Below are 57,248 nucleotides of genomic sequence, written 5' to 3' on the forward strand. Positions count from 1 at the left end.
TGCTAGCACGGTTGTTTGACCCGGATATTGAGCGGTTCACTCCGTTCAAGCGGGTCAAGGCGATCTTGCTGGAACGGACTGAGCGCCTCCGGTTGGGACTGCTCAACCAGGACTCCAGTTGCTCGCCCGGTCACACCCGGGTGCTATCAACGGAGAGCGAATCACCGAATGAGCACTTTCGAGTATGAAATTCGGAGCAGTAAAAGTGTAAAGAACAGTAAAGCGGCGTATGCTTAGGCTCGTTTCCCCGCACGCAAATCCAGCCGCAGGCACGAAACCGCAGGCACGAAGGCGCTTAGAGTCAGTGGTTGTTTTGGCCCGTCGCCAGTTCAATAACAAGACCGCGGAAGTCGCTGCTGAAGTGCTCAGCGACCTCTTCCAGGGCGCGGCGCTCCGCGGTGGCGCGATCGGTAGCGGCGCTGCGAATCGGCCAGCGTCGTTCGGCGCGGGGCTCGCCGGCCGGGTCGAGCAGCCGCAGCGTCAGCCCGCCACGTTGCCAATACCAGCCGTCGCGCTGACCTAGATCGTCGAGTTCCAGCTCTGCTTCCAGTCGGTAGGCGTCACGACAGTTCGTTCCCTCAGCACCCTTAAAACCGGCTTCGGTCACCGCCGCCTTCAAAAGTTGGGTAACTCGACCGGCGTGTTGCCCTCGCGCTTGGGTCCGAATAGGGATGGCGGCCGCTTTAGAGCCGAGCTGCGCCTCCAGTAGCGACAGCTCGTAGCGCGCCGGCATACCGGCCCCGGTCAACACCCGCAGCGCTTCTTGGTGTTCGGCGCGCTGACGCTGAGCAGCCACTCCGCGAGCTAGGGCAGCCAGTGACCGCAGCCGGTCGGTCGCCGCATCGGCCTGTTCCAGCGCCTGGGTGGTGACGCGATCCAGTGCGGCCATCTCTTCGCGCAGTGCGCTCGCTGCCCGCTGCCGCTCGAGTACTGCTAGGACGTGGTAGTCGCCCGACTGCGGATCGCGCCACGTCTCCCCGAACTCAACCCCGCGCAGGGTCGCTGCGGTCTGCGTCTCAATCTGCCACTCCCACTGCTCGTGGGAAAAAGGGGTCTGTCCCCCATTTCTCTCCTCACCAATTGTTAGGCGTTCGTGGCGTTGCGAGATCGCTGCGACCTGCACCTTAAAGATGCGGGCAAGTTCGGCCCGGGCGTGATCTTGTGCCGACTCACGGCTCTCCGCCGAGCCTACCGCGATCAGGTAGCGTGTTCGCGGATAGGCGGCCGGTTCGGCCCCGGTGACCCACTCCGGTCTCTCTTCGGAGCGCGTATCGCCCCCGGCACAGCCGGTCGCCAATAGGACGGCTGCTGTGGCCAGTGCGGTTAGGGCAGCCAGTTTGGCCGGTACGGCCAGTACGGCCAGGAACGGCAGTCCCAGCGTTGGGTGTTGCCCCCACAAGATCCGTTTTGCGGGCTCCTCTTCGTCACTCGGCAGGCCGCGGCTGACTCTGTAACGGGTGCAACGGGTCAATCGCATCACATCCCCTCCCGGCGGGTTACGGAGCCGGTCCGCTTCGAGACCCAGCGATCAAAGATAAAGTGATAGGTGTCGGCTGCCAACTCGATGCAGCCTAACGAGGTTCGATTTAGAGTGTGGTTGCTCGGCCCTCGGTAGACCAGTTCCAGGCAGTGTTCACCGGGCGGCAGGCTCACACGGGCCATATAGTAGCGCGCCGGCAGCATCCCCCAGGTGCGGGTGTCGGCCCGGTCGGCAGCCAGGGTGAAGATGTTCATAGCTAGGCCGGCGGCCGGGTTGACCTCGCGGGCCTGGTCAATCAGCTCTTTTTGCACCAGCAGCCGCGCCAATGCCCGCGCGACGAGCACGGCCTGTTGCTCATCGAGCAGGATGCGGGCAACGGCGTCGATGTCGTGGACCGGTTCTGCAGAGATCGCTGCTTCCGGACCGCGCAGCTCGATCGAGTGAACGGCTCGTTGCCGCGGTTCGTAGTAGGGCAGGGCGATACTGTGGATGCGTCCTTTGTCGTCCTGTACCGCCGTGCTCTGTTCGCGTCTGCGTGGGGCCAGCCCCACGCCACTGATGACGACGACGTGCGCCTGTTGTCGATGTGTCGCCGGATCAGGCCAGTCATCGAGCGCGAAGCGCTCCTGCCACTGCGCTCGTTCCTCGTCCAGGCCGAATGCATCGGCTAGGCGGAGCAGGTCCAGCTGCAGCGCCGTTGGCACCACGATCCCCAGACGTTCGCTCTGCTCCTGGTAGGCCTGTTCGGCCAGTCGGTACGCCACCAACGCTTGGTCTGGCTCACCGAGATGCTCAAAGATCAGTCCGCTGAGGTAGTGTGCGAAGGGGTCGCGCCGATAGGCTGAGCGGCTCTGCTCATCAGCCAAGCGCTGCAGGCGCAGGTCGATCCGCAGGATCTCGACCCGAGCTGCTTCGCTATCCCCCAGGTCGAGGTAGTTGAAGGCCTTGATCAGGTGCAGCAGGATACGGTCATGGGGGGCGCCGGCGTAAGCGAAAGCGGTTTCGCCTACCGTCAGACTGCCGATCTGTTCGGTCACGCTCAGCGGATCGACCTCGGCGATGGCGTTGTGTGCTGCCTCCAGTGCCTGGTTGCTCGCCTCGAACTTGCCGGCCATGCGTAGTAGAGCACCGCGGTTGAGCAAGTCGACGACGCGATCGCCGCTGCCGCCGGGGCGCTCATCGAGCAGCGTCAGGGCCCGCTGCGGATCGCCATCTTGCACGGCCGCTTCGACGGCGGCCATCCGTTCACCGTAGGTGGTGCAGCCGGAGAGTGCAGCGCCGAGCAGCACCGCTAGGCAGAACGCTAGGCCGCTGCTGCGGGCTCGTCGCAGCGCTCGGCACATGATCGATCACGGCCGCACCGAGGCCGAGCGTATCAGCTTGCGGATCTCTTTGTTGCCGATCCAGACCTTGCGGTTATCGGCTAAGCTGATGAGCTCCATATCGACTTGGTAGTAGCGGACCTGGCGTCTCCCCTCTTGGTCGATGATGGAGTTGATTGAGCCGAGCAGCATGAAATCGGCGCCCAACTCTTCGCCCATCGCCTTGCGGCTTTCGGCGCTGGCGTGCAGATCCTGGTCGCGGCGCTCTTCGCGGATCTGTTCGCGTTGCCGCGCATCGGCGACGAAGTCGACCCGTCCGGAGTTGATCAGCTCGCGCTGGATGTCGTTGACAAAGGTGCGGGTGTTGATGTGCTCGTGGCTGAGGTTGCGGACGCTGCCGACGATCACAGTGGGCCGCTCGCCGTGCTGGCGCTGAAAGTCACGCAGCCAGGCACGGTCGAGGGCATCGGCGACCATCTCCTCGGCGACTAAACGCGAATCCAAGTCGTTCCATCGTCCAGAGAGGTCGTGCTCGGCATCCCGGTCGATCCGTTTGACTGAGTGGCCACAGGCCGCCAAGAGGGCGGCTATCAGGACGATGGCAGCGACCTGACTCCAGAGCCGCGGCGCCGCCGTAAGCGGTGGCGAACTGAGGTCTGCGCGGCGGTTGTTGGATTGAGATCTGCTCATGGCGCTGTGCTGTTAGCTGAGTTCTCGGCACTGAGGCGAATCAAGGTCCGGCAGGGAGGGAGTGCACTGCCCGCCAACCTAGCCCATTCCCTTGAGTTTGGCAACGCATTTGGCAATGCGCTTGGCAATGCGCTTGGCAATGAGTCTGGTATTGGCAAGGGGCGGTGCTTAAACGAGCCTAGCCTGTCCGTCGCCGGTCGCCGCTCTGACTGCCAGCGGTTCGGCCCGCGGCGCGGAGAGTCCGGAGGATGGCATAGACCGACACCCCCCCCAGCGTCACAAAACCGATCCAGCTTGCGATCGGCAGCGGTATGCCGAACAGCGCGGCGGCCTCGGCACAGTCGGTATTGCCGGTGACTAACTCGATTAAGACCTCACGCCACGGCAAAAGCTGTAGCATGACCTCGGGACTCATGCCGCAGTCGACGACGTCTGGATTCCACATCACGTAGAGGTGGCGCGTTGCCACCGCGATGCCGCCTAGCGCCGTCGTTAGCAACGCCCCGAGCAACACCCACAGTCCCCAACGGCGGCGCGGCCAGAGCAGGAAACCGAGCAGCGCGATCAGCATCAACAGCGCCAAGATTCCCCGCTGGGTCCAGCACAGCGAGCACGGCACCAGCCCTCCCCAGTGTTCCGCAGCGGCGACGACGGCGCCGGCGAGCGCCGCCACCAGTGCGACCCCCCCCAGCAGGCGGCGGCTGCGAGTGCTGATCTCATCAAGCGTGTGCATAACAGCCCCACTCCTCACTCTGCTTAACTGTTTAAGGCCGCTTGCGCGAAAAGCCCCGCTTTCCTGGAGCGGAGGGGGGGGTCAACCGGAGAATAGGTCCGGAGTGGCCCCGCTGCTCGGTTCGAGCCCCAGGAGCGCGTAGGTATGGGTCGTTGCCGTGCGACCACGCGGGGTGCGCATCAGGTAGCCCTCCTGGATCAGGTAAGGTTCGACGACATCCTCAAGGGTGCCACGCTCCTCGCCGATGGCGGTCGCCAGATTGTCGAGCCCAACCGGACCGCCGCCGAACTTATGCACCAGTGCTTGGAGCAGGCGATGATCCTGCTCGTCGAGGCCGTGTCGATCGACATTCAACATCTCCATCGCCTCAGCCGCGACCTCAGCAGTGATCTGCCCATCGGCGCGCACCTCGGCAAAGTCGCGCACCCGGCGCAGTAGGCGGTTGGCTACCCGCGGGGTGCCGCGTGCCCGGCGGGCGATCTCCGCCGCCCCGGCGGCAACGGTCGTCACGCCGAGACGCTGTGCGGAACGTTCGACGATCGCGGTCAACTCACTGACCGGATAGTAGGCGAGCCGTTGCACGATGCCGAAGCGATCACGCAGCGGCGAGGTCAGGAGACCGGCGCGGGTGGTTGCACCGACCAGAGTAAACGGGGGCAGTTCGAGCTTGATGGAGCGAGCCGCCGGCCCCTCGCCGATGACGATATCGATGCGAAAGTCCTCCATCGCTGGATAAAGAACCTCCTCGACGACCGCCGAGAGACGGTGGATCTCATCGATAAAGAGGACATCGCCCGGCTCAAGGTTGGTTAAGATGGCGGCGAGATCACCGGGACGGTCGAGCACCGGGCCGGAGGTTTGGCGCAGGTTCGCCCCCATCTCGTGAGCGACGATGTAGGCGAGCGTCGTCTTACCGAGCCCCGGTGGGCCGAAGAGCAGGGTGTGATCGAGCGGTTCGCTGCGGCCGCGGGCTGCCTGGATAAAGATCTCGAGCTGACCGCGCACCCCGTGCTGACCGATGTACTCGGCGAGCGAATGCGGCCGCAGGGCGCGCTCCAATACCGCCTCTTGCCCCTGTTCGGAGGCGCCGTTGACGATACGCCCGGAGGCGGATGGCAGTTGCTGATCTGCGCTGAGCATGGCTCGATTTTACCCGCTCCGACCGGCGAGGCTGCGTTGCAGGGCGCGGCGAATGATCGTCTCGCAGCTCATCTCGTCTGTGGCCACGCTGCGGGCCATGCGGACGGCCTCGGCCGGCTTGTAGCCGAGCGCCTGCAGCCCGTCGACCGCCTGTTCGAACTCGCTGCTGCCGGGAAAGGAGGCAGTGGCATCGTCAGCGGCGCTCGCCCCGTCCACCGCAGCGGCATCGGCGCTCCAACCGAGGCCTTCGAGGCGATCGCGCAGCTCGACGATCAGCCGCTCGGCGGTCTTGCGGCCGACCCCGGGGATGGCGGTGAGGCGCTTGGCGTCGTCGTCGCGCACGCAGCGTATCAGCTCCCGGCCATCGAGCCCGGAGAGCAGCGCTAAGGCCAGTTTCGGGCCGACTCCAGAGATGCGAATAAGGCGTCGAAAGAGATCGCGTTCGTTGCGGTTGCAAAAGCCGTAGAGGGTGAAGCCGTCCTCGCGCACGCTCAAGTGGGTGTGGAGGGTGACCTCTTGGCCCCGCTCTGGGAGCTGTTCGTGGGTCGAGAGGGGGGCATCGAGCTCGTAGCCGACGCCGCCGACATCGAGGATCAGCGCCGGCGGGCGCTGATCGAGGAGGCGGCCGCGCAGCTGCGTGATCATCGGTTCGACCCCGCGCTTGCAGCGGCCGCCTGAGCGATCGGGGAGCGGCGGTGGTGGGCATGACAGAGGGCAACGGCGAGGGCATCGGCGGCGTCCTCGGCCGGCTGGGTGCGCAGCCCGAGCAGGACGCGCACCATGTAGCCGATCTGCTGTTTGTCGGCGCGGCCGCGGCCGACGATGGCCTGTTTGATCTGCGCCGGGGCGTACTCGGCGATCGGCAGCACGGCGCCGACGCAGGCCGTCAGCGCGGCGCCACGGGCGTGGCCGAGCTTGAGCGCGGTATCGGCGTTGCGGTGGACGAAGACGCGCTCCAAGACGACCTCATCAGGGTGGTGCAGGGCGATGACCTCGCCGATGCCGCGGTGGATGGCGCCGAGGCGTTCGGCGAGCGGTGCGGTGCGGGCAAGGCGCAGGGTGCCCTCGGCAATGAGCCGCAGCGGTTCACCGAGTTCGATGATGCCGTAGCCGGTCACTCGGGAGCCGGGGTCGATGCCGAGAATGCGAGTCATCTGCCCTCTGTCGCTCGCTCTTGCAGTGTGTGATTGTCGTCGCCCGGTGTGGCTGCCGCTGTGCTGACGGCTTGCTCTGGCCGGTTGTGTCTACTCGGCTGCGAAGGCCTCCTCCGGCAGCTCGGCGTTGGTATAGACGCTCTGGACATCGTCGAGGTCTTCCAGGCGGTCGATCAGCTTGGCGGTCTTCTCGGCGTCGTCGCCGGCAACCGGCACGGTTAGATCGGGTCGCTGGGTGATATCGGCGGCGGCCGGCTCGAGCCCGGCGGCAAGCAAGGCCTCGCGCACCGTATGATAACTCGCCGGTGCGGTCAGCACCTCGGTCGAGCCGTCTTCGTTCTCGACGAGGTCGTCGGCGCCGGCCTCAAGGGCGACCTCTAGCACCTGTTCGCTGTCGGTCTCAGGTGCGAAGAGCAGCACGCCGCACTCCTGAAAGAGGTAGGCGACCGAGTTGTCGGTGCCGAGTTTGCCGCCGTGTTTGGTGAAGGCGTGACGCACCTCGGAGACGGTGCGGTTGCGGTTATCGGTCATGCAGTCGACCATGATGGCGGTGCCGCCGGGACCGTACCCCTCATAGCGGATCTCTTCGTAGTGGTCGGTCTCCTCTAGACCGGCGCCCTTCTTGATGGCGGCATCGGCGCGATCTTTCGGCAGGTTGACGGCGAAGGCGCGGTCTAAGGCAAGGCGCAGTCGGGCGTTGGTCTCCGGATCGGGGCCGCCGATGCGTGCCGCGACAGTGATCTCCCGGATATGCTTAGTGAAAATCTTGGCACGCTTGGCGTCCTGTGCCGCCTTACGGTGCTTGATGTTCGCCCATTTGCTGTGTCCGGCCATGGCGCTGGGGGGCTCCTCGCTGCTGCCTCAGTGGACTTTGCTCACTCCTAAACGGGCAATTGTATCATCATAAATTGTTGCAAACGTAGCGCACTTTCACCACTCTCCGCAGTCAATCTAGCTTGTCTTGACGGTTTCCGCCTTTTCAGCGGGAGTAGTTGATCGTCTGCGATGCCTATGCCAGCACAACCGCAACCGCTGCACTACGAGAGCCTGCCCTATATCGGTGATGCCCGGGCTGCGCTGGCCGCCCTCGGTAATGAGCCGTGGTCGGCGTGGCTCGACTCCGGGTATCCGGGCCTCGGCCACGGCCGCTTCGATATCCTGGTTGCCCGCCCGGTGGCCACCCTATTTGCCCGTGGCGGTGTCACGCAGCTGCGTGAGCAGGGGCGCTGTCGACTGCTGCGCGGCGATCCGATCGCCCATCTTCAAGCCTGGCTCGCGCAGCGCCCGGCGGTGGCGAGCGATCCGCAGCTGCCCTTCGTCGGCGGTGCGCTCGGCTACTTCTCTTACGATCTAGGGCGACGCCTGCTCCGGGTTGCCGGTGCGTCTTCGAGCCTGCCCGAGATGGCGGTCGGCTTCTACGAGTCGGCCATCGTCACCGATCATCAGCAGCGGAGTAGTGTGGCGGTGGGTTCGCGTCTCGATCGGGCGTGGCTGCGCAGCGTCGTGCGCCGCTTACAACGGCGGCGGCGCAACGCGGAGCCGTGTGGAGGGGGGGGAGGCGCCTCGCCGCCGCTGCTGGGTGAGACCCTTGCCGAGCCGGATCGGGCCGGCTACCTGAACGCCTTTCAACGCGTTCAGGACTACCTACACGCCGGCGACTGCTACCAAATTAACCTAGCGCGTCGCTTTCGCGCCGCCTATCGCGGCGATCCGCAGCAGGCCTATTTGGCCCTGCGCCAGCGTGCGCCGGCCCCCTTCGGGGCGTGGCTGCGCTGGCCCGGTCACGCCGTGCTCAGCCTCTCGCCGGAGCGCTTTATCGCCGTCGATGAGGCCGGGCAAGTGCTGACGCAGCCGATCAAGGGGACTCGCCCGCGCGGGCACGATGCGCCGAGCGATGAGGCGCAGCGCCGAGCACTCTGTGCCAGTGCTAAAGAGCGCGCCGAGAACGTGATGATCGTCGATCTGCTGCGCAACGACCTCGGCAAACACTGCATTCCGGGGACGGTGCGCGTGCCTGAACTCTGTCAACCGCACCGCTTTGCCACCGTCCACCACCTGATCAGCACGGTGACCGGCACGCTCGCCGCGCCCGCCTCGCCGCTCGATCTGCTGCGCGACGCTCTACCTGGAGGCTCGGTGACCGGCGCCCCGAAACGCCGTGCGGTCGAGATCATCGAGGCGCTTGAGCCGGGGCCGCGCGGTCTCTACTGCGGGACGATCGGCTATATCGGTGCCGATGGCCGGATGGATAGCAACATCGCCATCCGTACCGCTGTCTGCGCGCGCGGGCAGCTGACTTACTGGGCGGGCGGCGCGGTTGTGGTCGACTCGACTGCCACTGCCGAGTTCCAGGAGACGCTGGATAAGGCGGCCGCCTTTCTCGGCGCGTGCGCGGGCGGTGCGGGGCAGCGACAGCGCTGATGCCGCTGCTGAGCGATTAGTGGCGTGTCGCTGGCGAGCGGGTATCGTTGCCTGCGAGCAGACGGGCAAAGGCCGCAAGGGGCTCGTGCTCCTCGGCGCAAGCGGCACCGATACGCTGCAGTGTGGTCGCCTCGATCTGCAGCGCGGCTGGCGCTTCGATCCCCTCAAGGCCTGCCTGTACCCAATGGTGGGCAAACTCTACGGTCTCGATCAGTCGGCCGTGCGTTCCCGGTGCGCCGCGCGCAGCGGGGGCGCCGTAGCGGTTGCGCTCCGGTCCGCCAGCCACGGCGACGATCGCCTCGGGCAGTTGCCACTCGTGCAGCAGCATCTCGCCGGCCTCGTGGTAGTCGCACCCAAGCTCCTGAAAAGTAAGCAAAGAGAGGGGGCGGTCTGGTTCATCCTGGCGACGGCTGAGGATGTCGTTCATAGCGTTTGGAAAGACGTGTACGAGTAAGAGCAAACCGATGTTATGCAGTACACCGCCGAGGTAGGCGGCTTCGGAGCCGTGCTCGGGGAGGGTGTGCGGTGCGAGGCGGGCGGCGCAAAAGGCAGTAGCGATCGATTCGTACCAGTAGCGTTCGAGGTGGAAGGCCGGGCACTTGCTCGTATCGAAAACCTGATTGAGCAGCAACGAGGTGGCGAGGACACGCACCCGATTCAAGCCGATGCGCATGATCGCCCGTTCGAGCGAATAGATCGTTTCTCGGCGGCTGAAAAAGGCGTAGTTGGCAACGGCGATGATGCGCGCCGTTAGTCCTGGCTCGCGCCCGAGAACCTTAGCCACGGTGGCAATATCCACATCGTTGGTACTGGTGGTGACCAAGATCTCGTGCGCAATGTAGGGGAGCACCGGCAGGGTATCGGTGGTGGCGAGTAGGCCGGCGGCGGAGGTTCCGGTGTGGCGATCATCTGGCATGGGGCGACTCTCGGGCGAAACATTTTGAGGCATTCTACCAAATTGCGCCGCGGTGCTCTGCCTGTAATCGCGCGGTACCGCTATCCGCCGCGCCCTCCCTTGTTGCTGCCCCCCTTGTCGCTGCCTGCCCCCTCACCGTGCGTGCCCCTTGCTCCGGTGGTGCGGCGCGTGCGTGTGCTGCTTGTGCGCTCGGCTCGGTCTTTGGCTTGGCCCTGGTTTTGGGGGTGATCCTGGGTTTGGTTTTGGGTTTGGTTCTGGGCCGCCCCCTCGGTCTGGCTCTCGGTCCGGCGTCTAGCTTGGGTGTCGGCGGCTTGGCCGCTCAACTGCCGCCACATCGTTAAATTGCTTTCGGCGATCTGCGTCATGAGCGTCATCGGGTTGTGGTCCATCAGTTCCCGGGTGCGCTCGTGGAAGGCGCGCTGCTGCTCGCCCCACAGTTCCAGACTCTTCTCTAGGTAGCTAGTGAGCATGCTCTGCATGTTACCGCCGTAGGCGCGAATCAGCTGAGCGAGGAGCTGGCTGGAGAAGATCGGTCGGCCGCCTTCCTCCTCCTCGCTAATGATTTGCAGCAAGATGCTGCGCGTAAGGTCTTCATGGCTTTTGGCGTCGATGACCTGGAAGTCGACCCCTTCGAGTACCAAGTGTTTGACATCAGCCAGGGTGATATAGCTGGAGATGGCGGTGTCGTAAAGTCGCCGATTGGGGTACTTCTTGATGGTGCGTGGCTCGGACATGGTTAAGAGGCTCCCAAGTGAACAGTGTGACAACTGGATGCGAGTTGGCGCGGGCTGGCGCACGACTCTCAGTGTGTTTGACGCGAACCGGTCGCGCGTCGTCGGTTGCAGCCATAGTGTAGTGCGTGTCCCGAGCGGCGCCCCCGAGAGCGGTGCCGTGGTGTAGCGCGTGTCTCGATCGGCGCCGAGCAGCACATGAACAGCGGCTCGGGTGGGCCTGGGGCGAACAACCTGTGTGGGGCAATTGTCGCATAGCTGGTGCTGCAATGCACAACTAGGCGGCATAGGCCCGCTTGGTGTAGCATGACGCCGAACGTGTGCGCCGCGGCCGGTGTGCGCGTCCGTCGTCAATGCATGATTCATTAACTAACGAGAGGGAGGCATTATGGCCGGTCGATTGGCATTGGTAACCGGGGGTAACGGCGATATCGGCACGGCGGTGTGTGCAGCACTGGCGAGTGCTGGCTACCGCGTGGTGACGACCTGCGTTGATCCTGAGGCCGAAGGAATTGCCGAGTGGCAAGCGCAAATGCGCCAACAGGGCCACGAAGTGGCGTACGTCGTCTGTAATGTGGCCGACCACGACGCCTGTGTACGCATGGCCGAAGAGGTCGAGCGTGAGCACGGTGCGGTCGACGTGCTGGTTAATCTCGCCGGGATTACGCGCGATACCTTCCTGCATAAGATGAAGAGCGAAGATTGGCAAGCGGTGCTTGATGTCAATCTCGACAGCGTCTTCAATGTAACGCGGCAGTTTATCAACGGGATGCGCGAGCGTGGCTTTGGGCGGGTCGTCAACGTCGCCTCGGTCAACGGCCAAACCGGGCAGTTTGGCCAGGCAAACTACTCGGCCTCCAAGGCTGGGATGCACGGCTTCACCATGGCCCTGGCAAAAGAGGGCGCGCGCAAAGGGATCACCGCCAATACCGTCTCTCCCGGGTATGTCGAGACCAGCATGACGGGGAAGATCGCGGAAGAGGTGCGGCAGCAGATCGTGGCCCAGATCCCGGCCGGGCGGATGGCACGGCCCGATGAGATTGCCCGGGTCATCGCCTTCCTGGCAGCGGATGAGTCGGCCTTCATCAACGGTGCGAATATCCCGGTTAACGGCGCGCAGTTCTGTAGCTTCTAAGGCTCTCACGGACCCTCGGGCTGGGGAAAGGACTCCCCGCGAAGCAACAAAAAGGCGTTGACAGGCAAACCTGAACGCCCTATCATGCTGCACGGCAGCATCGGATAGGCATCAAAGAGCCAGAGGAAGCGGTAGGCTTCCTCCGAAAGCGCGCCCCAGGCCCATCGTCCACCGCTGGGCCGGATGTAGGTCGGGGATGTCGTGATGCCGATCACGGATGCAGGTTGTTATAGGTTTTGTGACCGATCTCCTCCTGGCGGCGTCTCCCTACTCTGGGGAGACCACTCGTCGCCAAGCTTAGCCCCCTCTCATGGGAGGGGGTTCTTTTTTTGTGGATATCCACCCGTCCTGCGTCTGCGGCCCGGTAGCACCACGTCACCTGTAGGCCCATCCTCAAGAGCCCGTCTTCTGCTGCAACACGGCCACAATCGGGGTCGATTGGCCTGAACCGGTCAGTCCGACACCCGCTGCGCCCAGAGGAAGGCGCATTGTCCCTATCTGTACGACATTATGCAAGAGTGGAATAAGCTAGGGATTCGTGATGCACAGGTGGTGGGGCGGATTAAGGACCGGTGGCGAGCCAGGCCAGCACCTCCGGGAGCAGTTCACGGTGGGCGCGGCGACTGATAAAGACGCCCAAATGTCCTCCTGCAAAGGCGATCTCGCGGTAGTGCGGGGTGCCGATGTGGTCTCTCAGCGCTTGCGCGGCGGCGGCCGGCACGAGGTGATCATGAGCTGCGTAGATGTTCAGCGTGGGGGCGCGGACCTGGTCCAGTGTGAGCGGCTCGCCGCAGAGTTCTAGGGTGCCGTTCAGCAGCCCATTGCGCTGGTAGAAGTCGCGCGCAAACTGCGTAAAGGCCGCCCGCGGTTGACGCGGACTGTCGTACATCCAGCGCTCTAAGCGCATGAAGTCTTCAAGTGCCTGTGGCTGCTCGGCGAGCTCCGGAAAGTCGAGATAGCGCTGCGAGAGCAAGCGGTAGGGCTTGAGTGCGACAAAGAAGGCGTTGAGCCAGTGGGCGCTGATGTTGCCGAGGCGTTCGCCGATGCGCTCAAAGTCGAGTCCCTGTGCCAGCTGGCTGAGCCGGTCCTCGGGGGTGGCGAAATCGACCGGGGTGACGAGCAACACGAGACGCTTGAGTAGGTTTGGCCGGAGGGCGGCCAGGCAGAGTGCGAAGGTTCCGCCCTGACAGATACCGAGAAGATGGGGTTTCTGACCGTCATGGCGATCGGCGATCGTCACGGCGGCCGCCGCGAGGCCGCCGTCGATATGCTCATCGAGGCTGATAAACCGGTCGGCGCCTTGCGGTTCGCGCCAATCGAGCAGATAGACCGGGTGCCCGGCAGCGCGCAGCCGGCGAATCCAGGAGCGCTCCGCGGTCAGATCGAGAATAAAGGGGCGGTTGACCAGCGAGTAGACAATCAGCACCGGGGGGCGTTCTTGCCGTTGTGGGGAAGGCGCGGTCTCCTCGCTTGGGGGGGCGGCGGAATCTTTACCCTGCCAATCGCCGCCCGGATAGTAGCCGAGCAGCTCGGCCCGCCGGCCGATCGGCAACCGCACATCGACCGGAGTGACCCCGGCGGTGGGCGCCGGGAGGCGTTCGGCTGCCTCCAGGGCGCGGGCTAGGCGCTGCTGCCAGTCGCCGATCTCTCCCTGTGCCCGCAGCGGATCGATGGGCGGATCCATCATGGTTTGTTGCGGCCCTTCGCGCCCGGGTGGTGCGCGTAGAGCCGGCGCAGTTCGGTTAGGTCGGCGCGCAGCTCCGCGACCTCTCGCTGTAGTCGCGCCACTTCGGCGGAGAGCGCAGCGGTGCGATCGCGCTCCTGCAGTGGCTGCTCACGTTCGAGCCGATCGAGCCGGCGTTGCGTATCGAGGAAGTCGCTGCGATTGGGCAGATCGAGGGCCTGTAAGTGGCGATCCAGTCCCTCCTGGTAGCCGGCGATCAGCTCCGTAGTGGCCGCCATCAGCTCGCTAAAGGCGCGACTCCAGCGCGGGTCGGCCAGTAGCTCTTCGTAGGCCTGTTCGCTCTCTTCGAGCCAGAGCTGATAGAGTGCTCGCAGGCTCTCTGGGCGTGCGCGCTGGTCCGCGGCCGCTTCGCCCGGTGGCGGCTCACTGCGTCCGGTGTCGACCGTCCCTGATGCCTCTGATGCCTCCCGTTGTGCGCCCGCTGATTCCGGCCCGCTGGTGGCAGGCCCGCTGGTGGCTGACCCTGTCGTGGCCCCTGTCGTGGCGGTATCAGCGGCTGCCGGGGGGGTGGGATGCAGGCGCTGTTGCAGCCGCTCGACTCCCTTGCAGGCGCTTTCGTGAAGCAGTTCCAGGCAGTGCAGCTGGGCCTGCAGGCAGCGCTGCGCGGCGGCGGCGCACTCGACGCCGCGTTGCTGCTCGGTCTGCAGCGGGCCGAAGCGGGCGAGGGTGCGCAGTGGCTCCCACTCCAGAGGCAGCGTCCACGGCCACGACGGATGGTCGCCGGGCTCGCGCGCGAGCGCCGTCGCGGCCCGTTGGGCCTGGGCAAAGAGGGTATCGAGTCGTTCTTGCAGGCGAGTGCACGCCTCGGCGATAGCCGCGCTACGCTCCGCTGCCGCCGCCTGTGTACCGTCGTCGGCCGCAGGAGGCGTTGCTAACGCTTGCCAAAGCTCGCTGAGCGCCTGCATGGCGTCGATCTGTTCGAGCCACAGGGTGCTGAAAGACTCTCCTCTCTCCATGGGCTCTCTTTATCGTCTCTACTGCCGGGTGCTCTCGGCAGTCGGCCGTAAGCGGTGCGCAGAGTATGCTGTAGTAAACGACCAGCTTAGCGTGCGCTGTGCTCCTGCTGCCAGCGCTCGCGTAGGGCCTCGGCTTGGGCGCGGCGGTAGCGATTGTCGTCTGCGTAGCGGATGGCGTTATCGAGCTGGGCTAGTGCCAGCCGGGTGTCGCCGCGTAGATAGTGGAAGCGCGCGTAGGCGATGTAGCCCTCGGCCTCGCGGCCGCTCGCGTGCGCAGCCTCAGCGTAGAGGCGCAGCAGGGGGGCCAGGCTTGGATCGTCGCTGCGGCCGAAGTGGGTAAGCAGCCGCCGAGCCTCCTCGGCGCGATCGAGGTGCAGCAGGGTCTGCGCCTGGCGCTGGAGTGCAGCGCGGCTATCGGGGTAGAGTGCGCGGGCCTGGGCGTAGGCCTCCAAGGCCGTCTCGGGGCGTTCGGCGGCGCGCAAGATCTCGCCACGGGCTAGTAGCACAAAGAGTCGTTCGCCGTCGATTGCACTGAGGGTGTCGAGGAGGGCGAGAGCCTGGGCATACGCTTGCTCCTCCTGAGCGAGGGCCAAGGCCAAGCCGTAGATGGCGCCGCTGCGCTCGCCCGGGGTGCGGGCGCGGCGCAGCTGCTCATCCATGTGGGCCACTGCGCTGGTGCGCCCCCGTTCGTGGCTCTGAACCGCCAGACGGGCGCGGATAAAGGGGTGGTGGCCGCTCTCGATGACTTCGCCGCCGGCAAGGCGCTGGGCGAGGTTCTGGCTCTCGGTGATACGCCGCTGTGTCAATGGGTGGGTCTGTAGGTACTCGGGCGGCTGTTCGGCGTAGCGGCTCGCCTCGGCCAGGCGCCGGAAGAACGACGGCATGCCGTGCGGGTCGAGGTTGGCGGCGGCTAGATTGCGCAGCCCCGTGCGATCGGCCTCTAGTTCGTGCTCGCGCGAGTAACGCAGCTGCTCCTGCAGCGGTGCGGCCATTCCGGCCATCGCCGCGGCCGTTCCCGCCTGTGGATCGTGCGCCCCGATCACGATCGCCGCGAGTATGGCCGCGGCGCTCTGCAGCGTATGGCGCTGCGCCTGGGCCAGCTGCCGGGCGATGTGGCGTTCGGTGACGTGGGCGATCTCGTGGGCGATGACGGCGGCGAGTTCGCTTTCGGAGGTGGTCTCGCGAATCAGCCCGCGGTGGATGCCGATGTAGCCGCCGGGTAGAGCGAATGCGTTGATGTTTTCATCTTCGACGACGAAAAAGTAGAAGTCGTAATCGGGGGCGTGGCTGTGGGCGACCAGTCGCTGCCCGAGGTCGTTGATGTACTGCTCGATCTCTGGGTCTTCGAGCAGCGGCAAGTGGCGCCGTAGTTGCGCCATGATATCGGAGCCGAGCTGGCGCTCCTTATGCACCGGCAGCGCCTCGCCGCCCGGTGCGCCGAGTTGCGGCAGCCGCAGCTCCTCGGCGGTCGCAGCCGGGGCGAGGCTGAGTAGCAGCATGGCGAAGACGGCTCCCTGCAGCGATGGCCGAAAGCGGTGCAGCATGGCAACCTCTTGCGAAACGGTTATGATAACGCTGTATCATCGCAGCCCACACACCGGAGGGCCACCCGTTGGAGCTGATCCGCAACTGGTTGAAGCGTACATTCGACGATCCGCAGATTGTGGCGTTCAGCGTCCTGCTGCTGGTTGGGTTGTTTGCGCTGATGGCCCTGGGCGGGATGCTGGCACCGGTGATCGCCGCCCTGGTGATCGCCTATCTGCTGGAGGGGCTGGTGCGCTTCTTCGAGCGAGTAGGGGTGCCGCGGTTGCTCGCAGTCACCGTCGTGATCCTCTTCTTGACGACCTTCCTGGTGTTGGTGCTCTTCGCCCTGGTGCCGTTGCTCTATCGGCAGGTGGCGCAGCTGGTCGATCAACTCCCGGCGATCCTGACCCAGGGCCAGATGTTGGTGCTGCAACTGCCCGAGCGCTATCCGCAGCTCTTCTCCGAGTCGCAGGTGCGCGAGATGCTCGATGCGGCGCGCCGCGAGATCACCGACTGGGGGCAGCGGGCAGTCACCTCGGTAACGGTTCAGTCGCTGCTGGTGCTGGGCACACTGATCATCTACGCGATCCTCGTGCCCTTTCTCGTCTTCTTCTTCCTCAAAGATAAAGACAAGCTGCTCCGGTGGGTGACCAATCATCTGCCGCGCCATCGGGCGTTGGCTTCTGAGGTGTGGGGCGAAGTCGATCTGCAGATCGGCAACTACGTGCGCGGCAAGTTTATCGAGATCTTGATCGTGTGGCTGGTGACCTACATCACCTTCTCCTTGCTTGGGCTGCAGTTCGCTATGCTCTTGGCGGTGGCAACGGGCCTCTCGGTCATCATCCCCTATCTCGGGGCCTTTGCCGTGACCCTGCCGGTGACGCTGATTGCCTACTTCCAGTTCGGTATCTCCGATCAGTTTTTCTATGTCGTCGTTGCCTATTTGATCATTCAGGCCCTTGATGGCAACGTTCTAGTGCCGCTGCTCTTTTCTGAGGTGGTCGACCTTCATCCGGTGGCGATCATCAGTTCGATCCTCGTCTTCGGCGGGTTGTGGGGGTTTTGGGGGGTCTTTTTCGCGATTCCGCTGGCGACCTTTGTTCAGGCGATCATCAAGGCGTGGGTGCGGCGACGACCGCCGCCCGATGAAGGGGTGGGGGAGGCCGAGGTGGCCCGTTAGCTAGCAGCGGCCAGCGGCGAGTCGAGTCGCAGCGGCGTTATCAGAGCACGGCCGAGGCGTAGTCGGCCAAGCGCGAACGCTCGCCCCGCTGCAAGGTGACGTGGCCGCTGTGTGGCCATCCTTTCAGGCGATCGACGACGTAGGTCAGTCCGGAGGTCGCCTCGGTCAAGTAAGGGGTGTCGATCTGCCCGATGTTGCCGAGGCAGACGACCTTGGTGCCGGGGCCGGCCCGCGTAATGAGCGTCTTCATCTGCTTGGCGGTGAGGTTCTGCGCCTCATCCAGAATGACGAACTTCTCAAGAAAGGTGCGCCCGCGCATAAAACTCAGCGAGCGGATGCGCACCCGCGTATGCAGCAGATCGGCGCTCGCAGCGCGGCCCCAATCGCCGGCGCTGCCCGCCCCGCCAGGACCGTTCGGGGCGGCGAGCACCTCTAAGTTGTCCATGAGGGCGCCCATCCACGGCGTCATCTTCTCCTCTTCGGTGCCGGGTAGGTAGCCGATCTCCTCGCCGATGGCGACGGTGGCGCGGGTGGCGATGACCTCGCGGTAGCGCGGCGCATCGAGGGTCTGGCTGAGTCCGGCGGCCAAGGCCAAGAGGGTCTTGCCGGTGCCGGCGCTGCCAAGGAGAGTGACCAGGTCGATCTCCGGATCCATGAGCAGGTGCAGGGCGAAGTTCTGCTCGCGATTGCGTGCCCGCACCCCCCAGACCGTAGCGGCCGAGCGAAAGTCGCGAACCGGTGCCAGTTCGGCGTAGCCAGCAGCCCGGTCGATGGCCGTGACGATCCCTTCGTAGTGGGTCTCACCCTCGTCGCTGCGGTAGAGGCACTGGTTGCGCCGCCACGCCGCATCGGGCGGGAGCGGCAGGCGGAAGGAACCGGCAGCGAGCGCCTCTGCTTGGCGCCAAGTGGCAGCGGGGATTGGGTCGATACCGGTCGGTAACAGATCGATATCGTCGATAACGCGATCGCTCTCATAGTCCTCGGCGGCGATGCCGCTGACCTGGGCGCGGATGCGCAGATTGATATCCTTGGAGACGAGGATCGGTTCGTGGCCTGGGAGGCGGCGCTGCAGCGTATCGACGGCGGCGAGAATGGCGCTGTCGCCGCGGCCGCCGCTGCTCATCTCGAAAAAGAGCAAGCCGGCCGGCTCGCCAGGCGGGCTGGCCGTGCCTGTGTCGCTGCTGGAGTTGCCACCACTGGAGTGGCCGTTCGTCTCAGCGCTGCTTGAGCCGTTGCCCGCGTCTTTACCCGAGTCGTGGTTTGAGATGCCGCCCGCCCCGATGGGAACGCCAGCGTGTAGTTGATCCGGGGCGTAGCCGGTGAGCATGGCGTCGAGGAAACGACTCGTTTGCCGGGCGTTGCGGGCGACCTCGGAGAGCCCCTCCTTGGCCGCATCGAGCTCTTCGAGCACCGCTGCCGGCAGGCAGACGTCGTGCTCCTTGAAACGGAACAGGGCGGTCGGGTCGTGGACGAGGACCGAGGTGTCCAGGATGTAGATGCGGCGGCGATTGGCTGCGCGCGATCGGTGTGGCACGATTCGGTCCACTCCCCCTTTATTGGGCCTACTTGGCCGGCTCCATCATCGAATCGAGATTGAGCTGATCGCAAAAGCCCATGAACTCCTCGCGCAGGGTCGCGATGTGGATGCCCGCCGGGACGTCGATGGCCAGATGGACCGAGAACATCGGTGTACCGGTATGGGCTGCGGCGTAGCTGGAGGTGTTAAGCTCGCGGATATTGATCTCGCGGCTGGCAAAGAAGTTGGCCAGCTCAGCAACGATTCCTGGGTGATCGAGGGCAACCACTTCGACGGTGTAGGGCAGCAGCTGCTCCTTTTTGGCGCCCGGTTCGGTGCGCTTGATGTGCACCTCCAGGCCGAGCCGTTTGGTGCAGTTGGGCAGGCTCGATTCGAGCTTGGCCAGCTCGTTCCAGCGGCCCGAGACCATGAGCAAGATGGCAAATTCGCCGCCGAGGACGATCATGCGGCTGTCCTCGATATTGCTGCCGGTCTCTGTGATGGCGCTGGCCAGTTCGTGGACGATACCGGGCCGATCGGCGCCAAGAGCGGTGATGACCATCAAATTTTGCATGAGGTTGTCGGCTATTGCGATGGGTTTGAACGAAGCAGTGTAACACGGCGCAGTGTACCACGATTGGACGCGTGTTCAGGCTGCCGGCTCGACTGCCGCAGAGGAGGCCGTCGGCAGGGGGCGCCGCCGGGTGGCGGTATCTAGCTTGGCGCCGACGGTGTGGCTAGGTACCATACTACCCAGGGTCCTAATTTAGGGTCAGGTGCGGCAGGAGAGAACGGAGGTGCCGATGTTCCGCGGCAGTATGGTGGCGATGGTTACGCCGATGCAGGCACAGGATGGGGTGCGCGATCCGGTCGATGAAGAGGGGCTGGCGCGCCTGGTCGACTACCACGTCGAGCACGGCACCGATGCCATCGTCGCCGTCGGTACGACGGGCGAGTCGGCAACGCTCAACTACGCCGAGCATGAGCGCGTAATCCGCATCGTCGTCGAGGCAGCAGCTGGCCGTATCCCCGTAATTGGCGGCACCGGAGCGAACTCGACGTGGGAGGCGATTGAGCTGACCCGCAGCGCTCACAAGAGCGGCTGCGACGGCGCCCTCCTGGTCGTCCCCTACTACAATAAGCCGACGCAGCAGGGTCTGATTGAACACTTCAGCGCTATTGCCGAGGCCGTTCCGATCCCGCAGATCCTCTACAACGTGCCGGGCCGCACCGGCTGCGATATGCTCCCCGAGACCGTCGCGCGTTTGGCCGAGTTGCCCAATATCGTCGGCATCAAGGAGGCGCAGGGGACCGTTGAACGCGCCCGCGAGCTCGTCGAGCGCTGTGGCGATCTCATCGATGTCTTCTCCGGCGACGACTTTAATGCCCTAGCGACGATGCAGGCCGGCGGCAAGGGGGTGATCTCGGTCAGCGCCAACGTCGTCCCACGCCAGATGCACGAGCTTTGTGCCGCTGCACTTGCCGGTGACTACGAGCAGGCGAGCGCGATCAATGCACAGCTTTCGGCGCTTCATCAAGCGCTCTTTAGTGAGTCGAACCCGATTCCGGTCAAGTGGGCAGCTGAACAGCTCGGCCTGATCGGCCCCGGGATTCGCTTGCCGCTGACACGCTTGGCAGTGGAGCATCAGGAGCGCGTACGGGCGGCCTTGACGCAGGCGGGCGCACGGTGAGAGGGGTGAGTGAGGGCACGGTGTGCTGTAGGGGGTGCCATGGGTGAGCAGCCGCAGCTGAGCGGGTCTAGAGTGGGGTGCTGTGGCCGTGATGCTGCCGCTGGGCGGTTGGCGACGCCGCTGCTGTTGCTGGCTGTCGTGGTATGTGCGCTGCTGTTAAGTGCTTGCGGCAAGCAGCCGTTAGCCCGCGAGGAGGCGGAGTATCCGGAGTCGCTGCTGGTCCCGCCCGATCTGCTCGGTGAACAGGAGGCCGCGGAGCGATCGCGGCGGGAGCGTGATGCCGCCGAGCGTGAGGCAGGGGAGGAGGCCGAGTTGCCGGTCGCCGTCGAGGAGACGGTGCCGAGTCGCCTGCAGCATGTCGATGGACGCCCCGAGTTGCATCTTGCCACGTCCCTTAATCAAGCGTGGCGCGAAATCGGTACGGCGCTCGATCGGCTCGATTTTACCCTCCTTGGACGGCAGCGTGACGAACTGCGCTACGAGATCCGGTACGCCCCGCGCGCCGATGAAGAGGTCGAGCAGCCGGGCTGGTTTGCCCGCCTCTTCCGTGGGGCTGAGCGCATTGAGACCGCTCCGCAGCGCTATCGTATTGAGTTGACGCAGGAGCCGCGTGCGGTGGTCGTGCAGGTGCGCGACGAGGCGGGCGAGGCGGCCTCGCCGGCGATCGCCGAGCGCCTGCTGACGCTGCTCGATCGGCAACTGCCGTACTGACCGAGACCCAGCTGAGGCCCCAACTGGGACCCAGCTGGGACCCAGCTGAGACCGAGCAAGAGGCAGGCGGCACGACGCCTAGAGAGAGGGCGCGGCGCGCCGCCTCGCCGCGCACCCACCCGCACCGATACGACGCGAGTCCCCAATGACAGAGCCCATCTTATGGATCCCCGGCCGCCGTGCCTTCTCCCCCTTTCGCATGTACAAACTCAGCGGCGAGCTATTCGACATCTGCCCCGCGGTCCGCACCATTGATGCCCAGTTCCTGCACTTCGTCGCCTTGGATCGGGCGTTGACCGACTCCGAGCAGCAGCGCCTCACCGCACTGCTCGACTACGGCCCCGACTATCCGCTGCCGAGCGGTTTTGAAGAGGACTTTGTTGCTGCCGCCGAGCTCTCGCAGGGGGAGCAGGGGAAAGGCCAAGCAGCTGCCCTTCGGGGTGACCCAACGAGGACGAGTGATTGGGCGAACGACTGGGAGGGTGAACTGCTCGGCGGCGTATCCGGTGGCACTGAGGTCTGGGTGGTCCCGCGACCGGGTACGGTGACACCGTGGTCGAGTAAGGCGACCGATATCGCCCATAACTGCGGCCTCACAGCAGTGGCGCGCATTGAGCGTGGGATCCACTATCGGCTGCTGTTCGACTGCGGCGAGACCGAGGAGTCCTTGGCCAGGGCGGAGTTGGAGGCGATTTACGCGGCGCTCTACGATCCGCTCATTGAAATCCCGCTGCGTGAGCCGCAGCAAGCGGAAGCCCTCTTTGCCGCGCGCACGCCGGCACCGCTGCGGGTGATCGATCTGCTCGGCGGTGGCCGACAGGCGCTGCTCGATGCCGACCGCGAGCTGGGCTTGGCCTTAGCTGCCGATGAGATCGACTATCTAGTGGCGAGCTATCAGGCCCTTGGACGCAATCCGCACGACATTGAGTTGATGATGTTCGCGCAGGCGAACTCCGAGCACTGCCGCCATAAGATCTTCAACGCCGAGTGGATCATTGATGGGGAGAAGCAGCCGCGCTCCCTCTTTGCCATGATTCGGCACAGCTACGAGTCGCGTCCCGACGGCGTGCTTTCGGCCTACAGCGACAACGCCGCCGTGGTGGCCGGTCACTCGGTAGAGCGGCTGCTGATCGATCGCGATCGGGTCTATCGCGAACAGAGCGAACCGGCCCACCTGGTTATGAAGGTCGAGACGCACAACCATCCGACGGCGATTGAGCCCTTCGCCGGCGCGGCGACCGGCGCCGGTGGCGAGATCCGCGATGAGGCGGCGACCGGGCGCGGGGCGCGCTCGAAGGCCGGGCTGACCGGTTTTACCGTCTCTAATCTGCGCATTCCCGACTTCGAGCAGCCGTGGGAGGGTCCAGAGCGACGCCCGCAGCGCCTCGCCTCGCCGCTGTCGATCATGCTGCAGGGGCCGCTCGGGGCTGCCGGCTATAACAACGAGCTCGGTCGCCCGGCGCTGTGCGGCTACTTCCGGACCTTCGAACTCGAGACCCCGGCGCTGCCGAGCAGCCCCCCCGCGGAGTCGTCGACGCCGCCGCCAGCGGAGCAGCGCCGCGAGCGGCGCGGCTACCATAAACCGATCATGATTGCCGGTGGCATGGGCAATATCCGCGAGGGCCACGTCGCGAAGCAGGCGCTGCCGGTCGGCACCCCCATTATCGTCCTCGGTGGCCCGGCGCTGCTGATCGGATTAGGCGGCGGGGCGGCCTCTTCGGTGGCGAGTGGACGCGGCGATGAGGCGCTCGATCTGGCCTCGGTGCAGCGCGATAACCCCGAGATGCAGCGCCGCGCCCAAGGCGTGATCGATGCCTGTACCGCGTGTGGGGCCGATAATCCGATCCTCTCGATTCACGATGTCGGTGCCGGCGGGCTCTCCAACGCCATCCCCGAGATCCTTGATGATGCCGAGCGCGGCGGGCGCATCGTGTTGCGCACCATTCCGGTCGCCGATCCGGGGATGTCGCCGCTTGAGATTTGGTGCAACGAGTCGCAAGAGCGCTACGTCTTAGCCATCGCCGCCGAGCAGCTTGCTGCCTTCGAGGCCTTCTGTGCCCGCGAGCGCTGCCCCTACGCCGTAGTCGGCCGGACCACCGAGGCGCGTCAGCTTATCGTCGCCGATACGGAGACCGATTGCGGTGCCGATACCGGCGCGGGTACCGAGCGCGGCACTTCCGCCGCGGCGGTGACTGAGAAGAGCGCCGCGTCGGCTGCCGCCGCTCCGAGCGAGGGTGCCGGCAGCACGATCCATCCGGTCGATCTGCCGCTCGAACTGCTCCTCGGCAAACCGCCGAAGATGGTGCGCGACGTGCGCCGCCAGATGCGCCCCGGGGAGCCACTTGCGCTCGCCGGCATCACCCTGGAGGCCGCCTTGGAGCGGGTGCTGAAGCTGCCGGCGGTCGCCTCTAAGGAGTTCCTGATCACCATCGGGGATCGCAGCATCAGCGGTCTGGTGGCGCGCGATCAGATGGTCGGGCCGTGGCAAGTGCCGGTGGCCGACTGCGCCATCACCCTCGGTGATTACCGCGGCTACGCCGGTGAGGCGATGGCCGTCGGCGAGCGCCCCGGCGTGGCGCTGCTCGACGCCCCGGCCTCGGGCCGCCTAGCGGTCGCCGAGGCGCTGACCAATCTGGCCGCCGCCGCGGTCGGGCCGCTGCGCACGGTGAACCTCTCGGCGAACTGGATGGCCGCCTGTGGGCATGAGGGCGAGGATGCCGCGCTCTACGATACCGTCGCCGCCGTCGGTCAGGAGCTGGCACCGGCGCTCGGGGTGGCGATCCCGGTCGGTAAAGATTCGCTCTCGATGCGGGCGGTGTGGCAAGAGCGCGGCGACACCGAATACGCCGTCATCTCGCCGGTCTCACTGGTGGTCTCGGCCTTTGCCCCGGTCGCCGATGCCCGCCGTGCCGTCACCCCGCAGCTGGTGACGGGCGAGGGGGGCGAGGCGGCGGCAAGTGCGACGCCCGAGGCAGCCGCAGCCGCAGCCGCCGAGAGTGTGCTGGTGGCGGTCACGCTCAGCGGCACCCAGCACCGGCTCGGTGCCTCGGCGCTGGCACAGGTCTTTGGTGTGATCGGCGAGCAGCCGGCCGATCTCGATGATCCCGAGGCGCTGCGCTGGGCCTTCGATGCGGTGCAGGGGCTGCTGGCCGAGGGGGGCGCCGTCTGGGCCTACCACGATCGCTCAGATGGTGGTTTGCTGGTGACCCTCTGTGAGATGGCCTTCGCCGGTCGCTGCGGGGTCGAGGTCGATCTGACCCGCTTGCCGGGGGTCTTCGCGGGCGCGACGGCAGACCCGGAGAGCCTACTTGCGGCCGCCTTTAGTGAAGAGCCCGGTTTCCTGATGCAGATGCCGTCTGGTGCCGCCGAGGCGTTTATCGCGCAGTGTGGTGACGAGGCGCCGGCGGCGGTTCGTGCCGTTGCCTTCGGCCACGTGCGCAGCGACGATCGGATCGTCGTGCGGGCCGCTGCCGATGTGCTGCTCGATCGGCCGCGCCGTGAACTGCAGCAGCTCTGGAGCGAGACCAGCTATCGGATGCAGGCGCTGCGCGACGATGAGGAGTGTGCTGCGGAGGCCTTCGCCGCGGTGCCGACGAGTGACGATCTGGGGCTTACGGCGACCTGTGCGACCTTCGATCCGCAGCGCGCGGTCGGCTTCGGCCTTGACGACGACGGCGCCGCCGCCGCTGTCGATGCCGGCACCGACAACGATGCTGTTGGCGGTGGCACTGCAACGGCGACAGCGGGAGCGGCTGGTGCTCCGGCGATTGGCGGACGCGCCCGACCGCGGATCGCCATCCTGCGTGAGCAGGGCATCAACGGCCACCAGGAGATGGCGGCCGCCTTCCACAGCGCCGGTTTCGAGGCGGTCGATCTCCACATGAGCGAGATCATCGCCGGCAGCGACGATCTGAGCGACTATCACGGTTTGGCCGCCTGCGGCGGCTTCTCCTACGGCGATGTCCTCGGTGCCGGTGGCGGCTGGGCGAAGAGCATCCTCTTCAATGAGCGCGCTAGAGAGGCCTTCCAGCGCTTCTTCGAACGGCCGCAGACCTTCTCTCTCGGAGTCTGCAACGGCTGTCAGATGCTCGCTCACCTGCGCGATCTGATCCCTGGGGCGGCGGCGTGGCCGCGCTTTGTGCGCAACCGCTCCGAGCAGTTTGAGGCGCGTTTGGCCCTGGTCGAGGTGCTCGAATCGCCATCGCTCTTCTTTACCGGCATGGCTGGCTCAAGGCTGCCGATTCCGGTCGCCCACGGCGAGGGCCGGGTCGATTTCAGCCTCGGCGATGCCGCTGCGGCCCTGCCGACGTTGCGCTATGTCGACAGTCGCGGGGCGGTGGCCGAGCGCTATCCGGCCAACCCGAACGGCTCCGCCGGCGGGCTGACCGGCTTGACGAGCAGCGATGGACGGGCGACGATCCTCATGCCGCACCCGGAGCGCGCCTTCCGCGCGATACAGACCTCTTGGCTGCCGGCGTCGTGGGGGGAGGCCGGGCCGTGGTTGCAGATGTTCCATAACGCCCGGCGGTGGTTGGCATAAGATTAACGGAGGTCGTGATGGCTGAGTCGAGAGCTCGTGTTCGTACCGTCGTCTTTCCCGTCGGCGGTCTTGGGACCCGCTTCTTGCCGGCGACCAAGGCCAGCCCGAAGGAGATGCTGCCGATCGTCGATCGCCCGCTGATTCAGTACGCCGTCGATGAGGCGGCGGCGGCCGGCGCCGAGTATCTCGTCTTCGTAACCGGGCGGACCAAGCGCGCGATCGGCGATCACTTCGATACCGCGCACGAGCTGGAGTACGAGCTCGAACAGAAGGGCAAGTACGACCTGCTCGAAGTGGTGCAGAACACCGTGCCGCGTGGGCTAAGCTGTATCTATATTCGTCAGGGCAAGGCGCTGGGGTTGGGCCATGCGGTGGCGAGTGCGCGGGCGGCCGTCGGCCGGCGTGAGCCCTTTGGCGTCATCCTCGCCGACGATCTGATCGATACCGGCGAGCGCCCGACGGTACTGGCGCAGATGGCTGAGGTCGCCGCTGCGCGCGGCGGTTCGGTGCTCGGGGTCGAGCGGGTGCCGCAAGAGGAGACCCACAAATACGGCATCGTCGAGGGCGAGTACGTCGCCCCCGGCGTCACTGCCGTCTCGGGCATGGTCGAGAAGCCGGCACCTGAGCACGCCCCATCGAATCTCGCCGTCGTCGGACGCTACATCCTCTCGCGCAATATCTTCGACTACTTAGCCGAGACGCCGCCGGATCACCGCGGCGAGATCCAGCTGACCGATGCCATCGCCGCCATGCTGCGCGATGAGCCGGTCTACGCTTACGAGTACAGCGGTCAGCGCTACGACTGTGGCGATAAGCTCGGTTACCTCAAGGCCGGGGTTGCCTATGGGCTGAAACACCCTGAGTTCGGGCCGGCCTTCGCCGACTATCTGCGCCACACCATGAACACCTCGGGTTAGGATTCGCGCTAACCGATGGATCAGTCGATCAATCGGCCAATAGAGCCAGCGGGCGCTCACCCGGGGGCGGGTCTGCCGACAGCCCCGATCCTCTTCTTCTCCGGTAAGGGCGGGGTCGGCAAGACCACGCTTGCCGCCGCCTACGCCCTAGGCGCTGCGCAAGCGGGGCGGCGAGTCTTGCTCGTCTCTACTGATCCGGCGCACAACCTCGGAGACGTCTTCGCTCATTCGCTCGGCGCCACACCGCAGACGGTTCGTCCCGGGCTCGATGCCGTCGAGATCGACCCGGACGCCGAGTGCGCTCGCTACATCGGTCGGGTGAAGGAGAATATCCGGGCTTGCGTGCGCTCGAGTCTGATCGGCGAGGCAGAGCGCCACATCGATATGGCTGCCCGTGCGCCGGGGGCCTACGAGGCGGCTCTCTTCGATCGCATCGTCGCCATCGTGCTCGATGAGGCGCGCCCGGGGCAGCCGGGCGGCTACGATCAGGTGATCTTCGATACCGCCCCGACCGGGCACACCGTGCGCCTGCTCAGCCTCCCGGAGTTGATGGGGGCGTGGGTCGACGGGCTGCTGCGCTATCGCTCAGCCCACAACCGCGAGCGCTCGCAGTGGCTCGGCGGCGGTGAGGTACCGGAAGATCCGCTCTACGATCTGCTCAGCGAGCGGCGCTGGCGAATTGCTCAGATGCGCGATGCGCTGCTCGACGGTCGGCGCTGCGCCTTTGTGCTGGTGCTGACCGCTGAGCACCTACCGATTCAAGAGACGGCGCGGGCGCTGCCCGATCTCGAAGCGTACGGCCTGACGGTCTGGGGGCTGGCGGTGAACAAGCTGTTGCCGGCCGAAGCGGCAGAGAGCGCCTTCCTGGCGCAACGCTGCGCCGCCGAGGCGCGCCACCTAGCGACGATCGATCGGCTCTTCGCCGACCGCACCCGGCTCCGCGTCCCTCTGCTCGGTAGTGATGTCGACTCGCTCGCTGGCCTCGAGGCGATCGCCGCAACGCTGTGGCGCAGCGCAGCTGAGAGCGCTACGACAGCAGCGTGCTAACAGCAGCGCACATGGTCGAGCGGTGAGTGCTCCATGCCCATCCGCCGGTGCCACTCGTGGTAGCTCTCCAGGAGCGCCGGATAGAGCTCTAAGGTGTGGTAGGCGGCAGGGTTCGGCAACCCCATCGTCTCACCGAAGAGCAAGAGCATGAGCAGGTCTTCGCGCTCGGCGAGCTCGCGGCGCACTTCGGCCTCGTGACCGAGGCGCAGCATCTGATCGTACCGCTCGGCGATCTGCCCAAGCAGGGTGCGGACGGGGTGGTTGTGCTGCACGGTGGCTCTCCTCCTGATGTCCTGATGGCGGCCGGCGCCGGCTGAGGGCGCGCGGCCGCGCGTGACTAATCGCTTCTATTGGCCGTCTCGTTCGCCTCATCGCCCGCCTCATCGTTCGGATCGCGCAGCGCATCAAGCCGCTCACGGTCGCGGAAGAGGCGGATGGCCTCAAGCAGGATCCACAGCGCAAAGACCAGGATCAGCGCCCCACAGGTGAAGAGCAGCCACTGCGGATCGGCGCCGCGCTGTCCCGACCACTCCAGGAGCACCTGCTCGCTCATCGCCCAGATCGTCATCGCCAGCAGGAAGATCATCGGCACCAGGGTTGGGAGCGGATTGCGCCCCTTACGGTAGAGCCACAGCGAGATCAGCATCAGGGTGATGCCGGCGAGCAGCTGATTCGAGGTGCCAAAGAGCGGCCAGAGCAGATAGCCCCCCGAGCCCATTCCTTGCCCGCCATCGGGCAGCAGGGCCAGCAGGGCGGTGCAGCCGATCGCTAAGCTGGTGGCGACGTGGCGGTGGGCCAGCTGCGGCACCCGGTACTCGACCCCGAGCTCACCGATGATGTAGCGCAGCAGTCGCACCGCCGAGTCGAGGGTGGTCGCGGCGAAGCAGACGATGATCAGGGCGACCAGGGTGGCGGCGATATCGCTCGGGATCGCCAGCGCCGAGGCCAACTCGGCAGCCCCTGCGACAAAATTACCGACTCCGCCCTGGCCGGCCGCGGCGAAGCTGGAGTAGCCCTCCAGGAACTCCGCCTGACTGGCAAAGAGGGTAGCGACGGCGATGATCGCAATCAGGGCCAGCGCGCCCTCGCCGAGCGCCCCGAGGTAGCCGACGGTGCGGGCGTCGGTCTCGCGGTTGAGCTGCTTCGACGAGGTGCCGGAGGCGACTAGACCGTGAAAGCCGGAGATCGCCCCGCAGGCAATGGTGATAAAGAGCAGCGGGAACCACGAGGTCTCCGCCTCGGTATTGAAGATCGGGGCGGTGACCTCCGGTTGGGCGATCAGCAGCCCGAGGTAGAGGATGGCCAGGCCGAAGATCAGCTGCTGAGCGTTGATGTAGTCGCGTGGCTGCAGCAGCTTCCAGACCGGCAACGTGCTCGCAACGTAGACGTAGGCGAGCAGCAGCACGATCCACAGTAAGAAGCTTGCGGAGACGGCCTCAAGGCCGAAGAGAAAGGTCGCCGTCCCCTCGCCACCGAGCCACGCCACGAAGTCGATCTGCAGCCACTCGATGCGGGTCGTTAAGAGCGCGGTGCCGTACATCAAGACCAGGGCGATCAGTGAGGGCAGCAGCAGTCGGCCGCCGCGGCGCAGCACGAAGTAACCGATCCACAGCGCCACAGGGATCTGCAACAGCACCGGGAGTACAGTCGCCGGGTTGCTGATGAAGAGATTCGCGATCACCCAGGCAAAGACCGCATTGACCATCAGCACCAGGATCAGAATGATAAATAGGAATAATAGTTTGGCGCGACGGCCGATGAGCCGGTTGGCCAGGGTGCCGACCGACTGACCGCGGTGGCGAGCTGAGAGCACCAAGGCGCCGAAGTCGTGGACCCCAGCGGCGAAGACCGTGCCGAGTGCGACCCAGGCCAGCGCTGGTCCCCAGCCCCAGTAGATGGCGATCGCCGGACCGATGATCGGCGCGGCACCGGCCACCGAGGTGAAGTGATGGCCCCACAGCACCCACTTGTTCGTCGGCACGAAGTCGATGCCGTCGCGAAAGCGGTGGGCGGGGGTTACGAAATCGGGATCGAGACGGTAGACGCGCTCGGCGAGGTAGCGTGAGTACCACAGCCAGCCAAAGAGGTAGAGCGCGACCGCTGCGGCGGCCAGCCAGACGGCGTTCACGGGGCGGTGCTCCTGTATTGCCTAGAGTGCAGTAGCCGTGGCTAGCATCTAGTACAACAAGCGGCCCCTCGATTGCAAGGGGCCGCCCCGCTGCTGTCCCTGCTGCCTACGCGGCGCTCTCGACCTTGATTCGCCGCCCCGGCTGCTCCTCTCGCTTCGGCACCGTGACCTCAAGCACGCCGTTGCGGCTGCGTGCCTGGATGTTGTCCGGATCGACGTTCTCCGGTAGCGTGAAGCGACGGAAGAAGGTGCCGCGGACCCGTTCGACCCGTTTCCAGTTGGCACCGCTCTCCGTCTCTTCCGACTCTCGTTGCCCCTTGATCGTCAACATGCCATTGTCCATCGATATATCGATATCCTCTGCGGCGACACCGGGCAGGTCGACGTGGACCAGATAGGCCTTCTCGTCCTCGCGGATATCGACCGCCGGCATCCAGTTCGTTGCCGCTTCGCCGTTATCGGAAGGGGCACCGACCGTGCTGCCGGGACTAAAGATCCGGTCGAGGTCGGTTTGCAGTTGACGCAAGGTGTTCAATGGGTCATAGCGCATCATAGCCATAGGTATCACCTCCTGACTCGGTATACTCTGCTCTCTTGCGTGTCTGTATCTCTAACTATAATCGCCTGTGGGCGGGGACCGCAGCGGTGGTGAACTACGACAACCGTTGCGATCCTTAACTTAGAGTGTGGAGGCGGCCTTGACATTTTCAAGTGATCGGCGGGACGAAGCGACAAATGTCCCAGCGGGGTGGCGGGCGCGCCTGCAAGCCTTTGTCGAGACAGCGTGGTTTCAGAACACGGTCATCGTCATCATCTGCATCAACGGTGTTACGTTGGGGTTGGAGACCTCGGAGCGGATCGCCGCTTGGGGGGGCGGTGTTGTCCCGCTGATCAATCAGACGATCCTTGCCTTTTTCGTCATTGAGATTGGTTTGCGGGTGATCGCGTGGGGGCCGCGCTTCTTCCGCGGACCGTGGAATCTCTTCGACTTCTTCGTGGTGGCGGTGGCTTTGGTGCCCGATGGTGGTGCCTATGCGGTGCTGCGGGCGTTGCGCATCCTACGGCTGCTGCGGCTGCTCTCGCAGGTTGGACGCTTGCGGGTGATTGTCGAGTCGCTGCTGCGGGCCTTGCCGGGCATTGGTTGGATCGGTGTCTTGCTGATGTTGGTCTACTACGTCTTCGCCGTGATGGGCACCGAGCTCTATGGGGCGAGCTTCCCGGAGTGGTTCGGTAGCGTTGGCGCAAGCATGTACACGCTCTTTCAGGTGATGACCCTGGAGAGCTGGTCGGAGGCGATCGCCCGTCCGGTCATGGAGACCTACGCGGGGGCGTGGTTCTACTTTGTCGCCTTTATCTTGGTCTCGGCCTTTACCGTGTTGAACCTCTTTATCGGTATCATCGTCAACAGCATGCAGTCGCTGCACTGGGAAGAGGAAGAGGAGAAGCGGGTCGAATCGGAGCAGAAGGCGCACGGCGAGCGCGAGGAGATGCTGTACCACATCCGCGAGCTGCACGCGAAGCTCGATCGGTTGGAGCGACGGCTGGGGTCAGAGAGCCTAGGTTCAGAGAGCCCGGGGCCAGAAGAGTTCGGGCGAAACGGCCCGGTGCAATAGGGCGATAGGGCAATGGAGCGGGGGATGGAAGCGGTCAGAGTGCAAGTGGATGGGATGCGCTGCGGGCACTGCGAGGCGGCGGTGCGCGAGGCGCTTGAGACCCTACCCGGGGTCGAGCAAGTGCTCGAGGTCAGCGCGGCGAGGCAGCAGGCGGTCATCGAGGGGCGCCCCGATCCGGCGCTGCTGGCGCAGCGACTCGAGGAGATCGGTTTCGTCGGCATGGTGAGGGACGACTAAATGGTCGATGCGCAGCGCTCAGAGTCGCAGGCTGAGTTGGCGACCGGCTCGGCGATTCAATTGGCCATCGAGGGGATGACTTGCGCCTCCTGTGTGGCACGGGTTGAGCGCTTGGCGACCCGGTTGCCTGGGGTCGAGGCGGCGGCGGTGAATCTGGCAACCGCACAGGCGACGGTGCGCTACGATGCCGCACAAGCAACCCCGGAGCAGATCGTCGCAGCCATCGCTCAGGGCGGTTTTCAAGCGACGCTACGCACCGCCGATGCGGCTGCGGATGACGCCGCGGCGGCGGCGCGCTCTGCGCGCGAGCAGCGCTCGCTGTGGCGCGATCTGTGGTTCGCGGCTGCACTGACGCTGCCGCTGGTCTTGCTCTCGATGGGGCCGATGCTCTGGCCGGGGCTCGGCGAGGCGATGACCGCACTGCTGCCGCGCGGAGGCTGGTGGTGGATCGAGTGGCTGTTGGTGACACCGGTGCTGCTTTGGGCGGGGCGGCGCTTTTTCCGTCACGGGGTGCCGGCGCTGCTGCGTTTGACCCCGGAGATGAATGCGCTGGTGATGCTCGGCACGACCTCAGCCTGGCTCTACTCGACCGTGGTCTTGTTGGCCCCGGAGCTCTTCCCGGAGGGCGCCCGCGGGGTCTACTTCGAGGCGATCGGGGTGATCGTGACGCTGGTCCTGCTCGGGCGCTACCTGGAGTCGAAGAGCCGCGGCCGGGCGAGCGCGGCGATTCGGCGGCTGCTCGCCCTCCAGCCGCCGACGGCGTGCGTGGTGCGCGCGGGAGGAGAGGAGGAGATCGCAGCGACCCAGGTCGAAAGTGGCGAGCGTGTGGTGGTGCGCCCCGGTGAGCGGTTGCCCGTCGATGGCAAGATCGTCGAAGGTTCAAGCTACGTCGATGAGTCGATGGTCACCGGCGAGCCGGTGCCGGTGGCACGCGGTGTCGGCGATGAGGTGATCGGCGGCACGGTCAATCGCAGCGGCGCCTTTGTCTACGTCGCGACCCGAGTTGGGGCAGCGACCGTGCTCGGTCAGATCGTCCGCATGGTCGAGGAGGCGCAGGCGGCGAAACCGCCCATTCAGGCACTGGTCGATCGTATCGCCGGCGTGGTGGTCTGGGCGGCTATTGCTGTGGCCCTGAGTGCGGCGGTGCTGTGGTGGGGGCTCGGCTTCGGCGTTGATCACGCCTTGGTGGTTGCTGCCGCGGTGCTGCTGATCGCCTGTCCGTGTGCGATGGGCTTGGCGACCCCGCTGGCGATCATGGTCGGTACGGGGCGCGGTGCCGAGCAAGGGATCTTGTTTCGGCGCGGGGCGGCTTTCCAGGCCGCCGCCGAAGTGGATACGGTCGCGCTCGATAAGACTGGAACCCTCACACTGGGAGCGCCCCAGCTGGTTGCTATAGAGGTCGCTGACGGCTTTTTTGCCGACGATGTCTTAGCGCAAGCGGCCGCCGTCGAGCAGCGCAGCGAGCACCCACTGGCCGAGGCGGTGGTGGCGGCCGCGCAGCAGCGCCGGTTGCAGATCGGCGAAGTCACGGCCTTTGCCGCAGAGCCGGGTTACGGCGTACAGGGCGAGGTCGATGGGGTGCGGGTGGCCGTCGGAGCGTGGCGCTTTCTCGATCGGCTTGGGGTGCCGGTGTCGCGTCCGCTCTATGAGCAGGCTGCACGCTGGGCCGAAGAGGGGCGAACGGCCTTCTACGTCGTCATCGGTGAGCGCGTAGCGGCGGTCTTGGCGGTCGCCGATCCGGTCAAGGAGGGGGCTGCAGCGGCAATTCGCGCCCTCCACGGCATGGGGCTGCGGACATTGATTTTAACCGGTGATCACCGCGCTACCGCTGAGGCGGTGGCCCGTAAGTTGGGGGTTGCCGAGGTGCGTTCCGAGGTCTTGCCCGCCGATAAAGCGGCGGCGATCGCCACCCTCCAAGGTGAGGGCCGGCGCGTTGCTTTTATCGGCGATGGCATCAACGATGCCCCGGCGCTAGCGCGCGCCGACGTCGGAGTCGCCGTGGGCAGTGGTACCGATATCGCCATTGAGTCGGCCGACGTGGTGGTCATGTCGGGCGATCCGCGCAGCATGGCGCGGGGGTTGGGGTTGGCGCGTCGGACCTTCAAGACGATCCGGCAAAACCTCTTTTGGGCCTTTGTCTATAACCTGACCTTGATGCCGGTGGCAGCCGGGGTGCTCTACCCCTTCTGGGGGGTGTTGCTGTCGCCGATGATGGCTGCTGCGGCCATGACCCTATCGAGTCTGCTGGTCGTCTCCAACAGCTTGCGGTTGCGCAGGGCGAGTTTGGCGGCTTAGCGGGCAGGACGGTTGTTCAGCGGTGTTCAGCGGATGCTAGGAACGGTGTGACTGCGGCGTGTGTACGTCGTCGCTGGAGCGGTCGAGCTCGCGCATGCTGTAGGCGAGCAGGGCGAGCTCCTGGAAGCTTTCGTGGAAGCCGTCACGCACGCCGCTGGCGAATTGCTCTAGCGTTTGGGCGTTGGTGGTGTCGGCCGCACTTCGGCGGGCGCCATCGACCCACGCCTGTGCTTGCTCGCGATCGCCGAAGGCCTCAAGGACCATGGTGGCAAAGGCGGTCGTTTGAGCCAGCTCGACATCCCACTCATCTTCGCTGTGCTGTGGCAGCCACTCGAGCAGATGACCAAAGCGGGTGCGCGCTTCGGCAAAGCCGCGTGACCAGTGGCCGATCGGTGCGTTGGGCCAAAAGTTGGCGAGTGGGTCGGGGTCGAGTGTGCAGCCAGTGGGAAGCTCCGGACAGCCGGCGAGTACCTGGTGTACGATCTGGTGGTGCAGGGTCATCAGTGCCCGAATAACTGGCTTGAGCCCGCTCGACTCGGTGATCGACTCGGTGATCGACTGGAGGTTGGTTGGGTGCGCGGGAGCGGAGATGAGGCGCGCCGCGTGGTGGGGCGAAGTGTGGGTCAGCGGGGCCATCCAGTCGCGCGGTGGAATCGGCTCCGGATGGGTGGCGATGGCAAAGAGGTAGCCGTGTAGGCTGTAGTAGTTCCACCCTTGCGACGGAGTGGTGGCTGCGGCGGCGTTGCCGATACTGGCTGTGGCGGTGCCGAAGTAAGCCTCTAGGGTGGTGCGCTGGCCATCGTCGTCGGCGTATGCTCCATCCATCTCCTCGGGTAGCGAGTCGGCGTCTGCGGTACGCTCCGTCTCACGCCGTGCGGCGTTCCCCTGTTCGTGAGCGGCCAAAGTGGTGGCAAGGACGTGCTCAAGGAGCGGGATCTTGCGCAGCTCGCGCCCATCAAGCAGCGCCTTGCCGACGGCAGCGAAACTCATCCAGGTCTCGGCCGCGTGCGATTGGTGTAGCGTAACCGCGGTTTTGAAGCACTGTTCCGCCCACCACGGCCGGCGCTCGACGTCGAGATAGCGGCGCAGGCGGCGTTGCTGCTGGCTGTGGTCGTACTCTGTGCCGTTGGCAGCGAGGATGGCGCGGATCGTCGGGGTATCTTCAAACCAACTCTCAACGATCGGGAAGCGCTCCGGCCACTCGGCGCTGCGGTGGATCAGGCGGCCACGCCGCTGCGGGGTCAGTTGCCCCAGGTGGCCCTCGGGGTCGAGCACGGCTAGCCAGTCGCGAGCAGCGCACAGCCGAGGAACAAGCCCGCATAGGTGCTCGAATTCGGCAACGAAGTCGAGCAGTCCCGGCGGCGGCGGGCGTCCCTCTTCAAGAGATTCGGCGATGGCATTGCTGAGCAAAGCGGCGGCGTGCTCAGGGCTCAGTGCCGCGAGCGGTCCGTCGACGCGGGCACGTTCGACGATGAGCGCCTGCTCCTCGGCGGTCAGCCCGTAGGCAAAGTGTGTCTCGAGCAGGCCGTGGCAGGTCTGTAGGATCAGCATGCCGGCTAAGCGGTTGTCGTTGCTGAACTTGCGTTCCTCGTCCCCGTCTCTGCCGCGTTGCGCGGTTATGATCAAATACTGCTGACCGGTGCCATCGGGGATGGAGGCGAAGATCTGCTCAACCGGCGTGCTGGTGTTCTGGGTGTTCTGGGCGCGCTGGAGCGGCGCATCGGCAAGAAGCGCTTGCAGCTCGGCGCTCTCCTCCTCGGTGGGCAACCAGGCGCGGACCCAAGGCAGTAGGGCCGAGCTCCGATCGCTGAGTGCACCGTCGCTGATTTGGGTCCGCAGAGCGAGCAGTGCCTCACGGCGGATCGTATGCTCCGGTGCCAACAGGGAGTAAAGCGTGACTTGCTGCCAGAGAGGCTCGCGGCGGCGCATGAGCTGGCCGTAGAGGCGTGCGCGCTGCTCCAAAGGGAGCTCGGCGAGGTGTTGATCAAGCGCGCGCGTGAGCGCCAGCGCCCTCCCGTCGCTGCCGTGGGTGGGCAGGGTGATAGCGCCCTCTAAGCGTTCGCCGAGGCGTGCTGCGGCCTCTTCGAGTGAGAGGGTCGCGTGGCTTAGATGGGCGCGCAGTTGTTGCAGAGCCGGCTGGATGGTCTCTTGAGAGATCGCGGCGTGCGCGGGTTCAACAAGCATATCGGTGGCTCTGCTGTGGCAATTCGCGGCGGCGCTACCTCGGGGCGATCGTGTGGCTGGAGGTTAGCCATCTGCCTGTTGCTGCGCGACCGTGCCTATTATACCTGCCTCTCAGACAGGATGGCCACGGCTGCCGAGGCGGCAGCGCCAACAAATCATGAGCAAGTGGCAACAAGCGAAGGCCCAACCCATCCTGGGTTGAGCCTTCTGAGAGAGCCCAAATCACTCAAAGGGTCTAGCCCACTACGGGGCTGTTCCCATTACCATTGCGGATCTTCTTCAAAATCACCAAAGTCTTCGTCATCGCCCTCCTCGTCGTCGTCGTCAGCACCCCAAGGATCGTCATCGAACTCGACTTCGCCCTCAGGCTCGCCCCAGGCGTCGTCGGCCGGTTCAGCCCACTGATCGTCACCGGCCTCAGTGTCGATATCCTCAAAGGCGGTCGCCGAGAAGGCCGCGAAGCCGAACGTCATCGCCAAGAGAGCTGCAAGCAACGTCTTCTTGCGCATAAAGTCACCTCCTTATTGGAGTGGCATTGAGAGTGAAAGCTACGGTGATCGCCCATTGCGACCACTACCCGGTACTAAGCATGGGGCGTGCCAGGTTGTGTTTTCTCTTTCTTTGTCAGATGGTTACTTTTCAGATCAGGAGCTAGATTGGCCGTTTTCTGGGCGTTTCGAGGGGCGGCGGAGAGTGCGGTTGTTGGGGTGAGGCGACACAGTTTTGCGCCCTAGCGCTATCTCACTGAAAATGGTCCTTCTGGACTTGTCGCCCATAAGAGACAGTCTCATGGGGAGGGGCGTAAGTGCTAAGGTCAGCCGCACGAGATTGGGCAGAGGCGCAGAAAAGGTTGTCGAAGAAGCAGCGTACACTCAATAGCGTGTTGGGCTTGTCGATCGCAGCCGGCGTGGTGTTGGCGGGGCTGGGGGGCGGTGGTCTCGCAAGCGCCGAATCCGGTGCGGCAGCCGGCGCACGAGAGGAGGTGGTCGGTTTGCCGCGCTTTCCCTCGATCAGTCCCGACGGCAGCACGATCGTCTTCAGCTGGGGCGGGGATCTGTGGCGGGTCGCGGCGAGTGGTGGTGAGGCGACCCGACTGACCGCTCACGCTCTGGACGATCTTCACTCGGCCTGGAGCCCGGATGGGCGCGCGTTGGTCTTTAGCTCGATGCGTGACGGCTACCTGAATCTCTACCACATGCAGCGCGACGGCAGCGGTCTGCGGCAGCTCACCTACAGCGACCGGTTTTTGCGCAATCCGGGCTATGCGCACGATCGCGACGGTGCCCCTGTGATCACCTTCTCGTCCTATCTTGAGGCCGATGTCTACCGCGAACAGCGCGCCTACGCCATCGCTCCGCAGGGCGGCGAGCACTGGCGGCTGCAGCCGGCGTTCGGCTCTGAGCCGCGCCTCTCGGCCGATGGCCGCTGGCTCGTCTTCACCCGCGGGGGCCACTACCACGGCTGGCAGCGGCGCCACTACCGCGGTGCCGATGCACGCAATCTCTGGCTCTACGATCGTAAGCACGAGCGGTTTGTGCAGCTGACCGATCACCCCGGCGATGACGGACAGGCACGCTGGCTCGATGATCAGACGCTGCTCTTTCTCTCCGATCGAGATGACGGCACGGTCGATCTCTATCGCCTCACGCTCGATACCCTGAAGGCGAAGAATGCGGTGAGCGAGGAGGGTGGCGCCGCGACCGCTGAGGCAGAAGACGGTGTAGCCGATGTGGTTAAGGAGCTGATCGAGATCGAGCGCCTTACCCACGCCCGCAAGCGCGACGTCCGCCACTTCGACGTCGCTCCGCAGGCCGATATGGTCGTGCTACAAGTTTGGGACCGGCTCTATACCCTCGATCTGGACGCTCCGTCGGCGACGCCCGAGCCGCTTGAGCTCCACGCTGGGGAGCCGGGGCAGGATCAGACGCAGTGGCGACAGATCGATCGGGATGTCAGCGAGGCGGCGCTGAGTCCTGATGGCGAGGTGATGGCCTACATCGCCTACGGTCGCGTCTACGTCCGCCACCTCGATGAGCACAGCCCGACGCAGGCGGTCACGCCCGCCGCGCACGCCCGCCATAAGGATCTAGCGTGGGCGCCGGACGGCTCGCGCCTCTACTTCACGAGCGATGCCGACGGCAGTGAATCGCTCTACGCAGCGCAGGTGGTGTTGACGCGCGCAGAGCTCACAGCTGCCCCCGAGATGGTCCCGGGTAAGTTCTCCGCTGAGTTGCCGGGTGTCCTCCCCGATCCGATCGCCGCTGCGGATAAGACGGCGAGCGACCGGAATGCCCCGCAGCGCTGGCACGATGCGGTGCAGTTTGCCGTCCTGCCGGTGCTTGCTGAGGCGAGTCACGATCGGCAGGCGCGCCCCTCGCCGGATGGGACGCAGCTGGCCTTTCGGCGCGGGCGTGGCGACTTGATGCTCCTCGATCTGGCTAGCGGCGAGAGCGAGCGCTTGGTCAGCGGCTGGGATCAGCGAATCGAGTGGCGCTGGTCGCCGGATGGTCGCTATATCGCCTATGCGCAGAGTGACCTCGACTTCAGCGTTAATATCTTCGTCGTGCCGACCGACGGCTCTCACCCTCCGGTGAACGTCACCCGCCATCCGCGCAACGATCGCAATCCGCGCTGGTCGGCCGATGGCCGCAAGCTCAGCTTTGTCTCGAATCGCGCCGGCGAGACGTACGACGTCTACCGCGTCTACCTCGATGCAGCACTGGAGCGTTACAGCCCGCGCGAGCGGGTGCGCTACTATCGCGATGCGCAGCAGAGGGCAGGGGCCGGCTCGGAGCGAACGACTGACTCGGTAACCGGTGAGGTGATTGGTACGGCGACCGGACCCAGCGGTGAGCCGGCAAGTGCTGCAGCCGTTGATGAGACGGTCGCTGAGAGGCGCACAGAGGCCTTGACGCAGAGAGATCTTGAGAGCGCTTGGCGCCGGATCGAACGGGTCACCCGCGCCGCCGCGCACGAGTACGACCTGGAGATGACCCCGGGCGGTGATCGCTACCTCTTCAATCGCACCGGCGAGGGGTTGATGCTCGAGAGCTGGGATGGCAGCGAGCGCAAGCGCCTCGGCGGCATTGTCGATGTCCAGCATTTGAGCAGCAGCGGCGATCGTTTGGTCTACGTCGCTAATGGTCGTGCTGGGGTGGTGAATCTGGCCGACGCCAGACATAGGCGCCCGGATATCAGCGATCGCATTCGTATCGATCTGCAGGCGCAGGCGCAGCAGAAACTGCGTGAGGCCGCGCGGGTGATCGAGGAGGGGTTCTATCAGCCGCAGCGTTTGGAGCAGATCGGGTGGGCGGAACGGGTCGATGACCACACTGCCCTGCTTGAGCATGCGCGCACCGCCAATGAGTTCAACGACATCGCCAATCGCCTCATGGGGGAGCTGGCAGCCTCCCATACCGGAGTCACCAACCCCGACCCGAGTGCTGCGCGCCGTCAGCCCTCGGGGCGTCTCGGCATCGAGCATGCGCCCGTAACACTCGGCGACGGTCTCTACGGCTACCGCGTACTCGGGGTCGTTGCGCGCGGTCCGGCGGCGCGCGGAGCGGTGCCGCTGCGCCCTGGGGATCTCATCACGGCCATTGGTCAGGAGCCCTTGCGGGCCGAGGAGAGTATGCTGCAGCGGTTGCGTGGGCGAGTCGGCGATGAGTTGCTCGTTACTTTTCGCCGCCCCGGCGATCCCATCGGCCACCAGCGCCAGACCTTGATCACCCCGGTCGACTACGCCGAGCTAGGGCGGTTGAAGTACGACGCCTTTAAGGCGCGCAGCCGCGCCGTGGTCGAGGAGCGTGCCGATGGGCGTCTTGGCTACGTTCACATCCAGGCGATGAATCAGGCGTCGCTGGAGCGCTTTCAGGCCGATCTTTACGCCGCCGCTGAGGGTAAGGAGGGGCTGATCATCGACGTGCGCAACAACGGTGGCGGTCACACCACCGATCGCATCTTGACCTCGCTGCTGGCGCCGCAGCACGCCTACACCGTGCCGGCAGGGGGCGATCCAGCGCAGACTGGGCACTATCCGCAGGATCGGCTCGATGCCCCGCGCTTCACCGCCCCGACCAACGTCCTGATCAACGCCAAAAGCCACTCCAATGCCGAGATCCTTGCTCACGCCTTCCGAACCCTCGGGCGAGGCCGGCTGATCGGCGAGCCGACCTACGGTGGTGTGATCTCGACCGGGCAGCATCGGCTGATCGACGGGGCGACGGTGCGCCGACCCTTCCGCGGCTGGTATCTGCCCGATGGCACCGATATGGAGCACTACGGGGCGCCGCCCGATCTTCGGGTTGGGCAACACCCGGATGACGAGGTCGCCGGGCGCGACCGGCAGCTGGAGCGGGCCGTCGACGACCTGCTAGAGCGTCTTGATGAGGCGGATGAAACATCGTGAAGAGGTGACTGTGGACGGGAAGTGTCATCGTGGATAGCGGCGCCATCGTGAATCGTAAAATGCGTGCCGGATCGGGTTCGCGCCCGCGCTTTGGGCCGTTGCTGTGCCCATTGCTCCGCCCGGCGCTCTGGTTGTCGCCCTGCCGGTCACTCGGGTCGCCGCTCGGGCTGCCACTCTGCCTGTCACTCGGGCCGTTACGCAGGTCGCTATTCGGTCTGTTGCTCGGTCTATTGTTGGGGTTGCTCGGGCTCGTTCCGTTGAGTGCGCTCGCCCACGATACTGAGGCGAACGACGAACCGCCCCTCCAGCCGCGCTGGGCGGTCGAGGGCCGTGACTGGCCGGGGCGCTCGGCCAGCGACTTTCTCGAGGCGGCCGGGATCCGCTGGCACTATCAGCTCTTTCCCGCGACGGTTGATGCAGACGCCGGCGTCGATGCCGATGCCGATGCCGATGCCGACACTGCCGCGACCGAGTCGCCGGCGCCGGTGGTGCTGCTGGTCCACGGTACCGGTGCGGCGGGTCACTCGTGGTACCCGCTCGTACCGGAGCTGAGACAGCACTTCACCGTGCTGGTCGTCGATCTTCCGGGGCACGGCTTCACCTCGGCGCCACCGCCGCAGCGCTTAGCAACCGCCGCGATGGCCGAGGATCTGGCCGCTTTGCTTCGTGCCCTCGACGTCGAGCCCGACTGGGTCGTGGGGCACTCCGCAGGTGCGGCGTTGCTGGCACAGATGATCCTTGATGAGCAGATTGCCCCGGCGGCACTGGTGAGTATCAACGGCTCGCTGCTGCCGCGGCAGGGGCGTTTCGCGCGGCTCTTCATGCCGCTGGCGCGCTGGGTGATCAACCGCGACGTGGTGGCGCGCCGGGCAGCCCGGCGCCTCGGTGATGAGCAGCAGGTCGCGGAGCTCTTCGAGCAGGCCGGTTCACCGCTGCCGGCGGCACAGATCGAACGCTATGCCCGCTTAGCGCAGACGCCGCAACACACCGGCTCGGCGCTGCGGATGATGGCCCACTGGCGACTCGATCGCCTCGAGCCGCGCCTACCCGAGTTGGCCCTGCCGGTACTGCTAATCGTCGGCGAGGCCGATCCGCTGGTCGACCCGGAAGAGGCGGTTACGGTGGCGCAGCAGTTGCCGCGAGCCACCGTCGTGACGCTACCCGAGCGCGGCCACTTCGCCCACGAGGAGGACCCGCAGCAGACGCTGGCGGTCTTGCGGCGGTTTCTTGCCCAGCTTCCCTAGCAGACTCCTGGCTGACTCCCGGCAGCCCCCTGGCAGCTCCCTGGCAGACTGTCGGACTTTCCAGGCGCATCGCTCAAATGGGTCAAGTTCTAGCCGATTTGCCCATATAGACGCTGCCTCACGCATCGGCAGCAAGGGCCTCTGCCCGATCGGTGCGCTCCCAAGTAAAGGCCGGTTCGGTACGCCCAAAGTGGCCATAAGCGGATGTTTGGGCGTAGATCGGTCGCAGCAGTTCCAGGTCGCGAATGATGGCGTAGGGGCGCAGATCGAAGTGGCGCCGGATCAGTTCGACAAGCTGTGCTGCCGGTCGCTTGCCGGTCCCGAAGGTCTCAACGGCGATGGAGACGGGCTCGGCGACCCCGATTGCGTAGGAGAGCTGCACCTCGCAGCGCTCGGCCAGTCCAGCGGCGACTAGGTTCTTGGCCACGTAGCGGCCGGCGTAGGCGGCTGAGCGATCGACCTTCGATGGGTCCTTGCCGGAAAAACAGCCGCCGCCGACGCGCGCCATGCCGCCGTAGGTGTCGACGACGATCTTGCGCCCGGTCAGTCCCGCATCGCCGAGCGGGCCGCCGATCACGAAGCGCCCGGTGGGGTTGATATAGAAGCGCGTTGCGTTATCGAGCCACTTCGCCGGTAGGACTGGGCGGATGATCTCCTCAATCACCGCCTCGCGCACCGTCTCGAGGGTGACCTCGGGGCTGTGCTGGGCGGAGAGGACCACCGCATCGATCGCTTGCGGCGTGTGGTCGACGTAGCGCACGGTCACCTGTGATTTGGCATCGGGGCGCAGCCACGGCAGCGCTCCCGTATCGAGCAGTTCGGCGTGGCGCTGCATCAGCCGGTGGGCATAGAGGATCGGCGCCGGCATCAGGGCGTCGGTCTCGGCGCTGGCGTAACCGAACATCAGTCCTTGATCGCCAGCCCCTTGCTGCTCCGGGTCGCTGCGCTCGACCCCTTGAGCGATATCGGGCGATTGCCGACCAAGGGCGTTGATCACCGCGCACGTTCGGCCATCGAAGCCCAACTCCGAGCCGGTGTAGCCGAGTTCGCAGACGGCGCGGCGTACCACCGCCTCGAAGTCGATATGGGCGTGCGTCGTCACCTCGCCGAAGAGGAGCACCAGCCCGGTCTTGACCGCGGTCTCGCAGGCGACGCGCCCCTGCAGGTCGGCAGCGAGGATTGCGTCTAGGACTTGATCAGAGATCCGATCGGCGATCTTATCGGGGTGGGCGCGCGAGACCGACTCTGAGGTGAAGAGGTGCTGTTCACTCATATGCTCTCCCCAAGGAATCCCGCGCTTTCAATCGCGGGAGGAATGGCGGCTGCGGTATTGCAGCCGTCAAAACAGGTACGGGCCTTCCACCCGCAGGGCCGTGAGGCTCTGCCCGGTAAAGCGCCCAGTGGCGCGGGGCTTACGCCCTGTCTCCCCTCGCCAATAATCTGCGCCGGCTCCCGCTGGTGCGGGCTGGTTGAGGGCAGCCTGGGCGCCTTCGACCCAGGCTTTTTAACACGCTGTCGGCCCGGTTGCCCAGGGTGGGAAGCCCCGAAGATCGTCGAGACCACAGCGAGGATGTTGTCGGTCCGGTTGCCCAGGGTGGGAAGTCATGAAAGACCTCGCCGGCAGGGGCGCTGGTTCCTGGGAGCGCCGGCGTTCCCGCCGGCATTCTTCCTGGGACCACGAAGGAGGGAGCAGCGGCGAATGATCAGTCCCGGCTGATGGGCAAAATCCCGAATCGTGATAGGCGCTCTGCCCGTACATCGCCCGGATCGGTTACACTGCCGCAGCGACTGCGACTGCGACTGCGATTGCGGTTCGCCGGTGCTGTTGTCGCTCGGGTAACGGGCGGCCTGGCCGAGGAGCGGCCGCCGATGGCAGGCCCCGGTCTCCGATTGTTGGTGTGCGGAACGCATCCGGTTGATGCGAAGATAACCATAAGCTTACGCAGTAAGGGAGGGTTCGAATTCATGACTATCAAGGTTGCGATCAACGGCTACGGACGGATCGGCCGTAACGTGTTGCGGGCGCTCTACGAGGCGGGGCGCACTGACGAGATCCAGATCGTTGCTATCAATGATCTTGGCGATGCGCAGACCAACGCCCATCTGACGCGCTTCGATACCGCCCACGGGCGCTTTCCGGGGGACGTCAAGGTCGAGGGCGGCGATCTGGTCGTCAATGGCGACCGGATTAAAGTCTGCGCCGAGCGCAACCCGGCCGATTTGCCGTGGGGCCAGCTCGGGGTCGATGTGGTCATGGAGTGTACGGGGCTCTTCACCACGAAAGAGGCCGCTGGTGCGCACCTGAAAGCCGGGGCCAAGAAGGTCGTGATCTCAGCCCCGGGCGGTAAGGATGTCGATGCCACTGTGGTTTACGGTGTCAATCAGCAGACGCTGAGCGCGAGTCACGAGGTCATCTCCAACGCCTCCTGCACCACCAACTGCCTCGCCCCGATGGTCAAGGCGATCCATGAGAAGATCGGTGTCGAACAGGGGCTGATGACCACCATCCACGCTTACACCAACGATCAGGTGCTGACCGACGTCTTTCATAGCGATCTGCGGCGGGCGCGCAGCGCCACCCAATCGCAGATTCCGACGAAGACCGGGGCGGCTGCCGCGGTGGGCTTGGTGTTGCCGGAGCTCAACGGCAAACTCGACGGCTTTGCGATGCGGGTGCCGACGATCAACGTCTCGCTGGTCGACTTGACCTTCACGGCGGCGCGCGATACCAGCGTCGATGAGATCAACCAGGTGGTCAAGGCGGCCGCCGAGGGCGAGTTGGCCGGTGTGCTCACCTACAACGACGAGCCGCTGGTCTCGATCGACTTCAACCACAACCCCGCCTCGAGCATTTTCGACGCCACCCTGACCCGGGCTATGGGAACGCGGCTGATCAAGGCGTGCGCCTGGTACGACAACGAGTGGGGCTTCTCGAACCGGATGCTCGATACCACGGTGGCGCTGATGCGCGCTTGACGGTAGCGGCCGCGGGCCTGCGGGCGGGTAAAACAGCAGGCAGGCCCGCCTGCGGCGGTGGCTCAGCCCGCACTCTCCGGGCTGGTCGCCGCCTCACCGATGAGTTCGTGGAGCGCAGTGGTGTCGTGTATGCGAAGGCGCCCGCTGCGCTCCTCAAAGATGCCCTCGCGCTTCCAGCGCGCCAGCACCCGGCTGATCGTCTCGACCCGCAGCCCGAGCAGTTCGCCGAGTTCGGCCCGCGATAGCGGCAGCGGGATCCACTCGTGATCCTCGGCAGCAACGCGGCGGGCGTGGCTGCGCAACTTTTTGCGCCAATTTAGCAGGAAGGCGGCGATCCGCTCCTCGGCTTTGCGCGTGCCGAGCTCCGCGGCCAAACTCTCGACCTCGTGCAGTGCCTCGCGCCAGCGCCGCAACAGGGCGTTGGTGAAGCCCGGCTCCTCATCGTGCAGCTGCTTGAGCAGCGGCAACGGCAGGTGGCAGACCGTCACCGGAGTTAGGGCGATGGCACTGTAGCGAGAGGGCTCGTCGAAAAGACCTTCGATCCCCAGCAGGTCGCCCGGTACGAGTAAGCGGATGATCTGAGTGCGTCCTGGGCCGTGGCTGCGCGATAGCTTAACGATGCCATCACGCAGGGTGAAGGCCTCACCGGGACGCGCACCCTCGGTGAGCAGTACCGTGCTGGGTGAATGCTGAGAGCGGTAAGTGGCGGCGGCGAAGCGCTCGACCCGCTGCGGATCGAACTCGCCGAACAAGGCAATCGAGCGGACCGAGCAGTGATCGCAATCGTGAGAATCCATCATGGAGGCCCCCCCAAAAAGACCGGAACAGAAGACTTGATTGTAATCAAGTTTGCTCCTTTAGCAAACGCCGCTCCGCTTCGCGGTATTTGGCCGCGGTGCGGGCGATGACCTCGGCGCTCAGGTGGGGTGGCGGCGACTGCTTATCCCAGCCCAACGCCTCAAGGTGATCCCGAATGTACTGTTTATCGAACGCCGGCGGAGTGCTCCCAGGGCGCCACTCAGCGGCGGGCCAGAAGCGGGCGGAATCCGGAGTCAGCAGTTCGTCGATGACGATCAGCTCGCCCTCTGCGGTGAGCCCAAACTCAAGCTTGGTATCGGCAATGATCAGGCCGCAGCGCTCCGCGTGCGCGTTTGCGGCGCGGTAGATCGTCAAGGCGGTCTCGCGGACACGCTCGGCGAGGGCTGGGCCGATGCGCTCGGCGGTCTCAGCGAAGGTCAGCGGCTCGTCGTGCTCGCCGACGGTGGCCTTGGTGCTCGGGGTGAAGATCGGCTCGGGGAGTTGTGCTGAGCGCTCAAGCCCCGCTGGCAGGCGGACCCCAGAGACGGTGCCGGTGCGTTGATACGATTGCCAGCCGGAGCCAGCCAAATAGCCACGGACGATCGCCTCGATCGGCAGCGGCTGTAGGCGGCGCACCACGACGGCGCGCTCGCCGACCTGAGCGGCGTCAGCGGCACTGAGCACTTCGTGCGGTGCGGTATCGAGCAAGTGGTTGCGGGCGATCTCGGCGGTCTTGCGAAACCAGAAGTTGGAGACCCGTGTGAGCACCTCCCCCTTGCCGGGGATCGGGTCGGGCAGGACGACGTCGAAGGCCGAAAGTCGGTCGGTGGCAACGATCAACAGACGCTCTTCGTCGACCGCATAGATATCGCGCACCTTGCCGCTATGCAGCAACGGCAGGCTCTCGAGGTGGCTGCTATGGAGGGCAGTGGGAAGATTCGGTTCGCTCATCTCATCAGTGCTCTTACGGTGGGCTCTTCTGCTATGGTCGATGTTGCCGGTGTGATGCCGGTGAGTGGCCCGGGGTGCGGCGGGTTGTCGAAGAATGACCCTATATGGGAATGGTACTAAAACGTCGCCGCTGTGTAATTAATCCCGGCGTCCGAGGGTGCGCCCGGGTGCGTTAGTATGCTGCTGCGTCGCGTCATCCGGGTGCGATTAAGCCGCTTCTCGGGTATCCTTGGTGCCTTCGTTTGTGGGTGGTTCTCTGGCGGTTGTCCCCGCCGGAGGATGGAGTGCTAACCGAAGTGGCACCAGGACTGCGGTGCATGCAGCCGTATCGAATTGTAGAACGCTGGCTGGGTCGACTGCTCGGGGCTTTGGGTGGCGGGCTGATTGCTGCGCCGCTCGGGGTCGCCGTGCCGTTCGGCGTGCTCAGCGGTTTCCTGCTTGGCTTCGGTCTCGATCAGTGGGTACGGGTAACGCAGAGCGTTGGCTTGGTTTGGAGTGGTTGCGGCCTGAATGCGGCGCAGCGGGTCTACATCGGTGCTACGGCTCTGGTGATGGGCTACGTTGCGAAATACGACGGGCGGGTGAGCGAGGCGGAGGTCGCCGCCGCGCGCCGCGTGCTCAACGAATTGCCCCTCGATGAATGCGGCCGCAAGCGCGCGATCGTGGTCTTTAATCGGGGCAAGGATCCGGCGGCGCCGCTGCGTGTGGTGTTGTGGCTGTTGCGCTGGGTCGGTCGCAGCCGCCCGGAAGAGCTGGCGCGTTTTCTCGACTTCCAACTGCGCGTCGCCGCTGCCGATGGCCTGCCGGATGCCGCACGCGAGCGGTTACTGCGCTGGATCTGGCGCCAGGCCGGGGTCTCCGTGGTCGATCTCGATGCCCGTCTTGATGGGCTGCGACGTGGCAAGCTGAATCGCACGGTGCGTCCAACGATCGATCACGCCTACCGGCTTTTAGGGGTTGGTCGCAATGCTTCGCCCGAGCAGGTGCGCAAGGCGTATCGGCGCGCGATCAGTCGTAGCCACCCGGATCGCCTCGTCGGGCGCGGGCTCTCCGAGCAAGAGATCGAGGCCGCTGGTGAGCGTACGCGGCAGATTCGCGCTGCCTACGAGGCAATCCGCGAGGTTCGAGGGATGTAGTCGAGACGAGCCGAGAGGCCAAAAGAGAGAAAAGCAACCGGTAGCCTGGTGGCAAGCACCGATGGCACCGCGCAATCGAGCACGAGGAAGAGGATCAAGAGCCATGCAAGCGCAATTCGCTGCAGTGACTGTCGAGCTTGAAGTCGGTGATATCGCCGCGCAGCACGAGTGTGATGCGGTTGTAAACGCCGCCAACGCCGAGCTACAGCCTGGGAGCGGCGTCGCCGGGGCGATTCACGAGGCCGCTGGCCCGGAATTGGCGCAGGCGTGTCAGCCGTTGGCACCGCTTGAGCCCGGGCAGGCGGTGATTACCGACGCGTACAACCTGCCCAATCGGCACGTCATCCACTGCCTCGGGCCGGTCTTCGGGGTCGATGAGCCTTCCGACGAGCTGCTCGCCGCCTGCTATCGCGAAGCGCTGCGCTTGGCCGAGGAGCAGCAACTCGCTTCGATCGCCTTCCCGTCGATCTCGACCGGGGCTTTCTGCTACCCCATGGTGCAGGCCGCCGAGGTAGCGCTGACGACGATTGCCGAAACGGCATCGCAGCTCCAGCACATCAAACGGGTGCGCTTGGTGTTGCCGAACGAGCGGGCGCTGCAGGCGCATGAACGCGCCCTTGAAGCGCTGCTTGAGGGTGAGGAGGAGGCATGAGCGTCGCCCTTGCCTGGCCGCACTTGCAGCAGCGCTGGCAGGCCGAGGTCTTGCCGGCGCTTGAAGCCTTTGTGCAGATCCCGGCAAAATCCCCCCACTTCGACCCCGACTGGCAAGAGAACGGCCATCTTGAGGCCGCCTTGGAGCTTGGGGCGCAGTTCTGTCGAGATCACTTGCCTGACGCCGCCGTCGAGATCGTGCGCGAGCCCGGGCGCACCCCGCTGCTCTTCGTCGAGGCGCCGGCTTCTCCCGGCAACGGGGACGGTGAGTCAGCGCTAGCGGCGGCGGGTACGGCGCTGATCTACGGCCACTTCGATAAACAGCCGGAGAACAGTGGCTGGTCGAGCGGGTTGGCGCCGTGGCAGCCGGTGATCCGCGACGGTAAGCTCTACGGCCGTGGCGCGGTTGACGATGGCTACGCGCTCTTCTCCGCAGTGCTCGCCTTAGCCGCTCTGCGCGAGAGTGGGCAGCCGACCCCGCGTACGCTCTTTCTGATCGAGACGTGTGAGGAGAGCGGCAGTTACGACTTGCCGGCCTACCTCGATCGGCTCGCAGAGCGAATCGGCGCGGTCGATCTGGTGGTCTGTCCCGATGCCGGTTGTGGCACTTACGATCGGCTCTGGTGCACGACCTCGCTGCGCGGCATGATCACTGGCACGCTGCGGGTCGATGTGCTGCACGAGGGCGTTCACTCCGGCGATGCCGGCGGGGTGGTGCCGTCGAGTTTTCGGATCCTACGCAGTCTGCTTTCGCGCCTGGAGGACGAAGCGAGCGGCGAGATCTTGCCGGAGCTCTGTCGCGTGTCGATCCCCGAGCAGTGTCGTGAGCAGGCAGAGCACGCCGCGACGGTGCTCGGCGGCGCGATCCGCGAGCGTTATCCCTTCTTGGAGGGCGTGCGGCCGCAAGTCGACGATCCGGCCGAGTTGCTGCTGGCGCGCAGTTGGCGGGCGGCGCTGGAGATTGTCGGTGCCGAGGGGCTGCCCCCGGTGGCCGCCGCCGGCAACGTCCTACGCCCCTTTAGTGCGTTGAAACTGGCTCTGCGTCTGCCGCCGACGGCCGCCGCCGAGGCGGTCGCAACCGATCTGCAGCGGCTGTTGACCAGCGCTCCGCCTGCTAGCGCCCCGGTTGCTTTTGAGCTGGAGGCCGTGGCTGACGGCTGGGCGGCACCGGCGACTGCGCCGTGGCTCAGCGCGGCCTTGGAGCGGGCCGGAGCCAGCTACTTTGGGGCTGCCCCGGTGCTGATGGGCGAGGGGGGTACGATCCCCCTGATGGCTTGGCTGCAGGCGCGTTTTCCGCAAGCGCAATTCTTGGTCACTGGAGTGGCTGGTCCTGGGTCAAACGCCCACGGCCCCGATGAGTTTCTTCACCTGGATGCAGCGCAGCGGGTGACCGGCTGCCTGGCCGAGGCGCTGGCAGCGCTAGCGCAGCAGCATGTTCGATAAGGGGACCGATAATGTTCGATAAGGGGACGGATTTAAAATCTGTCCCCTTTGGCCCAGCCCTGACCTGGCTGATTGCACTCATCACACTGACGATCGTGGCGGCTGCAGCGCCACCGACGTCCGCCTCGCCGCCGACACCGGAGTCGACCGCAGCGACGGCTTCGGTGACGGCCGAGGCAACGGTCGAAGAGGCGATCGCGGCAGCCCCCGCGCAGCTGACACCACTCCTCGAGGCGATCGACGCCACCGCCGCTGAGCAGTGGCTCGCAGCCAGCCGTGCCGAGGCGTGGGAGCGGCGCGCTACCGATGAGACCCGTGATGAGGACGAGCGTACCCTGTGGCAACGGGCGTACGAGGTCGAGGTGGCGGGCGCCGAACGGCTGCACGGCGCCCTGGAGCGGGTGGCAGTGGCGCGCGAGCTGCCCGCGCGGCTGAGCGATCTTGAGCAGCGCTGGACGGCCCTGCCCGAGATCGGGCGGCTAACGAGCGATGAGCCGACCTTTGGTGCCGTCGAACAGGCGGTGCGCGAGGTGGAGCAGCGGCGCCGTCAGGTCAGCAGTGAGCTGGAGCAGCGGCGGGCGACCCTGGCTCGGCTTGAGGAGCAGAGCCGGGGACAGACCGAGACGCTGGAGCGGTTGCGCCGCGAGCGCACCGAGGCATTGGAGACGCTGCCTCCTATCGCCGCCGATCCAGAGCATGCAGAGGCGAGCGAGGCCGTGCGCCTGGCCATCGAGCGGCGTGCCGATGCCCGCATCCTCGCCGCGCAGCTCGATCAGCAGACGCTGGCGCCCCGCATTACCGTGCTGCGGCTTGAAAGCCGCGTCCTGGCCGCCAAATTCGAGCACTTGCGCGCTCCGCTGCTTGCCCTTGAGCAGCGTTTGGAGGCGCTAGCCAGTGAGGAGTTGCGCGCCCTCCAAGCCGATCTGCAGCGCCTGCTCGAGCGCGAGCCACAGCTCACCGAACGCTTCCCCGGTCCCCTCCAAGAGTTGCGTCGGCATCTCGATGAGAGTGCACAGCTGCAGGCGCGCATCCGCGAGCTGCAGGCCAAGCGCGAGCACTACCTGCAGGTCGAGCAGGATCTTGGTCAGACCCTGATCAATGTCCGTGAGCGCTTGGAAGTCAGTGGTCTGACCGAGGCTCTGGGGGGGCTCTTTATCGAAGAGCAGCGGCGTCTGCGGCAGTTTGATCGGGCGCGCTTTATGGTGCGGCAGCTAGAGCGCGAACTGGCACAGTCACGGTTGCGCCAGATCACCCTGCGCGAGCAGTTGGCGCAGTTGCCGGTCGTGGCCGAGACCGCCGCCGATGATCCGGCAGCAGGCGAATTGTTGCGGTTGCGTCGGCAAGTCTTGGCGACTCAGCTGCAGGCCGAGGAGCTCCTAGCCGAGCAGTTGCGACAGAGTGGCCTGCCGCTGCGCGAGGTCGCACGCTTGGTCGATGAACTCGATCAGGTGCTGCGCGAGACGCTGCTGTGGTGGCCGAGCCACGCCGCGGTCGGCTTGGACTGGATCGCCCGGGTGCCGGCGGCGAGTGGTGCGTTGCTGGAGCCCGCCGCGTGGGTCGAGTTGCGTGATGCCCTCTACGTAGTCTCCGTCGGGTCCCCTCTGCCGCTTGGGTTGTCGGTCCTCGCTGCGCTGCTGATCTATCTATGGGGACGGCGGGGGCGTGAGCAGCTGCCGGCGTTGGCGCAGCGCACCCGGCACCGCTTCACCGACAATATGAAGCTGACCTTCCAAGCGCTCGGCTGGAGCCTGCTGCGGGTCTTGCCGGTGCCGCTGATCTTGGCAGTGACGGCGTGGCGGCTGCAGCAGTTGCCCGACGCCGGATTCAGTGTCGAGATCTTGGCAACCCTGCTCTTTAGTGCCTCGCTGTGGTGGTTGGCCGGTCACTTCCTGCTGGTGCTGACCCGGCGCGATGGGGTCGGTACCGTGCATCTGCGTTGGCATCCAGAGTGGGTGCAGCGGCTGCGCCGCCATCTGTCGTGGTATCTGCCGTTGCAGCTGCTCTTGATCCTGCTGCTCGGTCTGACCTTCGGCCATCCGAGTGAGTTGGTGGCCGATATCTATGGGCGGGTCGCCTTGCTCGCATCGATCGCCTGTACGGCGACCTTGGGCTGGCTGCTGCTTGCGCCCTTCGTCGATACTGAGCACCCACCGCTGCTGGAGCGACGGCGGCGCTGGCTGCACGTTGGGTTCATGGCGGCGGCCGGGGTGTTGGTGCTGCTCGCTTTGGCCGGGTACCTGCTGACCGTCAGTGAGGTCATGGCGCGCCTGATCGACACTCTCGCTATTCTCGGTGCGGTCTATCTTGGGTATGGCTTGGCGCTGCGTGCCTTGATGCTCAGCGAAGCGCGGCTGCGGCTGCGGCAGTTGCGCGAGCAGCGCGCCGCGGCGGCCGCGAGTGGTGCTGCGGCGGCCAGTGGCCCCGACGGTGGGGTCGAGATCAGCGAGCCGCAACTGGATCTGGAGGATATCAATCAGCAGACGCGCAGCCTGGTGCGGGTTACCGCCGGCGGAGCCATCGTGATTGGCCTCTTCTGGGCGTGGGCCGATATCTTGCCAGCGCTGGCGTGGCTCGATGGCGTCACCCTCTGGACGCGCACGGTAACCGTCGGCGAGGCCGAGGTACTGAGCCGGGTTAGCCTGCAAGATCTCTTGCTGGCGCTGCTGCTCGGGGTGATCTTTACCCTGGCTACGCGCAACCTGCCTGGGCTGGTCGAGATCGTGCTGGCGCGCAGTACCCAGATGGATGCCGCCGGACGCTATACGGTGACGATGCTGCTGCGCTACGTCTTGGCGGTGGTGGCTGTCGTCGTCGTCTTCTCGCTGCTGGGACTGCGCTGGAGCGAGCTGCAGTGGATGGTGGCGGCATTGACCTTAGGCTTAGGGTTCGGCCTGCAGGAGGTCGTAGCGAACTTCGTCTCAGGGCTGATCGTCCTCTTCGAGCGCCCCGTCCGTGTCGGCGACACCATCACCATCGGCGAGTACAGTGGCACGGTCTCGCGCATCCGGACCCGGGCGACGACGATTGTCGATTGGGACAATCGCGAGATCGTGGTGCCGAATAAGAACTTCATCACCGAGCGGTTGATCAACTGGACCCTCTCTGACACCACCACCCGCTTGACCATCCCGGTCGGTGTCAGTTACGACTCCGATGTCGACCGGGTGCGTGAGGTGCTACTGGAGGTTGCGCAGGCCAACGAACGGACCTTGGCAGAGCCGGCCCCGACCGTCTTCTTCCTGAGTTTTGGCGACAGCGCGCTGACCTTCGAGTTGCGGGTCTACGTCAGCGCCCTGGGCGATCGTCTGGTGACCGTCAGCGAACTGCACACGGCGATCATCAAGCGCTTCCGCGAGGAGGGGATCGAGATCGCCTATCCGCAGATGGACCTGCACATCCGTGACGGACTGCCCGCAGCGCCTGGGTCTTGGTCGCCGCCCGAGGCGCCGCTACCTGGCGGTTCGCCGTCGCCCTAAGGGGCGACGCAATTGGTTAAGGGCGATAGACCAGAAAGCCGGAGGGATTCAATCCCTTCGCACCGATGCATCGTGATTCCACCACGTCCAGTGACGCTGTGGGCTCTGCCACGTCGCGCCGTAACGAAAGGCGAGGTACGCCTCCGGAGTGGCGGGAATAGGCAAGCTAAGTTCGTGCCAAGAGAGTCGTTCAAGCTGCGCGAAATAGTGCGCCGGGACGCTCGACTTGTAGACCACACCGAGTGGTTCACGCAGCCGATAGAGCGCTCCGAGTAGGGTGTCGTGGCAGCCGGCAGTGATGGATCGCCGCCGTACCGTACCGGTGAATTGTCCGCTGTAGCCCGTCAGGTATTCACCCCAGCGCAGCAGTCGCCACAGCTTACGGCGCAGCGGTCCCCGGTGGAGGTCGGGCAGCCGCGGATACATCACCAGCTCCTTTCGCCATAGGGGTGGGTCGCTGTTGACCCACTCGTAGCAGGCGAGGTCGAAATCGCGGCTAGAGCCATCACCAGGCAGCACTTTAAGGTTGCGACGGGTGCGCACCAGATGCGCGCCAAGCCGGTCCCGAATGTTCCAAAGTGCGGCGTGTGCAGCGTTGAGACCGGCTGCCGGTAGGGAGAGGTCGACGTCGCGGTCCCACGGCAACAGGCGCCCTTCGCGAACCAAGCCGAGCAGAGTGCCGTGGTCGATCCACCAGCGCACCCCCGCCTCATCAAGCGCCTTCTGAATCAGCGACAAGCGGTAGAGATCATCCATCGGCGTGCTCCTTGGCCGCAGGGGAGCGTTGGTTGGTAACTCCGTACGCCGCTAAGCGGTTGCGGTAGGCGCGGACGCCGAAGCGCTCCCGCGCCTCATCACGGGTGCGGCGACAGCGTTCCAGCAGCGCTGTTTGGTCTGCCGCCAGTGCCCGTAACGTCGGGAGTACGGCGGTTGCCGAACAGTAGATCGGTGTCTCGCCGTAGCAGCCGCGGAACCGCTCGGGCAGGATGACCGGCAGACCGGCCGCCATCGCCTCAACCACGCAGCGGGCCATCGGCTCTATGCGGGCCTCGTGCGGAAAGAAGACGAAGACGTCGAGCTCTGCCAGAAACTGCGTTACGGGGAGGGCGCCATACTTGATGTCGAGCCAGTTTTCCGGCATGCGTCCGAGGATACGCCGCGGGCGGGAGCAACCGCCGAGGAATCGGGCTTCGATTTCGGGGGTCTCGGGGTAGGCGGCGAGCAGCGTGGCAGGATCACTCGGCCATTTGTTATAGACGTCGCGAACATGGCGGCCAATGACCAGTGGCCGCTGGGGGGTGGCGGCGCGGGCAGCACGGGCCGCCAGTTCAGCGTCGCTGGCGAGCAGGCGCGATGGGACGACGTTCAGCCAGTCTTCGGCGGTCAGCGGCAGGGTGGCGTTCCACGCCGCCATAGCCGCGCGGGCGTCGGGACCGTTGGGGGCCCACACCGGCGCACTGCCGAGCAGTTGGGTGGCGCCGGTGTGGCAGGCGAGGGGATCATAGAAGGGTTGGTCCGTGGTCAGACGCTGCGGCGGCTGGTTGACGACCAAAACCGCCCGCTCGACGGTGAGTCGTGGCCGTGGTGCCGGCAACGTAACAAAGGCCGGCGGGTAGCGCAGCACCGCTAGGCGCGCGCGGGCGGAGGGGTGCGCGTTGAGCAAAGGCACTCCAAGGTCGGCCAGGCAACCGAGGGCGTCCTGTTTAAGGCTCCAGCTCTTGGCCGTATAGGTGGCAGCGTCGAGTTGGAGGGCGGCAACCCGCCAGCCTTCTGCGCGCGCCAGTTCGATCTCACTAAGGACTGAGGCGATGGTACCGCCACGGATGCGAAAGTCGGTGATGAAGAGAAGATCCCAAGTCGTTCGCTCGCCCGGCAGCAGGGCGGTCCAGTCGCGCCGATATTGCTGTGGCGTCTCGCTGCTGACCGGAAGCGAGCCGGGTGCGTAGGGGAGTTCGGTTAAGAGCGGGGCGGCCAACGTCGGGCGCGCGCGTGCCAACGCCTCGGCGAACACCTTAAGGGCTAGGCGGTTGGTCGGCACGCGGTCCTGGCCACGATGGAGCGGCTGGAGGAGGGTGTGGGCGAGCCGGTGTAACCGATTTCGAGGGCGCGGTGCGGCCACGGCGATGTGCGCTAACGGACGTTGGCGATCGCTGAGCAGTGCCACTAGAAGCGCAATTGGAGAGGCTTGTTCACAGTGGTGCAGTTCGCCGCCTAAGACGCCGGCACGGACGGCAAAGGTAAGCGCTCGCTCGGGGCGGCGGTGGCGGAAGGGACGGTTAAGGCTGCCGCCGAGAGTGAAGAGGACGACCTCGACGGGGGCGGCAATCGTGGCCGGGATGGGGAGGTCGGTCGGCCGATAACTGACGGCGTCGTAGACAATGACCCAGCGCTCCGGCTGTTCAGCCGCCAGTTGGCGGAGCATGGGGCAGGCGAGGGGAAATTGGCTGAGGGAGAGGGTGACCGGAGCGTGGCCGGAGGGGGCGACCGGCGCTGGCAGCGACAGCGATGCAGCTTCTGCAACGCGGGCGTGGAGCGCAGCGGTGTATCCGGTGAGTCGCTGGGACTGATGCAGCGACGGTGGTAGCTGAGCATGGACCCAAGTCCGCAGGCCGAAGTGGTCGAGGGCTCGCTTCGTCAAGCGAATCAGCGTGCGGCGGCGAATCATACGCTCTGCTCGATCGCATGTTGGCGAATCGAGAAAGGCGATTCACTGCGCTGTCGGTCGGCGGTGGGGCGGTGTCTAGGCAGAGATAGAAGTATGGACATCACTTTGCTCTTGCGGCGGCAGGCGAATCCGTTTAGACGGGGCGCGTTAGGTTGGGTGCCGGCGCAGCCGCAGCCGGTGGCGCACCTTGCGCCAAGCCGCGGCGGCAATCCGGCGTGCGGTGACCGGTAGCCGCAGGCGCAGCGGCAGCGACCGCCACGCCTGCACAGCGTGGGCCGCAGCCAGCTGGCACTCCAGATCGTGGATTTCAGCCTGGTAACGCTCCCGCTCCTGCTGAAAATCCTCGCTCTGCTCCCACAGATCGAGCTCCAGTTCGGCGATGCGTGCTTGCAGCACCTGCAGAGTCGCGCTCTCAGTTTCAGGGGGGCGTTGCGGATCAGGGTTGGCCGGGTGCGGCTGTGGCGGCGTGCTCGCTTGGTGGTTCACTGCTTCGGTTCCTGAAAATCCACCCTCAAAAGGGTCGCTCCCGTCCGGCCGGGAGGCGGGGGTGAGAGGGGTTCGGCCGCATATCACATCACGCGGCGGCGGCCATGACAAGCCAAAGGCCGCTGCTTTGCAGTTTGTAAAGGGGGGGGCAGCGAGGTGCGGCTGTGAGCCGCCGCTTAGTAGAGGGTGTAGTGGGGCAGGGGCTGGTCGGGGCCGCGCAGGGCGTGCGGCAGCCACTGCGGGAGCCGATCGGGGTGCTCGATCCGGGGCGTGCGCCCGGTGCGCAGGCACTGTTGCTGCCACTCGGTCGTCAAGCGTTGAAAGAGCTCCTGCAGGCGGTTGCGACCAAAGGCGCTGCGCGCCAGAGGGCCGCTGGCAGTCAGAGAGACAGGGTGCCAACGCGCCAGGGTCAAACAGAGGTCAGTTGCTGCGGCCACCCCCCGTGGCCCGTAGACGGTTTTGATGCGCGCCTCGTACTCACGGTCGGCGCCGGCGCCCGATGCGATCGGCTGAAAGAAGCCGAGCCGATCGAAGACCGACCGTTTAAAGAGCAGTGATGAGAGGTTCTTTTTTAGTACCGGGCCGTGCGCCTGCAGCTGGATGGCGCCGTTATCGGCAAGTCGGATTGTGGCGGCGATCGCTGCCACCGTGCCGTGGGACTCAAGCGTGGCGAGCAGGCGCTGCAACTGCTCCGGGTGACTCCAGTCGTCGGCGTCGAGAGTGGTGAGGTAGTCGCCGCGGGCGTGCTGCAGGGCGACATTGCGTGTTCGATAGACTCCGCAGTTCGCGGCCATGCCGATCACCCGCACCCGTGAATCGCGCTGCTGCCAAGCCCGTGCTCGCGCTAGCGTCGCGTCGCTGCTGCCGTCGTCGACGACGATCAGCTCCCAGTTGCGGTGGTGTTGTCCTACCACTGAGGCGATTGCGGTGTCGATGGTTGCTGCGGCATTGAATGCTGACATGATCACGGAGATCAGCGGTTCGGGGGCGGATGAGTTGGCAGTCGCGT

General features: G+C 65.6%; 45 protein-coding genes and 1 pseudogene (1 of these 46 running past the window's edge). 19 read left to right on the plus strand and 27 right to left on the minus strand.

Annotated features, from left to right (window positions below; translation table 11 throughout):
* Window positions 1-188: pseudogene (locus CKO15_RS02195) on the plus strand (RNA-guided endonuclease TnpB family protein); the annotation flags it as partial.
* Window positions 189-301: 113 nt separating this feature from the next.
* Here CKO15_RS02195 and CKO15_RS02200 read toward each other — a convergent pair.
* The 8 genes from CKO15_RS02200 to CKO15_RS02235 all read right to left on the minus strand — a co-directional run bounded on the left by CKO15_RS02200 (window position 302) and on the right by CKO15_RS02235 (window position 7,353).
* Entirely contained in the window at window positions 302-1,477 is a 1,176-nt protein-coding gene (locus tag CKO15_RS02200; RefSeq protein WP_200192068.1) for an LPP20 family lipoprotein, read from the minus strand.
* Window positions 1,477-2,823, minus strand: a complete 1,347-nt coding sequence (locus CKO15_RS02205; protein WP_200192070.1) for a COG3014 family protein — start codon at window positions 2,821-2,823, stop codon at window positions 1,477-1,479. The genes CKO15_RS02200 and CKO15_RS02205 overlap by 1 nt, the downstream gene beginning before the upstream one ends.
* 6 nt (window positions 2,824-2,829) lie before the next feature.
* A complete protein-coding gene (locus tag CKO15_RS02210; RefSeq protein WP_200192072.1) occupies window positions 2,830-3,492 on the minus strand; it encodes a penicillin-binding protein activator LpoB in 663 nt (220 codons plus the stop codon).
* A gap of 178 nt (window positions 3,493-3,670) precedes the next feature.
* Window positions 3,671-4,225, minus strand: coding sequence for a disulfide bond formation protein B (locus tag CKO15_RS02215; RefSeq protein WP_200192074.1), 555 nt, complete (start codon window positions 4,223-4,225; stop codon window positions 3,671-3,673).
* Between the two features lie 81 nt (window positions 4,226-4,306).
* Window positions 4,307-5,365 carry a Holliday junction branch migration DNA helicase RuvB gene (gene ruvB, locus CKO15_RS02220; RefSeq protein ID WP_200192076.1) on the minus strand — a complete coding sequence of 353 codons (1,059 nt, stop codon included), beginning with the start codon at window positions 5,363-5,365 and terminating at the stop codon, window positions 4,307-4,309.
* A gap of 9 nt (window positions 5,366-5,374) precedes the next feature.
* Entirely contained in the window at window positions 5,375-6,010 is a 636-nt protein-coding gene (gene ruvA / locus CKO15_RS02225) for a Holliday junction branch migration protein RuvA (protein ID WP_200192078.1), read from the minus strand.
* Window positions 6,007-6,519: a crossover junction endodeoxyribonuclease RuvC gene (gene ruvC / locus CKO15_RS02230; RefSeq protein ID WP_200192080.1), complete on the minus strand. Its 513-nt coding sequence runs from the start codon at window positions 6,517-6,519 to the stop codon at window positions 6,007-6,009. Before ruvC ends, ruvA begins: the two co-directional genes overlap by 4 nt.
* Before the next feature lie 90 nt (window positions 6,520-6,609).
* The gene (locus CKO15_RS02235) at window positions 6,610-7,353 is read right to left on the minus strand and encodes a YebC/PmpR family DNA-binding transcriptional regulator (protein WP_200192082.1); all 744 of its coding nucleotides are present in this window, start codon (window positions 7,351-7,353) and stop codon (window positions 6,610-6,612) included.
* A gap of 171 nt (window positions 7,354-7,524) precedes the next feature.
* On the opposite strand from CKO15_RS02235, the gene pabB reads away from it, so the two are divergent.
* The gene (gene pabB, locus CKO15_RS02240) at window positions 7,525-8,940 is read left to right on the plus strand and encodes an aminodeoxychorismate synthase component I (protein WP_242464502.1); all 1,416 of its coding nucleotides are present in this window, start codon (window positions 7,525-7,527) and stop codon (window positions 8,938-8,940) included.
* 16 nt (window positions 8,941-8,956) lie between these two features.
* Here pabB and CKO15_RS02245 read toward each other — a convergent pair whose 3' ends face one another.
* Together CKO15_RS02245 and phaR are read right to left on the minus strand one after the other, a co-directional pair.
* Window positions 8,957-9,856: an HDOD domain-containing protein gene (locus tag CKO15_RS02245; RefSeq protein WP_200192084.1), complete on the minus strand. Its 900-nt coding sequence runs from the start codon at window positions 9,854-9,856 to the stop codon at window positions 8,957-8,959.
* Window positions 9,857-9,936: 80 nt separating this feature from the next.
* Window positions 9,937-10,590: a polyhydroxyalkanoate synthesis repressor PhaR gene (gene phaR, locus CKO15_RS02250; protein WP_200192086.1), complete on the minus strand. Its 654-nt coding sequence runs from the start codon at window positions 10,588-10,590 to the stop codon at window positions 9,937-9,939.
* Window positions 10,591-10,975: 385 nt separating this feature from the next.
* Between phaR and phbB the strand changes: the two genes are divergently transcribed.
* Window positions 10,976-11,722, plus strand: a complete 747-nt coding sequence (gene phbB, locus CKO15_RS02255) for an acetoacetyl-CoA reductase (RefSeq protein WP_200192088.1) — start codon at window positions 10,976-10,978, stop codon at window positions 11,720-11,722.
* 562 nt (window positions 11,723-12,284) lie between these two features.
* On the opposite strand, the gene CKO15_RS02260 is transcribed toward phbB, so the two are convergent.
* The 3 genes from CKO15_RS02260 to CKO15_RS02270 all read right to left on the minus strand — a co-directional run bounded on the left by CKO15_RS02260 (window position 12,285) and on the right by CKO15_RS02270 (window position 15,966).
* The gene (locus CKO15_RS02260; protein WP_242464503.1) at window positions 12,285-13,409 is read right to left on the minus strand and encodes an alpha/beta fold hydrolase; all 1,125 of its coding nucleotides are present in this window, start codon (window positions 13,407-13,409) and stop codon (window positions 12,285-12,287) included.
* Entirely contained in the window at window positions 13,406-14,422 is a 1,017-nt protein-coding gene (locus tag CKO15_RS02265) for a poly(R)-hydroxyalkanoic acid synthase subunit PhaE (protein WP_200192090.1), read from the minus strand. Before CKO15_RS02265 ends, CKO15_RS02260 begins: the two co-directional genes overlap by 4 nt.
* An 86-nt stretch (window positions 14,423-14,508) precedes the next feature.
* Window positions 14,509-15,966: a M48 family metalloprotease gene (locus CKO15_RS02270; RefSeq protein ID WP_200192092.1), complete on the minus strand. Its 1,458-nt coding sequence runs from the start codon at window positions 15,964-15,966 to the stop codon at window positions 14,509-14,511.
* A 68-nt stretch (window positions 15,967-16,034) separates the two neighbouring features.
* On the opposite strand from CKO15_RS02270, the gene CKO15_RS02275 reads away from it, so the two are divergent.
* Window positions 16,035-17,126, plus strand: coding sequence for an AI-2E family transporter (locus tag CKO15_RS02275; RefSeq protein WP_200192093.1), 1,092 nt, complete (start codon window positions 16,035-16,037; stop codon window positions 17,124-17,126).
* A gap of 40 nt (window positions 17,127-17,166) precedes the next feature.
* Here CKO15_RS02275 and CKO15_RS02280 read toward each other — a convergent pair whose 3' ends face one another.
* Together CKO15_RS02280 and CKO15_RS02285 are read right to left on the minus strand one after the other, a co-directional pair.
* Window positions 17,167-18,660 carry a PhoH family protein gene (locus CKO15_RS02280; RefSeq protein ID WP_200192094.1) on the minus strand — a complete coding sequence of 498 codons (1,494 nt, stop codon included), beginning with the start codon at window positions 18,658-18,660 and terminating at the stop codon, window positions 17,167-17,169.
* A 28-nt stretch (window positions 18,661-18,688) separates the two neighbouring features.
* A complete protein-coding gene (locus tag CKO15_RS02285; protein WP_200192095.1) occupies window positions 18,689-19,216 on the minus strand; it encodes a glycine cleavage system transcriptional repressor in 528 nt (175 codons plus the stop codon).
* 229 nt (window positions 19,217-19,445) lie between these two features.
* Between CKO15_RS02285 and dapA the strand changes: the two genes are divergently transcribed.
* The 5 genes from dapA (at window position 19,446) to CKO15_RS02310 (ending at window position 27,548) form a co-directional block, all read left to right on the plus strand.
* Entirely contained in the window at window positions 19,446-20,333 is an 888-nt protein-coding gene (dapA, locus tag CKO15_RS02290) for a 4-hydroxy-tetrahydrodipicolinate synthase (protein ID WP_200192096.1), read from the plus strand.
* Between the two features lie 39 nt (window positions 20,334-20,372).
* Window positions 20,373-21,044, plus strand: coding sequence for an outer membrane protein assembly factor BamC (gene bamC / locus CKO15_RS02295; protein ID WP_200192097.1), 672 nt, complete (start codon window positions 20,373-20,375; stop codon window positions 21,042-21,044).
* A 145-nt stretch (window positions 21,045-21,189) separates the two neighbouring features.
* The gene (gene purL / locus CKO15_RS02300; RefSeq protein WP_200192098.1) at window positions 21,190-25,584 is read left to right on the plus strand and encodes a phosphoribosylformylglycinamidine synthase; all 4,395 of its coding nucleotides are present in this window, start codon (window positions 21,190-21,192) and stop codon (window positions 25,582-25,584) included.
* Between the two features lie 17 nt (window positions 25,585-25,601).
* Window positions 25,602-26,501, plus strand: a complete 900-nt coding sequence (galU, locus tag CKO15_RS02305; RefSeq protein ID WP_200192100.1) for a UTP--glucose-1-phosphate uridylyltransferase GalU — start codon at window positions 25,602-25,604, stop codon at window positions 26,499-26,501.
* 15 nt (window positions 26,502-26,516) lie between these two features.
* Window positions 26,517-27,548 (plus strand): ArsA family ATPase, encoded by a 1,032-nt coding sequence (locus CKO15_RS02310; protein ID WP_200192102.1) that lies wholly within the window; start codon window positions 26,517-26,519, stop codon window positions 27,546-27,548.
* On the opposite strand, the gene CKO15_RS02315 is transcribed toward CKO15_RS02310, so the two are convergent.
* From CKO15_RS02315 to CKO15_RS02325, 3 genes are all read right to left on the minus strand, one after another.
* Window positions 27,545-27,820, minus strand: a complete 276-nt coding sequence (locus CKO15_RS02315) for a cory-CC-star protein (protein ID WP_200192104.1) — start codon at window positions 27,818-27,820, stop codon at window positions 27,545-27,547. The genes CKO15_RS02310 and CKO15_RS02315 overlap by 4 nt on opposite strands.
* A 65-nt stretch (window positions 27,821-27,885) precedes the next feature.
* Window positions 27,886-29,676 (minus strand): carbon starvation CstA family protein, encoded by a 1,791-nt coding sequence (locus CKO15_RS14485; protein WP_200192105.1) that lies wholly within the window; start codon window positions 29,674-29,676, stop codon window positions 27,886-27,888.
* Window positions 29,677-29,782: 106 nt separating this feature from the next.
* Window positions 29,783-30,235 carry an Hsp20/alpha crystallin family protein gene (locus tag CKO15_RS02325; protein ID WP_200192107.1) on the minus strand — a complete coding sequence of 151 codons (453 nt, stop codon included), beginning with the start codon at window positions 30,233-30,235 and terminating at the stop codon, window positions 29,783-29,785.
* 139 nt (window positions 30,236-30,374) lie between these two features.
* Here CKO15_RS02325 and CKO15_RS02330 point away from each other — a divergent pair, with 139 nt between their 5' ends.
* The 3 genes from CKO15_RS02330 to CKO15_RS02340 are packed head-to-tail and all read left to right on the plus strand — an operon-like array spanning window position 30,375 to window position 33,821.
* Window positions 30,375-31,289: an ion transporter gene (locus tag CKO15_RS02330; protein ID WP_207123785.1), complete on the plus strand. Its 915-nt coding sequence runs from the start codon at window positions 30,375-30,377 to the stop codon at window positions 31,287-31,289.
* Between the two features lie 24 nt (window positions 31,290-31,313).
* Window positions 31,314-31,526 carry a heavy-metal-associated domain-containing protein gene (locus CKO15_RS02335; protein ID WP_200192111.1) on the plus strand — a complete coding sequence of 71 codons (213 nt, stop codon included), beginning with the start codon at window positions 31,314-31,316 and terminating at the stop codon, window positions 31,524-31,526.
* Window positions 31,527-33,821, plus strand: coding sequence for a heavy metal translocating P-type ATPase (locus CKO15_RS02340; protein ID WP_200192113.1), 2,295 nt, complete (start codon window positions 31,527-31,529; stop codon window positions 33,819-33,821).
* 36 nt (window positions 33,822-33,857) lie between these two features.
* Here CKO15_RS02340 and CKO15_RS02345 read toward each other — a convergent pair whose 3' ends face one another.
* Complete coding sequence (locus tag CKO15_RS02345; RefSeq protein WP_200192115.1) at window positions 33,858-36,005, minus strand: UPF0149 family protein; 2,148 nt, start codon at window positions 36,003-36,005, stop codon at window positions 33,858-33,860.
* 260 nt (window positions 36,006-36,265) lie between these two features.
* Window positions 36,266-36,514 (minus strand): hypothetical protein, encoded by a 249-nt coding sequence (locus CKO15_RS02350; RefSeq protein WP_200192117.1) that lies wholly within the window; start codon window positions 36,512-36,514, stop codon window positions 36,266-36,268.
* 341 nt (window positions 36,515-36,855) lie between these two features.
* On the opposite strand from CKO15_RS02350, the gene CKO15_RS02355 reads away from it, so the two are divergent.
* Together CKO15_RS02355 and bchO are read left to right on the plus strand one after the other, a co-directional pair.
* Window positions 36,856-40,413, plus strand: a complete 3,558-nt coding sequence (locus CKO15_RS02355; RefSeq protein WP_242464504.1) for a S41 family peptidase — start codon at window positions 36,856-36,858, stop codon at window positions 40,411-40,413.
* 257 nt (window positions 40,414-40,670) lie between these two features.
* Window positions 40,671-41,657 carry an alpha/beta fold hydrolase BchO gene (gene bchO / locus CKO15_RS02360; protein ID WP_200192119.1) on the plus strand — a complete coding sequence of 329 codons (987 nt, stop codon included), beginning with the start codon at window positions 40,671-40,673 and terminating at the stop codon, window positions 41,655-41,657.
* Window positions 41,658-41,775: 118 nt separating this feature from the next.
* On the opposite strand, the gene metK is transcribed toward bchO, so the two are convergent.
* Window positions 41,776-42,930, minus strand: coding sequence for a methionine adenosyltransferase (gene metK, locus CKO15_RS02365; RefSeq protein WP_200192121.1), 1,155 nt, complete (start codon window positions 42,928-42,930; stop codon window positions 41,776-41,778).
* Between the two features lie 692 nt (window positions 42,931-43,622).
* Here metK and gap point away from each other — a divergent pair.
* Entirely contained in the window at window positions 43,623-44,633 is a 1,011-nt protein-coding gene (gap, locus tag CKO15_RS02370; RefSeq protein ID WP_200192123.1) for a type I glyceraldehyde-3-phosphate dehydrogenase, read from the plus strand.
* A 62-nt stretch (window positions 44,634-44,695) separates the two neighbouring features.
* Here the strand turns inward: gap and CKO15_RS02375 are convergent, their stop codons facing one another.
* Together CKO15_RS02375 and CKO15_RS02380 are read right to left on the minus strand one after the other, a co-directional pair.
* Window positions 44,696-45,433, minus strand: a complete 738-nt coding sequence (locus CKO15_RS02375) for a Crp/Fnr family transcriptional regulator (RefSeq protein ID WP_200192125.1) — start codon at window positions 45,431-45,433, stop codon at window positions 44,696-44,698.
* 43 nt (window positions 45,434-45,476) lie between these two features.
* On the minus strand, window positions 45,477-46,382 hold the full coding sequence (locus CKO15_RS02380) for a phosphoribosylaminoimidazolesuccinocarboxamide synthase (protein WP_200192127.1): 906 nt from the start codon (window positions 46,380-46,382) through the stop codon (window positions 45,477-45,479).
* 317 nt (window positions 46,383-46,699) lie between these two features.
* Between CKO15_RS02380 and djlA the strand changes: the two genes are divergently transcribed.
* The 4 genes from djlA to CKO15_RS02400 all read left to right on the plus strand — a co-directional run bounded on the left by djlA (window position 46,700) and on the right by CKO15_RS02400 (window position 53,088).
* Window positions 46,700-47,518, plus strand: a complete 819-nt coding sequence (gene djlA / locus CKO15_RS02385; protein ID WP_200192129.1) for a co-chaperone DjlA — start codon at window positions 46,700-46,702, stop codon at window positions 47,516-47,518.
* A 103-nt stretch (window positions 47,519-47,621) separates the two neighbouring features.
* A complete protein-coding gene (locus CKO15_RS02390; RefSeq protein ID WP_200192131.1) occupies window positions 47,622-48,170 on the plus strand; it encodes a macro domain-containing protein in 549 nt (182 codons plus the stop codon).
* Entirely contained in the window at window positions 48,167-49,612 is a 1,446-nt protein-coding gene (locus tag CKO15_RS02395; protein ID WP_200192133.1) for a M20/M25/M40 family metallo-hydrolase, read from the plus strand. Before CKO15_RS02390 ends, CKO15_RS02395 begins: the two co-directional genes overlap by 4 nt.
* A gap of 11 nt (window positions 49,613-49,623) precedes the next feature.
* Window positions 49,624-53,088, plus strand: coding sequence for a mechanosensitive ion channel domain-containing protein (locus CKO15_RS02400; protein ID WP_200192135.1), 3,465 nt, complete (start codon window positions 49,624-49,626; stop codon window positions 53,086-53,088).
* Window positions 53,089-53,136: 48 nt separating this feature from the next.
* Here the strand turns inward: CKO15_RS02400 and CKO15_RS02405 are convergent, their stop codons facing one another.
* The 4 genes from CKO15_RS02405 to CKO15_RS02420 all read right to left on the minus strand — a co-directional run.
* The gene (locus CKO15_RS02405) at window positions 53,137-53,844 is read right to left on the minus strand and encodes a LicD family protein (protein ID WP_200192137.1); all 708 of its coding nucleotides are present in this window, start codon (window positions 53,842-53,844) and stop codon (window positions 53,137-53,139) included.
* A complete protein-coding gene (locus CKO15_RS02410; RefSeq protein WP_200192139.1) occupies window positions 53,837-55,753 on the minus strand; it encodes a glycosyltransferase in 1,917 nt (638 codons plus the stop codon). The genes CKO15_RS02405 and CKO15_RS02410 overlap by 8 nt, the downstream gene beginning before the upstream one ends.
* 147 nt (window positions 55,754-55,900) lie before the next feature.
* Window positions 55,901-56,239 carry a hypothetical protein gene (locus tag CKO15_RS02415; RefSeq protein ID WP_200192141.1) on the minus strand — a complete coding sequence of 113 codons (339 nt, stop codon included), beginning with the start codon at window positions 56,237-56,239 and terminating at the stop codon, window positions 55,901-55,903.
* Between the two features lie 176 nt (window positions 56,240-56,415).
* Window positions 56,416-57,248, minus strand: partial view of a glycosyltransferase family 2 protein gene (locus tag CKO15_RS02420; protein WP_200192143.1) — the final stretch only. Its footprint extends 1,264 nt past the window's final position; the window shows 833 of its 2,097 coding nt (coding positions 1,265-2,097); its start codon lies off the right edge, out of view; it ends in the stop codon at window positions 56,416-56,418.

Origin of the sequence: Halorhodospira abdelmalekii, from assembly GCF_016583625.1 — a bacterium.
GTDB classification, from domain to species: domain Bacteria; phylum Pseudomonadota; class Gammaproteobacteria; order Nitrococcales; family Halorhodospiraceae; genus Halorhodospira; species Halorhodospira abdelmalekii.

Excerpts from the sequence above, each read along its gene's own strand:
- CKO15_RS02245 (WP_200192084.1), bottom strand. The coding sequence starts at position 9,856 with ATGCCAGATGATCGCCACACCGGAACCTCCGCCGCCGGCCTACTCGCC.
- CKO15_RS02285 (WP_200192095.1), bottom strand. The coding sequence starts at position 19,216 with ATGCAAAATTTGATGGTCATCACCGCTCTTGGCGCCGATCGGCCCGGT.
- CKO15_RS02210 (WP_200192072.1), bottom strand. The coding sequence starts at position 3,492 with ATGAGCAGATCTCAATCCAACAACCGCCGCGCAGACCTCAGTTCGCCA.
- CKO15_RS02340 (WP_200192113.1), top strand. The coding sequence starts at position 31,527 with ATGGTCGATGCGCAGCGCTCAGAGTCGCAGGCTGAGTTGGCGACCGGC.
- CKO15_RS02270 (WP_200192092.1), bottom strand. The coding sequence starts at position 15,966 with ATGCTGCACCGCTTTCGGCCATCGCTGCAGGGAGCCGTCTTCGCCATG.
- CKO15_RS02410 (WP_200192139.1), bottom strand. The coding sequence starts at position 55,753 with ATGATTCGCCGCCGCACGCTGATTCGCTTGACGAAGCGAGCCCTCGAC.
- phaR (WP_200192086.1), bottom strand. The coding sequence starts at position 10,590 with ATGTCCGAGCCACGCACCATCAAGAAGTACCCCAATCGGCGACTTTAC.
- ruvC (WP_200192080.1), bottom strand. The coding sequence starts at position 6,519 with ATGACTCGCATTCTCGGCATCGACCCCGGCTCCCGAGTGACCGGCTAC.
- CKO15_RS02310 (WP_200192102.1), top strand. The coding sequence starts at position 26,517 with ATGGATCAGTCGATCAATCGGCCAATAGAGCCAGCGGGCGCTCACCCG.
- ruvA (WP_200192078.1), bottom strand. The coding sequence starts at position 6,010 with ATGATCACGCAGCTGCGCGGCCGCCTCCTCGATCAGCGCCCGCCGGCG.
- CKO15_RS02380 (WP_200192127.1), bottom strand. The coding sequence starts at position 46,382 with ATGAGCGAACCGAATCTTCCCACTGCCCTCCATAGCAGCCACCTCGAG.
- CKO15_RS02395 (WP_200192133.1), top strand. The coding sequence starts at position 48,167 with ATGAGCGTCGCCCTTGCCTGGCCGCACTTGCAGCAGCGCTGGCAGGCC.
- CKO15_RS02335 (WP_200192111.1), top strand. The coding sequence starts at position 31,314 with ATGGAAGCGGTCAGAGTGCAAGTGGATGGGATGCGCTGCGGGCACTGC.
- CKO15_RS02325 (WP_200192107.1), bottom strand. The coding sequence starts at position 30,235 with ATGGCTATGATGCGCTATGACCCATTGAACACCTTGCGTCAACTGCAA.
- CKO15_RS02215 (WP_200192074.1), bottom strand. The coding sequence starts at position 4,225 with ATGCACACGCTTGATGAGATCAGCACTCGCAGCCGCCGCCTGCTGGGG.
- dapA (WP_200192096.1), top strand. The coding sequence starts at position 19,446 with ATGTTCCGCGGCAGTATGGTGGCGATGGTTACGCCGATGCAGGCACAG.
- CKO15_RS02235 (WP_200192082.1), bottom strand. The coding sequence starts at position 7,353 with ATGGCCGGACACAGCAAATGGGCGAACATCAAGCACCGTAAGGCGGCA.
- djlA (WP_200192129.1), top strand. The coding sequence starts at position 46,700 with ATGCAGCCGTATCGAATTGTAGAACGCTGGCTGGGTCGACTGCTCGGG.
- metK (WP_200192121.1), bottom strand. The coding sequence starts at position 42,930 with ATGAGTGAACAGCACCTCTTCACCTCAGAGTCGGTCTCGCGCGCCCAC.
- CKO15_RS02200 (WP_200192068.1), bottom strand. The coding sequence starts at position 1,477 with ATGCGATTGACCCGTTGCACCCGTTACAGAGTCAGCCGCGGCCTGCCG.
- CKO15_RS02390 (WP_200192131.1), top strand. The coding sequence starts at position 47,622 with ATGCAAGCGCAATTCGCTGCAGTGACTGTCGAGCTTGAAGTCGGTGAT.
- CKO15_RS02205 (WP_200192070.1), bottom strand. The coding sequence starts at position 2,823 with ATGTGCCGAGCGCTGCGACGAGCCCGCAGCAGCGGCCTAGCGTTCTGC.
- CKO15_RS02405 (WP_200192137.1), bottom strand. The coding sequence starts at position 53,844 with ATGGATGATCTCTACCGCTTGTCGCTGATTCAGAAGGCGCTTGATGAG.
- CKO15_RS02375 (WP_200192125.1), bottom strand. The coding sequence starts at position 45,433 with ATGATGGATTCTCACGATTGCGATCACTGCTCGGTCCGCTCGATTGCC.
- pabB (WP_242464502.1), top strand. The coding sequence starts at position 7,525 with ATGCCTATGCCAGCACAACCGCAACCGCTGCACTACGAGAGCCTGCCC.
- CKO15_RS02265 (WP_200192090.1), bottom strand. The coding sequence starts at position 14,422 with ATGGAGAGAGGAGAGTCTTTCAGCACCCTGTGGCTCGAACAGATCGAC.
- CKO15_RS02400 (WP_200192135.1), top strand. The coding sequence starts at position 49,624 with ATGTTCGATAAGGGGACGGATTTAAAATCTGTCCCCTTTGGCCCAGCC.
- bamC (WP_200192097.1), top strand. The coding sequence starts at position 20,373 with ATGGGTGAGCAGCCGCAGCTGAGCGGGTCTAGAGTGGGGTGCTGTGGC.
- gap (WP_200192123.1), top strand. The coding sequence starts at position 43,623 with ATGACTATCAAGGTTGCGATCAACGGCTACGGACGGATCGGCCGTAAC.
- CKO15_RS02350 (WP_200192117.1), bottom strand. The coding sequence starts at position 36,514 with ATGCGCAAGAAGACGTTGCTTGCAGCTCTCTTGGCGATGACGTTCGGC.
- CKO15_RS02260 (WP_242464503.1), bottom strand. The coding sequence starts at position 13,409 with ATGATGGATCCGCCCATCGATCCGCTGCGGGCACAGGGAGAGATCGGC.
- ruvB (WP_200192076.1), bottom strand. The coding sequence starts at position 5,365 with ATGCTCAGCGCAGATCAGCAACTGCCATCCGCCTCCGGGCGTATCGTC.
- galU (WP_200192100.1), top strand. The coding sequence starts at position 25,602 with ATGGCTGAGTCGAGAGCTCGTGTTCGTACCGTCGTCTTTCCCGTCGGC.
- phbB (WP_200192088.1), top strand. The coding sequence starts at position 10,976 with ATGGCCGGTCGATTGGCATTGGTAACCGGGGGTAACGGCGATATCGGC.
- purL (WP_200192098.1), top strand. The coding sequence starts at position 21,190 with ATGACAGAGCCCATCTTATGGATCCCCGGCCGCCGTGCCTTCTCCCCC.
- CKO15_RS02345 (WP_200192115.1), bottom strand. The coding sequence starts at position 36,005 with ATGCTTGTTGAACCCGCGCACGCCGCGATCTCTCAAGAGACCATCCAG.